The organism is Kitasatospora sp. NPDC054939, assembly GCF_053610105.1.
Window position 1 is genome coordinate 1 of record NZ_JBSGXP010000033.1, and the last position, 57,671, is coordinate 57,671.

Below are 57,671 nucleotides of genomic sequence, written 5' to 3' on the forward strand. Positions count from 1 at the left end.
TCAAGGAACGGACACTTCCTTCGGACCGCCTTCCAGCGGGCCCTCCGGGCGCTTCGTTCTTTCGTGTTTCCAGCTTATCAGATGTTTTCCGCCGTTCTTACCGGCTTCGTTTCCCTGACTTGCTTTCGCCTTCGGTGGCCTGACGGCCCGTCCGACGTTTCAAACTCTAGCCGATCCCCGCTCCGAAAAGCGAATCCGGCCGCAACCCATATAAACGCGCACACCACATAAGCCCTCAGCCGTACCCGGCAAATGCCGAACACGATGCGGATCAGAAGTGGTGTTCCTGTGGATTGGCCGCCCCGGGACCGTCCGCGCCGATGCGTGTCCGGTGCTCCCTGCCGAGCGACTAGGAAACACTACGCCCATCGGCTGCGGCAGGCAACTCGGGTGCCCGGACGATCCGCGTGCAGAGCGCCCGGCCCTCCTTCACGTACTCGCCGTTGGGGTGGTCGTTCCCGGTGACCCAGTGGCGCGCGGTGGCCTCGTCCCGGCCGCCGGAGCGGTGGCGGTGCAGCAGTCGCTGTTCGCGGACCCGGTCGTCCGCCTCCACGTACCAGAGTTCTCGGAGCAGCCGGCGGGCCTGCGGCCAGGGGGATTCGGTGGAGGCCAGGTAGTTCCCCTCGGTGACGACCAGGCGGGCGCTCGGCGCGACGACGTGGCGGGCGGCGACGGGTTCGTCCAGGTCGCGGTCGAAGTCGGGGACGTAGACGGGGTGGAAGCGCTCCTCGGTGATCCGGCGCAGCAGGGCGGCGTAGCCGTGCGCGTCGAAGGTGGCGGGCGCGCCCTTGCGGTGGGTCAGGCCGAGGTGGTCGAGCTGGGCGCCGGAGAGGTGGAAGCCGTCGAGCGGGACGTAGGCGGCGCTGCCGGGGCCCTCGGCACGCTCGACCTCGGCGACCAGGTACCGGGCCAGCGTGGACTTGCCGGCTCCGGGCGGGCCGGCGAGGCCGAGGATCGTCCGGGCGCTGCTCCCCCGGCCCCGGATCATCCGGAGCGCGGCGGCGACGAGTTCCGCCGCGGCGACAGGAGCGTCGGGAGCGTCGGCGGGGGCGGCGTCCGGAACGAGCGGCGCGGGCGCGGGGGTGGACTCGGTGAGGGTCTGGTCGTCCATGGCCGCACCCTACTGATCCGACGGCTGCACGGAAGCCCTGCCCGGAGCGGGCTCGCTGAGCGCGGGCACCTCGACGGTCAGCGTGCCCGCGTCCGCGTCCAGCAGGGCGGGGACGCCGAGGGGGACGGTCAGGGTGGAGGGGCCGTGGCCGAATCCCAGCTCCCACAGGACGGGCACGCCGAGCGGTCCGAGGCGGTCGAGCATCACGTCCCGGACCCGGTCGAGCCGGCCGCAGCCGTCCCAGGAGCCGAGGGCGACGCCGGTGACGCCCTCGAAGGTGCCCGAGCGCAGCAGCTGGGTGAGGATCCGGTCGAGCTGGTACGGCTGCTCGTTGACGTCCTCCAGGATCAGGATGCTGCCGGCGTAGGAGGGGCGGGCCGCGGGGGTGCCGCGCTCGGCGACCAGGACGGAGGCGCAGCCGCCGGCGGTGATGCCGCGGGCGCGGCCGGGCACGAGGGCGCCCGCGGCGGCCGAGGTGAGAACGGTGGCGGCGGCGGGGTCGAAGAGGGTTCGGCGCAGGTGTTCGGCGGTGGCGCCGTCGCCGATGAAGGTGGCGGCGGCGCTCATCGGCCCGTAGAGGGTGGCGAGGCCGAGCCGCTGGGCGAAGGCCTCGTGGAGGGAGGTGACGTCGCTGAAGCCGATGAGCGGCTTCGGCGGGACGGCGGTCATGGCCGTCCAGTCGAGCAGGTCGACGATGCGGTGGACGCCGTAGCCGCCGCGGGCGCAGATGACGGCGTCGACGGTGGGGTCGAGCCAGGCGTTCTGCAGGTCGGCGGCGCGGTCGGCGTCGGTGCCGGCCAGGTGGGCCAGGGTGGGGTGGACGTCGAGCACGTGCGGACCGACGGTGACCTCCAGCCCCCAGGAGCGCAGGATCGCGCAGCCGTCGGTGAGGCGCTGCGGGTCGATCGGGCTGCTGGGGGCGACCACGGCGATGCGGTCCCCGGCGCGGAGGTGCGGCGGGCGGGTCAGGCCGGCGGGGGTGGTGCGCTGATCCATGGCCGGTGTCCTTCCGGGTGGCGGCGGGTGGGGGTGGGGCTCGGGCCTTCGGGCCGACCGGAGATGGTATGCCCCCGTAGGGTCCGGACCGATCCTGCCGGGCGGCGATCCGGGGCGGTCCCCGGGCGGGGCGGGGGTGGCGACCCGGGCCGGCCCGCGGGGTCGGGTCTGCGGGTGGCCGGCGCGGGTCGGCGGGGACCTCAGGCGGACCCCATCACGGACCTGACCTCGGCGAGGGTGGCGTCGGCCACGGCGTTGGCGCGTTCGGCGCCGGTGCGCAGGGCCTGCCGGACGTGGCTGCGGTCGGCGGCGAGTTCGGCACGGCGGGCGCGGACGGGGCGCAGGTGCTCGTTGACGGCCTCGGTGACGGTGCGCTTGAGGGCCGCGCTGCCGCCGTCGCCGATCTCCTCGGCGAGTTCGGCCGGGTCGCGGTCCTGGCAGAGCGCGGCGAGCAGGACGAGGCTGGAGACCTCGGGGCGGGCGGCCGGGTCGTAGCCGATGCGGCGTTCGGTGTCGGTCCTGGCGCTCTTGATCAGCCGGGCGGTGGTGTCCTCGTCGGCGCCGAGGGCGATGGCGTTGCCCCGGCTCTTGCTCATCTTGCCGCCGTCGGTGCCGAGGAGCAGGGGCGCGGCGGAGAGCAGGGCTTCGGGCTGGGGGAAGACGCCGGTGCCGTCGGGTCGGGGGTAGCGCTCGTTGAAGCGGCGGGCGACGGTGCGGGCGACTTCGAGGTGCGGGAGCTGGTCCTGCCCGACGGGGACGACGCCGGCCTTGCAGAAGAGGATGTCGGCGGCCTGGTGGACGGGATAGGTGAACATCAGTCCGTTGACCGCGGACCGGCCGGAGTGGGTGATCTCGTCCTTGACGGTGGGGTTGCGGCTCAGTTCGGCGACGCTCACCAGGCTGAGGAAGGGGAGCATCAGCTGGTTGAGGGCGGGGACGGCGCTGTGGGCGAAGATCGTGGTGCGGTCGGGGTCGAGGCCGGCGGCGAGGTAGTCGAGGACGAGGTTCTCGGTGTGCTCTGTGAGCCGGTCGGCGTGGTCGCGGTCGGTGATGACCTGGTAGTCGGCGACGACGACGAACACCTCGGCGCCGAGCCGCTGCAGCCGGACCCGGTTGAGCAGGGTGCCGAAGTAGTGGCCGAGGTGCAGGGGGCCGGTGGGCCGGTCCCCGGTGAGGACGCGGTGGGCGGCGGGGTCGCGGCGGATCCTCGCATCGAGGTCGTCGAGGACGTCGAGGACGGCGAGGTCGTCGGGGGCCGGACCGGTGGCCGCGTGGTCGGCGGCGGTGGCGGTCGTGGTGGCGGCCGCAGGGTCGGCGTGGTCGGCGGGGCGGGTGGTGACGGTCATGCGGATGCTCTCCTCGGTACGGCGCGGTGGTGGCGGCCGTCCGGGGTCGGGCCCGTCCGTCGTGGAACGCGCAAGGGCCGTCCGTTCGGACGGCCCTTGGTCAGGCGTTGACTGGTGGCCGTCCTAGGACGGCCACCAGTCGAGACCTGCGAAGCGCTTCATGTGTTCGAGGTTAGCGCCCCGGGTGTGGGGGCGCCGAGCGGTTTTCAGTCCTCCACGACCAGCGCCGGGGTGTCCTTGCGCAGCGTGCGGCCCTGGAAGAAGTCGGGGCGCAGGAAGCCGTACCAGGTCATCAGGACGGCGCCGAGCACCAGGATGCCGACGCCGATCACGAACACCGAGCCGATGCCGAGCACGTCACCGCTGCCGAACTCCGGGTCCCAGGCGTCGAGCAGGGTCTGCGCGAACACGCCGGTCAGCAGGATGCCGCCGAGGAGCGGCGCGATGCCCTTCAGCAGCAGGTCGCGGACGCCGTTGCGCAGGTCGCGGCGGAAGTACCAGACGCAGGCGAAGGCGGTCAGCGCGTAGTAGAAGCAGATCATCAGGCCGAGCGCCAGGATGGTGTCCTGGACGACGTTCTCGCTGATCAGGCTCATGCCGACATAGAAGGCGGCGGTGGCCGCGCCGGCGGCGACGGTGGCGCGGCCGGGGGTGCGGAACTTCGGGTGGACGGTGCCGAAGCCCGGCGGGACGGCCCGGTAGGTGCTCATCGCCAGCAGGGTGCGGGCCACCGGGATGAAGGTGGTCTGCAGGCTGGCGGCGGCGCTGGCCACGACGGCGAGGAACAGCAGGATGCTCCACGGCGAGCCGAGCACCGGGCGGGCGAGGGCGGCGAAGACGTTGTCGGCGGTCGCCGGGTTGCCGAGGCCGGTGCCGGTGGAGCCGGTGCCCGCGAACATCTGGGCGGCCACGGCGACCAGCAGGTAGGAGCCGACCAGGGTGACCATCGAGATCATCGCGGCCCGGCCCGGGGTCTTGGCGCTGCCCTGGGTCTCCTCGTTCATGGTGAGGCAGGTGTCCCAGCCCCAGTACATGAAGATCGACAGGGAGAGCCCGGCGGTGAAGGCGCTGAAGGAGTCGACCTCCAGCGGGTTGAGCCAGCTCGCGGAGAAGCCGACCGAGTCGGGCAGGTCGCCGGACGCCGCCTTCACGATGGCCACGGCCGCGAACAGCAGCAGAACGGCCAGTTGGAGGCCGATCAGGCTGTACTGGAACCACTTGGTGGCGGTCATCCCCCGGTAGCTCATCGCGGTCGCGCCCGCGATCAGCAGGACGACGGTGAGCAGGTGCACCGCCTTGTCGTCGTTCAGCCCGACGACCCAGCCGCTGCCGGTCATCTCGCCGAGCATCAGGTAGAGGAAGTCGGTCGCCACCCCGGCCAGGTTGGACAGCACGATGATCGTCGCGACCGTCAGACCCCAGCCGGCCATCCAGCCGATCCGCGGGCCGAACGCCTTGACCGTCCAGGTGAAGGAGGTGCCGCAGTCCGGGAAGGCCTTGTTCAGCTCCTTGTACGCGAAGGCGACGAGCAGCATCGGCAGGAAGCCGGCCAGGAAGACGGCGGGCATCTGGACACCGACCGCGGTGACGGTCGGCCCGAGCGTCGCCGTCAGGCAGTAGACCGGGGCCACCGTCGAGATGCCCAGGACCACGCTGCCCAGCAGGCCCACCGAGTTGCCCCGTAGGCCCTTGTCGCCCGTCGCCCCCGCCTCCGTTGTCCCCGCGGTCCCGTCCGCGGGAACACCACCACCGGTGCCACTGTCCGGGGCACCCACCGGAGCGCTGGGCGCCGTTGCCCGTCCGCTTCTTCCGTGCTCTGAGAGCTGCTCGTCAAACACCAGCGCACCCTAGGTGCGGGGGTCGGCGATCGGGTAGGTGCACCCCTGGTGATCTGAAACACTCCCTTTGATTCGCTCCCCACAGAGACATCCAGGGGCGGTGAAGCATGGGAAGTAAGGAGCGGTACCTTTGTTTTGAAGGGTTGAGGGCGAATTGATTTACGCCGAATGTCATGATTTGAGACGGTTAGCCCCTCACTCCGGGTGACTCCACGGCCCGCTCGGCCCCACCGGACAGGTCCCACCCACCCGGCCCGGGTCGGAAGCGGAGCAGCCTCGGGCCCACCCCCGGACCCGGCCCGTTGGCGGCCCGGGGCCGTCCTCGCCCGCGCAAGAAGCCGCTTGGAGCTGGTCGCGCGGTGCGGCAGGATCATGAGGACCGCACCCCGAAGGGCCGCCGATGACCACGCTCGACCAGATCGACCCCGCCCCTCCGACCCCCGCCGCGACGGCCGGTACCGGTCCCGCCGGGGGCGCCGCCGTCGGGGACCCCGGTCTCGCGGATGCCGCCCGCTGCTCCATCACCGCGTCCACCGGCGAGCCGTGCACGGGCTCGGTACGGGCCGACTCCGTACCGCGTCCGCGGGCTGCGGAGGGCGACGCGGGCAACGTGGGCGTCCCGGGCGTCCCGGGCGACGACGGGACGAGCCACCGCGGGCCCGACGAGGGTCGGACGGACGGGGACGGGGGCGATGACCGGCCGGGTGGTCGTCCCGTGGTGTTCGGCGCGCCGGCTGTGTTCGGCGCGCCGGTGGTGTTCGGTACGGGGGCCGGGTTCGGTACGGGGGCCGGGCCCGGCCCGACGGACGGCACCGCCGGGTCAGCGGCCGCGGTACGCGGGACCCCGCAGGAGGAGACGCGCAGCCGGCTCCGCAGCCGGCGTCCCTCCCCGTCACGACGGCTGAGCCGAATGCACCCGCAGATCGCCGAGGCCCGGGCGGCCCGGGCAACCGGCGCGGCCGGCCGCGGAACGGCTACCGAGGGGGCGTCGAGCGGTGCGGCCCCGGCCCGGTCGGCTCCGACGGCGGGGACCGGCATGCCGGGGGCTCTCGGAACGCCCCGGACGTCCGGGGCCTCCGGGGCATCCGGGGCATCCGCCGGTGGAGGTGCGGACCGCGCGCGCGGTACGGACACCCCGCTGGGCATCCTGCTCGGCACCGGTCCGCAGCCCGCGGAGCCTACCGGGCGGCCCGACGAACGGCAGCCCCTCCGGGTGGCCGCGCAGTTGCTGCGGGTCGGCCGTGGCACCAGCCTCGTCCTGCTGCCCTCCTGGCGCGCTGCGATCGCCGTCTCGGTACCGACCGAACAGCTGCTGGAGGCCACCGGCCTCGACCCGGACCGGCTGAAGGGCGCGCAGCTCTCCGTCCTGATCAACCCCGACGCCCTGCACGACCGGGAGCTCGGCCTGCACGGCTGGCGCACCGGCCCCGCCCCCCGGCCGTACGGCCGACGCGGACGCCGGGGCAACCGGCCACGCGCCTAGGCCCGTCCGGCCGAGGTAACGCAAACCCCACACACAGCAGGGCCGGTCCTCATGGCAGCCCTGGCGCCTGCGGCTTCCTGACTCGGGCCGCGAGCCACTGGCCGCGAGCCATGGGCCGCGAGCCACGCGGTCAGGGACGGCCCGGGCGCAGGGATCGGCGGCGGCCGGCGGACGGTTCGTTCGGGATGTAGCCGAGGTCGACCGGCACCACCTCGCGGTCGCCGGAGGCCCAGCGACCGCGCACCGCGTCCAGCAGGTCCGGGAGCCGGGGCGGCCAGAGGGCGTCGGCGTTCTCGTCGCCGAGGTCGGCGGGGGTCCACCAGCGCCAGCCGAGGATCATGTCGGTGGCGTGCACCTCGCTGACGTCGCCGACCGGGCCGCGGTGCGGGCCGTCGGTCAGGTAGATGTGCTCGTGCTGGCGGACGCGGATGCCGTGCCAGGTGAAGTCGTGTTCCCAGGTGCAGAGCAGCGGGCCCGGTTCGAGGTCCGTCCAGCCGGTCTCCTCCCACAGTTCGCGGCGCGCTCCGTCCCTCGGGTCCTCACCCGGTTCGATGCCTCCGCCTGGCATGGTCCAGTGCACGCCGACCTCGATGTTGTCGGAGCGCAGCAGGAAGACAGATCCGGCCTCGTCCAGCACCACCGTGCGGGCCGCCTGTCACGGGGTGCGCTTCCCGAGGCGCAGCAAGTTCGTCATCGGGCCACTCTCGCAGCGGTGTCGGACACCGTCGAACGAATTGGTCCCGGCCGACCTGCCCGCATGCGGGTTCCGCCGTCACCGGGGCCCACCCGGCCGTACCCTGGCGCCCATGCCCGCACCCGTGATCCTCTTTCCCGCCGATCCGCTGAACCCCGGCCGGACCGATCCGCACTTCGCCTGGGAGGCCAGGCTGTTGCGGGAGTTGGGCGGCAGCCACCTGCTCGTCGACCACGACGCGCTGCTGGCCGGGGACGTCGAGGCGGCGGTGCGGCGGGTGCCGCTGGGCTGCGGGCCGTGCTGGTACCGGGGTTGGATGGTCCCGAGCCCCGCCTACGCGGCCCTCGCCGCCGCTCTCGAACGGCGCGGCGCCACCATGCTGACCAGCGCCGCCGGTTACGCCTCCGCCCATGAACTCCCCGGCTGGTACGGCGTCTTCGAGGGCGCGACACCGGCGAGCACCTGGCTCCCCGCGGACCGCTGGACCGCCGGCCTGCCCGACCCGGCCGACCTGGCCGCCGCCGCGGCGCGGTTGGGCGGACGGGGACCGGCCGTGGTCAAGGACTACGTGAAGTCGCGCAAGCACGAGTGGGACGAGGCCTGCTACGTCCCCGACCTGGCCGATCCGGCGGCCCTCGGCCGGGTGGTGTCGCGATTCGTGGAGCTCCAGGGGGAGTTCCTGACGGGCGGGGTGGTCCTGCGCCGGTTCGAGCGCTTCGCGGGAGCGGGGCGCAGCGGCGGGAGCGGTGCGGGGGCCGGTGCGGGCACGGGCGGTGCGGGGACGGATGGTGCGGGGACGGATGGTGCGGGGACGGATGGTGCGGGGACGGATGGTGCGGGGACGGATGGTGCGGGGACGCACTCGGGTGCGGGCACGGGCCGTGCGGCCGCCGGAGACCGGTCGGGTGCGGTGCGGGCCGCCGAGGCGCGGGTGTGGTGGCTGGACGGCGAACCGATCCTGGTCGGCCCGCATCCGGACACCCCCGGGCGCGGCCCCGAACCGGACCTCACCGACGTCCGCCCGCTGGTCCGCGCGCTCGGGTGCCGCTTCGTCACCACCGATCTGGCGCTGCGCGCGGACGCCGCCGGCGACGCCGACCCCACCCCCCGGAACTGGCGGGTGGTCGAGGTCGGCGACGGCCAGGTGAGCGAACTCCCGCGCGGCATCGACGCCACCGGACTGCTGGCGTCGCTGATCGCGGCGTGAGCCGGCCCCTCGCCGGGCGGCGGGGATCGGGAATCCGGGGATCGGCGGTCGGGTGATCGGGGGCGGGGATCCGGGGATCGGCGGTCGGGTGATCGGCGGTCGGTGCCGATGCCGGACCGCCCCGGACCGGCACCGACCGCCTCGGACTGCCGCTACCCCGTGACGGCGTGCGGGGCCGGCCGGTCGCCGGCGTTCACCGCGAGGGCGTCGGCGGTGTGGTGGGAGTCGGCGATGAAGGCCCGCCACAGGCGCGCGTACGCACCGTCCAACGCGAGCAGTTCACCGTGCGTGCCGTCCTCGACCACCCGGCCGCGGTCGAGCACCACCACCCGGTCGGCGCGTTCGGCGGTGGTGAGCCGGTGCGCGATGACCAGGGTCGTCCGCCCGCCGACCAGCCGGTCCGCGGCGTGGTTGACGGCGGCCTCGGTCGCCAGGTCCAGTGCGGCGGTCGCCTCGTCGAGCAGCAGGACGTCCGGGTCGACGAGTTCGGCCCTGGCGAGGGCGATCAGCTGCCGCTGGCCGGCGGACAGGTTCCGGCCGCGCCCGGTCACCTCGTGGTCGTAGCCGCCCGACAGTCGGACGATCATGTCGTGGGCGCCGACCGCCCGGGCCGCCGCCTCCACCTCGGCCGCCGAGGCCGTGGGCCGCCCGTAGGCGATCGCCTCCCGGACCGTGCCCGCGAACAGGTACGCCTCCTGCGGCACCACGCCCAGCCGGTGCCGGTACTGCGCCAGGTCGTAGCGGGTGAGGTCGACCCCGTCGACCCGGACGGTGCCGGACGTGGCGTCGTAGAACCGGGCGACCAGCTTCACCAGCGTCGACTTGCCGGCGCCCGTCTCCCCCACCAGCGCCACGGTCTGGCCGGCGGGGATCCGCAGGTTCACCCCGGACAGCACGTCCGCGGGGGCGGTCGTGGTGGTGATGGGAACGGCCCCGCCGCTCCTGTCGCCCGCGTCGGCCCTGTTGACCCTGTCGGTCCCGTTGACCCCGTCGGTCCCGTCGGCCGGGTCGTTCAGGCCGGTGTAGGCGAAGCTGACGTCCTGGAACTCGATCTCCCCGCGCAGCCGCTCCACCGGCACCGGGTCGGCCGCCTCGGCGGTGGTCGTGGGCGTGCGCAGCAGCTCGCGGATCCGCCCGAGGCCGACCGCCGCCTGCTGGTAGCCGTCGAACACCTGCGACAGCTGGTTGACCGGTGCGAAGAACAGGTCGATGTACAGCAGGTACGCGACCAGTGCGCCGACCGACAGCGTCCCCGCGTCCACCCGCGACGCCCCGACGATGAGCACCAGCGCCGCGGCCACGCTGGAGAGGAACTGCACGAACGGGAAGTAGAGCGAGATGTACAGCTGCGCCCGTACCCGGGCCTCCCGGTAGGCCATGCCCCGGGCGACGAAGCGGTCGGTGTTGGCGTCGATGCGGCGGAACGCCTGGACGATCCGCATGCCCGCGACGTTCTCCTGCAGGTCGGCGTTGACCGTGCTGATCAGGTCCCGGGAGATCTCGTACTGCGCCGCCGACTTCTTGCGGAAGACCAGGGTCGCCGCGATCAGCAGCGGCAGCACCGCGAAGACCACCAGCGCCATGCCGGCGTCGATGATCAGCAGCGCGGCGAAGATGCCGAAGAAGGTGAGCAGGCTGACCACCGCGGTCACGACGCCGGTCTGCAGGAACGACGTCAGCGAGTCGAGGTCGGTCGTCATCCGGGTCATGATCCGGCCGGACAGCTCGCGCTCGTAGTAGTCCAGGCCGAGCCTGTTCAGGTGGGCGAAGATCTTCAGGCGCAGCGTGTAGAGGACCCGCTCGCCGGTCCGCCCGCTGACCCTGTTCTCCGCGCTCTGCACCATCCAGTCGAGCAGCACCACCGCCAGCGCGACCAGCGACGCCGCGGCCACCCCGGCCATCGCGGCCCTGGTGACGCCGTCGTCGATGCCGTGCCGGATCAGGATCGGGATGACCAGCCCGGCGCCCGCGTCCAGCGTGACGAGCAGCAGCGCGAGGGCGAGCGGTCTGCGGAATGGGCGCAGCAGGCGGCGGAGGCTGAAGTCGGGGTCGCCCTCGGCGGCCCGGGCCGGGGAGATGTCCGGGGTGTCGGTGGCCGGCGGCAGGGCGGCGACCTTGGCGAGGAGGTCGGGTGCTGCAGTACGGGCGGCCTTGGCCAGTGCCTTGGTGGGCATGGCGGGGGCGGGGGTGGGGTCTGGGGCGGGAGCTGCGGGCTTCGGGGCCTCCTGGGCCTCGCGGGTCCCCACGGTTTCCCCGGTCTCGCGGGCCTGCGGGGCGGTGCCGGGGGTGTCGGCCTCGGCCTGCGCGTCGGCCACGGGCTCGGCCGCGGTTTCCGACCCGGCCGGGGCGTCCGGCGTGGCCGATGTGGCCGATAGGGTCGGGGTGGGGGTCTTGCCGGCCTCGGGGTCGGTGATCAGGGCCCGGTACCGGGGACATCGGGCGTCGAGTTCCTCGTGCGTACCGAGGTCCACCAGCCGCCCGTGGTCCAGGACGGCGATGCGGTCGGCGAGCTGGAGGGTGGAGCGGCGGTGGGCGATCAGCAGGGTCGTCCGGCCGGCCATCACGGAGCGCAGGGCGTCGTGGATCTCCGCCTCGATCTGCGGGTCGACCGCCGAGGTGGCGTCGTCGAGCAGCAGGATGCGCGGGTCGGTGAGGATCGCCCGGGCCAGTGCGATGCGCTGGCGCTGGCCGCCGGAGAGGGTGAGCCCCTGCTCCCCGACCTTGGTCTCGTAGCCGTCCGGCAACTCCCGGACGAACTCGTCCGCCTGCGCGGCCCGGGCCGCCGCCTCGATCTGCTCGTCGGTCGCGTCGGGCCGCCCGTACGCGATGTTGGTGCGGACCGTCTCGGAGAACAGGAAGCTCTCCTCCGGCACGATGCCGACCGCCGCACGGACCGAGTCCAGGGTGAGGTCGCGCAGGTCGTGCCCGTACAGCCGGACCGCGCCCGCCGCCGGGTCGTAGAAGCGGGGCACGAGCTGCGCCACCGTCGACTTGCCCGACCCGGACGCGCCGACCAGCGCCAGGGTCTCGCCCGGGGCGAGCTTGAGGTCGAGCCCGTGCAGGACGGGCGCGGGGTGCTCGGGGTCGTAGCGGAACTCGACCCGGTCGAACTCCAGCGCCACGTCGGACGTCAGCGGGCCGACCGTGCGCGGGGTGGTGGGGTCAGCGGGGGCGGTGGGGGCGGTGGCGGTGGGGTCGGTGGCGGTGGGGGCGGCAGTGGTGCCGGTGAGATCGAGGGTGACGGCGTCCGGGCGCTCCTGGACCAGTGGGCGCTCGTCGATGAGCTGGAGCACCCGCTCGACGCCCGCCCGGGCCTGCTGGCCGACGGTGATCACCATGGTCAGCATCCGCACCGGGCCGGTCATCTGCGCGACGTAGGTGGAGAAGGCCACGAAGGTACCGAGCGAGACCTGGCCCTCGACCGCCAGCCAACCGCCCACCGCCAGCACGGCGACCTGGGCGAGCGCCGGTATCGCCTGCATCGCCGGGTTGTAGCGGCTGTTGAGCCGGACCGAGCGCAGCCGGGCGGCGAAGAGGTTGCGGGAGGCCGCTTCCAGCTTGGCCAGCTCCTGTTCCTCCTGCCCGAACCCCTTCACCACGCGGACCCCGCCGACCGCCTCGTCGACGACGCCCGCCACGGCCGCCGCCTCCTGCTGGGCCGCCCAGGTGGACGGGAACAGCCGCTTGCGGCTGAGCACCGAGACCCACCAGAGCGCCGGTCCCATCACCAGGGCGATCAGCGTCAGCGGCGGTGACAGCCAGAGCATGACGGCCAGCGACATCACGAACATCAGCAGGTAGCCGGTCATCATCGGCAGCATCGACAGCAGGCCGTTGATCAACTGGAGGTCGGAGGTGGCCCGGCCGACCACCTGCCCGGTGTCCAGCCGGTCCTGCCGGTGCCCGTCAAGCCGGCCGAGCGAACGGAAGAGGTCGCTGCGCATGTCGTGCTGGACGTCGAGCGCGAGCTGACCGCCGTAGTAGCGCCGCACCTGGGTACAGCCGAAGACCACGGCCGCGGCGAGCAGCAGCAGGATCGCCCAGGGCAGCAGGGAACGGGTGTGCTGGGTGATCACGTCGTCGATGATCAACTTGGTGATCAGCGGGACCAGCGACGTGACCGCCATCCCCACCAGCGAGGCCCCGAAGGCGAGCAGCACACTGCGCCGCGACCGCCAGCAGTAGCCCATCAGTCGGCTCAGCCAGCCGGGGCCGGCGTCGGCATCGGCATCGGGCTTTGCCTTGGGCCCGTGGCCGGTGGCGCTGTCGCTCTGGGCGCTGGCGGTGTGGGTGCCGTCACTGTGGGTGCCGTCGCCGCTGACGGTGGTGCCGGCGCCCGGGCGGGTGGACGGCCGGTCGGTGCGGGCAGCGCTCCCGGCCTCCGCACCGTCGCCGGCGCCGGCGCCGGGCGTCCGGGCTTCGGCCGGGGGTAGCTCCGCCGTAGATCCGTGAGTCTCAGGCATATTTAGGGACACTAACCGTTCCGTCAGGTGGCCACCATGGGGTTTCGGGCCAGGACCGGCCGGCCCGCCAAGGCCGGCGGAGGGACCAACAGCCTGCGAGCTGCGGTGATTCCCCCGTCCGGGGCCGAGCCCTCCTGAGGTCCAGCGTGACCGATGTACGGGCGCCTGCCCACCGACCTCCGGGGCATCCGAAAGGCCGACTTTCGTCCTACGCCATGGCGACCGCGGCGACCGGACCGCTGCTACCCGGCGCCGGACGGCCCTGTGGACGGCTCCTCGGACAGCCCCGTAGACGGCCCCGTGGACGGCCCTGCGGACGGCCCCGCGGACAGGTCTCCGGTGAGCGTTCCGAGCGTGGTCACGGACGGTTCGCCGGACTGGCAGCCGAGCTGCTGGCCGGCACGGCGGGCCCGGCGGCCGACACACCGGACCCGGCCGACGGTGCGCCGGGGCCTGCGGACGGCACCGCAGGTCCCGCGGACGGCACGGCGACCGAGGCGGCGGCGAAGGCGCCGTGGGCGAGGCGGTGGAGCAGGGCGGCCATGGCGTCGCGCTGGAGGCCGGTGCGCTCGGCGGTGGCCGGGGCGGCACCCGCGTCGGCTGCGGCATCCGCGGTGGCGTCGGCGCGGTCGCCCGCCGGGTCTCCCCCGTTCGGCGCAATGGCCGACGACGCGTTCGCGGCCTCCTCCGAATCCGCGGAAGCCTTCGCGGGAGCCTTCGGGGCAGCCTCGGGCCGGGCCGGAGCCTGGGCCTGGGCCTGGGCCGAACCCACGGCGGTGGTCGGCGCCGGAAGGGCGGCGGCGCTCGGCGCCAGGCTGTGCGGGGTGGAGTTGATCAGCCCGAAGACGGCGTGGACGGCGGCGCGGGCCACCGGCTCGGCGTCGGGTTCGGCGAGCGAGGGGAAGGCCCGGCGGACCACGGCCACCCACAGCTCGACGTACTCGCGCTGGAGCCGCCTGACCTTCCGGCGGTCCTCCTCCTTCAGGTGCAGCAGTTCCCGGTCGTGCAGGGTGATGAGGTCCCGGTCGTCGAGCGCGAAGTCGACGTGCCCGCCGATCAGGGCGTCCAGGGTCGCGGCGGCGTCGCCACCCCGCTCCCCGGCACCGTCGGCACCGCCCGGCTCGGCGCCCGCCCCGCCCATGCCGCTCTCGCCGCCGACCCGGCGGCGCCCCTCCTCCAGCAGGCGCTCGCTGATGCCGATCAGGAGGTCGGCGAGCATCGCGTCCTTGCCGGCGAAGTGCCGGTAGAGGCCGGGCCCGCTGATGCCGACGGCCTTGCCGATCTCGTCCACGCCCACACCGAGGAAGCCCCGGGCGGCGAACAGCCGGGCGGCCTCCTTGCGGATCTGGTCGCGGCGGGGGAGCGCGGAGGCGGTGGGGACGTTCGGCATGCCGCCCATCGTAGACAGTCGGGTTATCGAGCGTTAACCTGGGCCGCACGAGTTAACGCTCATTAACGTGTGGGGGTCGCGGGCACACCTGGACCTGTCGGCCCACCTGGTGCCGAGGGCAAGGGAGCTCTTGGATGGTCCTCTCATCGGCCGGCGCACCCACCGGCTTCATCGGCGGCCCCACGGGCGGCGACCCCGCAGGCCGTGGTTCCGCGAACGGCGGGGGCGCGAACGGAGGCACGGCCGGCAGCGGTCGGCCGGGCGACGGCTGGTCCGCCCCCGCGCCCCGCCTCAACTCGCTCGCCGACCCCGGCTCGGACGCCTACCGGGCGAACACCGAGGCGCACCGCGCCCTGGTCGCCGAACTGCGCGCGAAGCTGGGCGCCGCGGCGCTCGGCGGCGGCGCGAAGGCACGGGCCCGGCACACCTCGCGCGGCAAGCTGCTGCCCCGCGACCGGGTGGACACCCTGCTCGACCCCGGCTCGCCGTTCCTCGAACTGGCCCCGCTGGCCGCGGACGGCATGTACGACGGTGCGGCCCCCGCCGCCGGTGTGATCGCCGGCATCGGCCGGGTCGCCGGGCGCGAGGTCGTCGTGGTGGCCAACGACGCCACCGTCAAGGGCGGCACGTACTACCCGATGACGGTGAAGAAGCACCTGCGCGCCCAGGAGGTCGCGCTGGAGAACCGCCTCCCCTGCATCTACCTGGTGGACTCGGGCGGCGCCTTCCTCCCGATGCAGGACGAGGTCTTCCCGGACCGCGACCACTTCGGCCGGATCTTCTACAACCAGGCCCGCCTCTCCGCCGCCGGGATCCCGCAGATCGCCGCCGTGCTCGGCTCCTGCACGGCGGGCGGTGCGTACGTCCCGGCGATGAGCGACCAGGCCGTCATCGTCCGCAACCAGGGCACGATCTTCCTCGGCGGCCCGCCGCTGGTGAAGGCGGCCACCGGCGAGGTGGTCACGGCCGAGGAGCTCGGCGGCGGCGACCTGCACTCCCGCACCTCGGGCGTGACGGACCACCTGGCCGAGGACGACGCCCACGCCCTCTCCATCGTCCGCACCATCGTCGCCGGGCTGGGCCCGCGCGCGCCGAAGCCGTGGCCGCTGGCCCCGGTCGAGGCGCCCGCCGTGGACCCGGCCGGTCTGTACGGCGCCGTACCGGTCGACCCGCGCACGCCGTACGACGTACGCGAGGTGATCGCCCGGCTGGTCGACGGCAGCCGCTTCGCCGAGTTCAAGGCCGAGTACGGCGCGACGCTGGTGACCGGCTTCGCGCGGATCCACGGCCACCCGGTCGGCATCGTCGCCAACAACGGCGTGCTGTTCGCCGAGTCGGCCCTCAAGGGCGCCCACTTCATCGAACTGTGCGACCAGCGCGGCATCCCCCTCCTCTTCCTGCAGAACATCACGGGCTTCATGGTGGGCCGCCAGTACGAGGCGGGCGGCATCGCCAAGCACGGCGCCAAGATGGTCAACGCCGTCGCCTGCACCCGCGTCCCGAAGCTGACGGTGGTCATCGGCGGCTCGTACGGCGCAGGTAACTACTCGATGTGCGGCCGGGCGTACTCACCCCGCTTCCTGTGGATGTGGCCGAACGCCAAGATCTCCGTGATGGGCGGCGAGCAGGCGGCCTCCGTCCTGGCCACCGTCCGCCGCGACCAACTGGAGGCGCACGGCGAGGAGTGGCCGACCGAGGCGGAGGAGGAGTTCAAGCGCCCCGTCCGCGAGCAGTACGAGCGCCAGGGCAACGCCTACTACGCCACCGCACGGCTCTGGGACGACGGCGTGATCGACCCGCTGGACACCCGGACCGCGCTCGGCCTCGCGCTGACCGCGTGCTCCAACTCCCCGCTCCCGCCGCCCGGCCCGTACGGCGTCTTCCGGATGTGACGCGCCCGCCCGGGCCGGCCGGCCGCATCCCGAGCCGGTCCCGGGCCCGTCCTCCGCCCGTTCGCCCTTCTCTCCACCTCCTTCGTACGGCTCCACTCGACCCGGAGGAACGCCTCCCATGTTCGACACAGTTCTGGTCGCCAACCGCGGCGAGATCGCCGTGCGGGTCATCCGCACCCTTCGGCGCCTCGGTGTGCGCTCGGTCGCCGTGTACAGCGACGCGGACGCCGACGCCCCGCACGTCCGCGAGGCCGACACGGCCGTCCGGCTCGGACCGGCCGACCGCAGCGACAGCTCCGCCGCCGAGACCTACCTGCGCACCGACCAGATCCTCGCCGCCGCCCGCCGCACCGGTGCCCAGGCCGTCCACCCCGGCTACGGCTTCCTCGCCGAGAACCCCGCTTTCGCCCGCGCCTGCGCCGACGCGGGACTGGTCTTCATCGGTCCTCCTCCCTCCGCGGTGGAACTGATGGGTGACAAGATCAACGCCAAGGAGGCCGTCCGGACCGCCGGCGTCCCGGTGGTGCCCGGAAGCCGGGCCACCGCCCCCACGGACGACGAACTCGTCGCCGCCGCCGAGGAGATCGGCTACCCCGTCCTGCTCAAGCCGTCCGCCGGTGGCGGCGGCAAGGGCATGCGCCTGGTCAGGGACCCCGCCGAACTGCCCACCGAGATCGCCGCCGCCCGACGGGTGGCCCGGACCGCGTTCGGCGACGACACCCTGCTGCTGGAGCGCTGGGTCGACCGGCCCCGCCACATCGAGGTGCAGGTGCTGGCCGACGCCCACGGCACCACCGTCCACCTCGGCGAGCGCGAGTGCAGTCTGCAGCGCCGCCACCAGAAACTGATCGAAGAGGCTCCCTCCGTCCTGCTCAATGCCGAGACCCGCGCCGCGATGGGCGCTGCGGCCGTCCGGGCCGCCGAGTCCTGCGGTTACACCGGGGCCGGCACCGTGGAGTTCATCGTCCCCGGCCTCGACCCCGACTCACCCGCCCCCGCCGAGGGGGTGCGGGACTTCTACTTCATGGAGATGAACACCCGTCTCCAGGTGGAGCACCCCGTCACCGAGCTCGCCATCGCCATCGGCGGCGCGGCGCCCGGCTCCGGTCCGGCCTCCGCCGATGCCGCCGGCACGGCCCCGGCAGCGCCCTGGCGGCTGGACCTCGTCGAATGGCAGCTGCGGATCGCCGCGGGCGAGCCCCTCTCCTTCGTCCAGTCCGATGTCTCCTTCCTGGGCCACGCCATCGAGGCCCGTATCTGCGCCGAGGATCCGGAGCGGGACTTCCTGCCCACCGGCGGGCGCATCCTGGTCCTGGACGAGCCGCAGGGCGAGGGCGTCCGGGTGGACTCCGGGGTGGCCCCCGGCACCGTGATCACCAGCGCCTACGACCCGATGCTCGCCAAGGTCATCGTTTACGGGCCGGACCGCCCGACCGCCCTGCGGCGGCTGCGCGCGGCCCTGGCCGACACCCGCATCCTCGGCGTCACCACCAACACCGGCTTCCTGCGACGACTGCTCGCACACCCCGACGTCGTCGCAGGCCGGCTCGACACCGGACTCGTCGAGCAGACCGTCCAGCAGAACCCCGCGCTGCTGGCCTCGCCCTACTCCCCGCAGTCCGCCCCGGCACCGGCCGACCCGGCACTTGCCGAGTCCACCCGGGCCACCGGGTCCCCGACCGAGGGGGCCCCGGCCGAGCCGTCGCCGACCGTCACCGCCGACCCGGCACCGTCCCACCTCCTCTACTACGCGGCCGCGCTCGCACGGCACCTCGACCTCGCCCCGGCGGATACCGGCAGCGGCTGGACCGATCCCTTCTCCCTTCCCTCCGGGTGGCGCATGGGCGGCGAAGCCGCCTGGACCACCCACCGACTCCGCATCCCCGGCCAGGACCCGGTGGCGGTACGCGTTCGACCCGTGACCGTCCGCAACAGCGCCGGGAGCCCTTCCATTCCCGCGGACGCCACTCCTGAGGTGGAAGTCCAGCTCGGCGAGTTGACGCCCCGTCGGGCCCGCGCGGTCCGCACCGGCGGTCGGCTGCAGCTCACCGTCGACGGTCTGCAGACCGCCTTCGCGCTGACCGCCGACCCGGCGCCGGCCGCCTCGGCCGCGGGTCCGGTCACCTGGCTGGGCATCGACGGCGACGCCTGGCAGGTGCACCCGTACGACGCGGTCGGCGAGAGCGCCGCCACCGGCGCCGCCCACCACGGCGCGCTCACCGCCCCGATGCCCGGCACCGTCACCGTCGTGAAGACGACGGTCGGCGAGCAGGTCCGCCGGGGCCAGCCGCTGCTCGTCCTGGAGGCGATGAAGATGGAGCACGTGATCGCCGCACCGCACGACGGCACGGTCACCGAACTGCGCGCGAGCGCCGGCGCCACGGTCGCCATGGAGGAACTGCTCGTCGTGGTCACCCCGGTCGAGGAGGGCTCCCCCGCCGGGGCCGCCCCGGCCGAAGGCCCCGCGGAGGTGCGGTCGTGACCGCCGCCGACCCCACCGCCACGGAAACCGGCACCGGCGGCACGGTCCCCGGCCGGGAGCCCGACACCCTCGACCTGGGCCTGCCGGACCCCGTCCGGGACCCGGGCCTGCCGGCGGCGGTCCGGATCCACGAGGTCGGACCGCGCGACGGCCTGCAGAACGAGAGCGCGCTGGTACCCGTGGACGTGAAGGCCGAGTTCATCGAACGGCTCGCCGCCGCCGGGCTGCGCACGGTGGAGGCCACCAGCTTCGTGCACCCGAAGTGGGTGCCCCAGCTCGCGGACGCCGAGGAGCTGATGCCCCGGCTCGCCGGCCTCCCCGGCCGCCACCCGGAGCTGCGGCTGCCGGTCCTGGTGCCCAACGAGCGCGGCCTCGACCGGGCGCTCGCCCACCACGCCACCGACGTCGCGGTGTTCGCCAGCGCCACCGAGACCTTCGCCCGCCGCAACCTCAACCGGTCCGCGGACGAGGCGATGGCGATGTTCGAACCGGTCGTCCGACGCGCCACCGGGGCCGGGGTCGCGGTGCGCGGCTACCTCTCGATGTGCTTCGGCGATCCGTGGGAGGGGCCGGTGCCGCCCGCCCAGGTGATCGGCCACGGGCTGCGGCTGCTGGAGATGGGCTGCACCGAGCTGAGCCTCGGTGACACCATCGGCGTGGCCACCCCCGGACAGGTCACCGCCCTGCTGGAAGGCTTCGCCGCGGCCGGGGTCCCGGTCGAACGGCTCGCCGTGCACTTCCACGACACCTACGGCCAGGCGCTCAGCAACACCCTGGCCGCCCTGCGCAGCGGCGTCACCACGGTGGACGCCTCCGCGGGCGGGCTCGGCGGCTGCCCGTACGCCAAGAGCGCCACCGGCAACCTCGCCACCGAGGACCTGGTCTGGATGCTGCACGGACTCGGCATCGAGACCGGGGTCGACCTCCGGGCGCTGGTCGCCGCCAGCGGCTGGATGGCCCGCCGGCTCGGCCGCCCGAGCCCGTCCCGCGCCGTCCGGGCCCTGCTCGGCGGCGACCCCGACTGACCCGGACCGACCGCGACCGACCCGGACCGGCCGGCCCGCCTCAGGCCGACCCGCCCACCCCCGCGACGGCGCCGAGCCGCCGGGGCCCGTACGCGGCCCCGGGGCCGGCACGCCGCCGCGCCCACGACAGCCACCGACCGCACACCGCGCCTCCGTCCCACCGACGAGCGGAGGCCGGCCGTCCCGACCACGCCGACGGCCACGAACCCGAGGCCCAGGAGGATCACCATGCTCGACCACCGGCTCAACCCCGAGTACGAGGAACTGCGCCGCACTGTGGCCGAATTCGCCCAGGACGTCGTCGCGCCCAAGATCGGCGAATTCTACGAGCAGGGCGAGTTCCCCTACGAGATCGTCCGCGAGATGGGGCGGATGGGCCTGTTCGGCCTGCCGTTCCCGGAGGAGTACGGCGGCATGGGCGGCGACTACTTCGCGCTCGGCCTGGTGCTGGAGGAGCTCGCCCGGGTCGACTCCTCGGTCGCCATCACGCTGGAGGCCGCGGTCTCCCTGGGCGCGATGCCGATCTACCGGTTCGGCACCGAGGAGCAGAAGCGCGAGTGGCTGCCCCGGCTCACCTCCGGCGAACTCCTGGGCGCCTTCGGCCTGACCGAGCCCGAGGGCGGCTCCGACGCCGGCGCGACCCGCACCACGGCGCGCTACGACGAGGCCACCGACGAGTGGGTCATCAACGGCACCAAGTGCTTCATCACCAACTCCGGTACGGAGATCACGGGTCTGGTGACCGTCACCGCCCTGACCGAACCGATCGCTCGTTCGAGTGAAGACGGCGAGATCCTCTCGCCCAAGCGCGAGATCTCGTCCATCATCGTGCCCACGGGGACCCCGGGGTTCCAGGTCTCCAAGAAGTACTCGAAGGTCGGGTGGAACGCGTCCGACACCCGTGAACTGTCCTTCACCGACTGCCGTGTTCCTGCGTCGAACCTGCTGGGTGAGCGTGGCCGAGGCTACGCCCAGTTCCTGCGGATCCTCGACGAGGGCCGTATCGCGATCGCGGCCTTGGCCACCGGCCTGGCCCAGGGCTGCGTCGACCAGTCGGTGGCCTACGCCAACACCCGTCGGGCCTTCGGCCGGACGATCGGCGCCAACCAGGCCATCCAGTTCAAGCTCGCCGACATGGAGCTGCGCGCGCACACCTCCCGCCTGGCCTGGCGGGACGCCGCCTCCCGGCTGCTGCACTCCGAACCGTTCAAGAAGGAGGCCGCGATCGCCAAGCTGTACTCGTCGGAGGCCGCCGTCGACAACGCCCGCGAGGCGACCCAGATCCACGGCGGGTACGGCTTCATGAACGAATTCCCGGTCGCCCGGTTCTGGCGCGACTGCAAGATCCTCGAAATCGGCGAGGGCACGTCGGAGGTTCAGCGGATGCTGATCGCCCGGGAGCTCGGCGTCTCCTGACCCTCCGCCACCCCCCGGACCGAGCCCGCGATCCGGCTCACGGGTTGTCCGTCGGCGCCCGCGCACCGACGGACAACCCGAGGACGGGCGCCGGCCGGGCATGCGCCTGCGCGGCCACAGCCCGTGCCCTAACGGAGTCGGCGCCTGCGCCCCTGCGGCGACGGCCCGCCGCGCGTACGGACCGTCAGGGGATCACGATCACCGGACGGTTGGCTCGGCGTGCGAGACGGCCGGAGACGGACCCGAAGAGCTTGCCGAGCAGGCCGTGCGTACTGCCGACGACGATCGCGTCGGCGGCGTACTCGCGGCCGACCTCCTCGATCTCGTGGCAGATGTCGCCGCCGCGCTCCACCAGGATCCACGGGACACCGGCGAGGAAGTCCGCGCAGGCGAGCTCCAGGCCGAGGACCTCGGTCCGGTGGTCGGGGAGGTCGACGAAGACGGGCGGTTCACAGCCGGCCCACACCGTGGCGGGCAGGCGGTTCGCCACGTGCACGATCACCAGGCCGCACTGGGAACGCCGTGCCATGCCCACCGCGTAGGCCAGCGCCCGCTCGCTCGACAGCGAACCGTCGAAGCCCACCACCACGCCGTGCTGGAAGGCGGGGTCGGGGCGCATCGGCGCCTCCTGGACGGCGGGTTCGCCGGGCGCGCCCGGAAGCCCGGACGTCCCCGGGCGGTCGGCACCCGCTCCACGGCGGCCCGTCATCGCCGACCCCGCAGTGCCGTCGGGGCGGCCGTCGTGCTCGTCGCTGCCGCTCCGCCGGTGGGGGCGCCCGGCACGGTCGCCGTCGCGCTCGTCGACGTCGCGCCCGTCGACCTCGTACCCGTGAGGGCCGGCCGGTTCGCCGGCGAACCCGGTACGGCGGCCGCGCGAGCGCGGGAGGCTTCGGCGGGCGAGGCCGCGGAGGACGGCGTGCACGCCTGCACCTGCGGCCGGTGCGGTGCCTGGGGCCGTACGTTCCCCGCCCGGCACCGGGTTCTCGGCCGTGCCGCCGACCGCGTCCGGATCGATCGGTCGGGAGGAGTCAAAACCAGCCATGGCACAAGGCTCTTCGAGGGAGATGGGCCGACAGGAGAGGACAACGCTGCCCAGGCAGCAGGCCCGCCCACGGCGCGAAGCCGGTCTGTGCCGAGCACCACCGTGTGTGACCTGTTCCTTTCAGAGTACGACGGGCGCCGGACTCAGCCCAGCGGCCGAGCCCCGGAACGACGGCGTTCCCGCGAACGAGGGATGCGCCTGTCATTCATCGCGCGCCCCGGAGGCAGCACGCGCGCCCCCGAAGAAGAGGTTCCCTGGAGCTTGACTGAGCGGGCCGGGCAGCGCAACAGGCCCTCGGGACACCGTGACCGGACTGTCATTGATCGACGACGATCCGTTGCCGCCCGTCACCCGCCGCACAGTGGATCAACCGGACACCGCACGCCCCACCAGCACCGCACGCACCTCCGTCACCGACCGTGACGCACCGGTTCCAGCCACTTCGCACTGGTTTGCGACGGCCTCTGGCAATTGCCAGATGCATACCCGGGGGCGCTGGCACCATGCTCGGCATGCCCCTGCTCCTGCTCGACCTCGACAACACGCTGCTCCCCAGGGACGCCGCATTCCGGGCCTGGGCTCGGGAGTTCCTGGCCGAACGACGGCTGCCCCCCGGCGACCTCGACTGGCTCGCCACCATCGACGGCGGCGGCTACGTGCCGCGCAGCACCGTACTGGCCGCCGCCAGGCGCCGCTACGGCCTGGACGAATCCATGGACCTCCTGCTCGCGCACTACCGCCGCGGCATCAACTCCCACATCCACTGCCCGTCCCGCAACATCGACGCGCTCCGCACGGCGCGCGCGGCGGGGTGGACGCTCGGCATCGTCAGCAACGGCAACACCCGCCCGCAGCTGGACAAGATCCGGCGCACCGGGCTCGGTCCGCTGGTCGACGGCTGGGTGATCTCCGAGGAGGCGGACTGCCTCAAGCCGGACCCGCTGATCTTCGAGATAGCCGCCCAGCGATGCGGCATCGCACCGACCGGGGACTGGACCGATCGGACCTGGATGATCGGCGACCACGCCCCCGCCGACATCGCCGGCGCCGAACTGGCCGGCCTGCGCAGCGTCTGGCTGCACCACGGCCGCCCGTGGGCCGAACCCGGATACCGGCCGACCCTGAAGGCCGCCGGCCTGCCGGAGGCCGTCGGGCAGGTGCTGTCGGCCCGCAGCGCGCCCGGCCCGCGGTCCGGCGTCCGCCCGGGCGCCCCGGTCCGCCGCCGGGGCCCGGGAACGGGGCGTACGGCGACACCGATCCCGGCCGGGGCCACGACCGGAGCACTGGCCGGCGCCACGGGCGTCGCCGCGAAGGTCGCGGTGGCGGTCCCGGCGCCTACGACGGCTCCTGTGGCCTCGGCGGCAGTGGCCGTGCACCCGGCGGCGGTGGCTCCGGCTGCGGCCTCAGCTGCAGTACGGATGGCCACGGCTCCGGCCGGGCCCACGACCGTCGCACTGGGGCCGGCCGTCGTCGGGCAGACCGTGGCCTGACGGGCGGGAGGCGCGCGACCGGAGCCGGGGCCCCGACCGGAAGCGGGGCCGAGACAAGGGCCGAGGGCGAGACAAGGGCCGGGCCCGGGCCGGGGTCGAGACCGGGGCCAGGGCCGGGGCCCGAATCGGGCGGAAGGAGCGGGGTACGGCCCGGAGAACCCGCCGGAGGAACGGGCGGAGCCAAAAGCTGCCGTGGTGCGGGACGCGCAATCCGGCGCACGATCACTCACGGCCGCCCCGGACCGCGATCACACGCCCGCCACCGCGCACCTCGCAACCGTCCACGGCCGGGGCTCTCCACGGCGTCCCGGTGTCCGAAACGCGTCTGCCCGGGTTGCCCCGGTCGGCGGCGTCCGATCCTCCGGGAGGGCGGTTTCCGGCCCGGCCGGGAGCCCCCGTCCTGCCCCGCCTCCACTACCGCCGTGCCACAACCTCGCCACCACCGCCGTCGCGCCGACCTCGCCGCTACCGCCGCACCACCACGACCGCCGCCGGCGCGTCGCCCGCGCCTCCGCTCCCGGCCCCACCGCTGACGCCGTCCCTGCAGCGGGCCGGTCGGTCAGCCGTTCCACCAGAAGGTGCGGCTCTGCTCCGTGAAGCCCATCTTGAGGTAGAGCGGTGCGCCGAGCTTGGTGGCGACCAGGGTGGCCGGGCGGTCGGGGTGCGCGGCCAGTGCGGCCTCCACGACGGCCCGGGCCACGCCGCGCGAACGGTGCTCGGGCAGGGTGGCGACCCAGTAGAGGCCGACGGTGCTGCCGTCGTCGTAGGCGAGGCAGGCGCCCGCCGGTTCGCCGTTGCGGCGGGCCAGCCAGGCCCGGCAGCCCGGGTCGTGGAGGAGGGGTGCCGGCAGGGCCACGCCGCGGACCCACGGCTGGCGGGCCTCCAGCGGGAAGCCGTCGACGATCGTCCGCTCCACCTCGGCGAAGACCTCGTCGTCGAACACCTCCTCCAGCACGGTCGGCCCCTCGAAGGCCGCACCCGCCGTGCCTCCGTCCGCCGCGCCGCCGCCGTCCGCCGACCCGCTTCCACCCACGAACCCTCCACCACCTGCCAGGGCGCCCACCTGGGCAACCGCCACCGGACCGTCCGTCAGCCCGGCACCCGCCGACCGGACCTCGCGGCCGTGCGGTACCACGGGTCCGGGCTCGCGGGCCATCACGGCCATCGAGTTCTGGCAGGTGCCGCCGAAGCGGGAGAGGTCGAGCCTGCCGTAGGGGTCCTCGACGGTGAACTTCTCGCTCGACCAGTCGCGGAGCAGGGCACCCAGTTCCTCCTCCAGCGCCACCGGTTCGTCGTACGGCTCGGTGACCAGGATGCGGTGGGCGTCGACGGGGGTCCGGGCGCAGCGGACGGCAGTCCAGCCGGGGCGGACGACCTGCTGCCAGTGGTGGGCGTCGGCCTGGGCCTGCCAGAAGGCGGCGGCGTTGCGGTTGGCCTGTTCGAGCCGGCTGTCGATCTTCATATGAGGACCGTAACGCGGGCGGGCAGCCTGCGGTCTTCGTCCAGGTGTCCGGCCCGAACTCTGGCCGGATGGAGCCTGCGGGGCGCGCGCCGCGCTTCCGTGCGCCCTGGCGTGCACCGGTGATTTTCGGTCAATCTCGTGCGACTCCCCAGCCCTTGGGCAAAGCCGCAGCCCAGACCTGCCGGCCGGGGGTGCCGTAGCCGGACGTCCCAGGAGCAGTCCAACGACAACTGGCCACCGTTGCACCTGCCCCCTTCCCAGAGGGGTCGACGGGTGCCACGCTTCGTGATCGAATGCATCACGCCAAATTGCCATGTCGACATAGCGTCGGATGGTGAACTTGTCACAACGGCAACGGTCCACCCGATAGATTCGATCTTGGCGAGCAGTGCCGCATCACCACACCACACCACCGAGGGGGCTTGAACGCCTTGAGCAGGGTGAGCAGGAGCGACGGGGGTCCTGACAGCGGCCAGGCCGCAGCCGGCACCACGGGCCGGGGGCTGAGAAGCACCGGCATCCCGTCCACCGCTGCCACCTCGGGCGTCCCCGTTTCCTCGCACACCCCAACAGCCCCGTACGCCACACCGGTTCCACCGGTCGGCGCCGCGGCCGTCGGTGCGCCCGGCGTACCCGCGGTGCCGTCGCTGCTCGCCGCATCGACCGCCCAGGCCGCGCCGACCGTGCAGGCCGCGTCGTCCGCACCCGGCGCCCAGGCGATGGCGATGTCGGCCTCCCCCGCGCCCTCCGGCTACGCGCACGCGGGCGAGCCGTCGGCCCACGCCCCGGAGGGCGGCGGACGCGCCGTCACCCGAGCCGCCGTCAACCACGGTCCGGTCCAGGGGCACCAGCAGGCCCACTCGTTCGCCACCGGCCTGCCGGCGCCCGGCGCCGGGGGCGGTTCCGCGGCCGGACCGAACGGTGCGGCCGCGAACGTCCTCAACGGACCGGCCTCCGGTGCGGTACCGGGAACGGTGTCGGCGGTGGCGAACGCGCCCCGCAAGCTCTCCGGACGGCGGCGGCGCGAGACCGTCGCCGTACTGATCTTCGGCGGCGCCCCGATCTTCGAGAGCTCGATCCCGCTCTCCGTCTTCGGCGTCGACCGCCAGGACGCCGGGGTGCCGCGCTACCGCCTGCTGGTCTGCGCCGGCGAGGAGGGACCGCTCGCCACCACCGGCGGGCTGACGCTCTCCGCCCCGTACGGGCTGGAGGCGCTGGCCCGCGCCGGGACGATCGTCGTCCCGGCCTGGCGCTCGATCTCCCAGCCGCCGCCGGTCGAGGCGATCACCGCGCTCCGCAAGGCGCACCACGAGGGCGCGCGGATCATCGGGCTCTGCACCGGCGCGTTCGTGCTCGCCGCCGCCGGACTGCTGGACGGCCGCCCGGCGACCACCCACTGGATGTACGCACCGACCCTCGCCAAGCGCTACCCGCGGGTCCACGTCGACCCCCGCGAGCTCTTCGTCGACGACGGCGACGTGCTGACCTCGGCCGGCACGGCCGCGGGGATCGACCTCTGCCTGCACGTCGTCCGCACCGACCACGGGGCCGAGGCGGCCAACGCGCTGGCCCGCCGCCTGGTGGTGCCGAGCCGGCGCAGCGGCGGAGGACAGGCCCAGTACATCGATCAGTCTTTACCGGAGGAGATCGGGAACGACCCGCTCGCCGAGGTCGTCACCTGGGCGCTGGAGAACCTCAACCAGCAGTTCGACGTCGAGGTGCTGGCCGCGCGCGCCTACATGAGCCGGCGCACCTTCGACCGCCGCTTCCGCACGCTCACCGGCAGTGCACCGCTGCAGTGGCTGATCACCCAGCGGGTGCTCCAGGCGCAGCGGCTGCTGGAGACGTCGGAGCTGTCGGTCGACGACGTCGCGCGCCGGTGCGGCTTCCGCTCCCCGGTGGCACTGCGCGGGCACTTCCGCCGGCAGCTCGGGGTCTCGCCGGCCGCGTACCGGACCAGCTACCGGGCCCGTCGGCCCGGTCCGCAGCTGGGCGCCCCGGGCACCCAGCACCCGGGCGACGCGCGGACGGCGGGGGCCCCGCAGCCCTCGGCCGGCGGGTACCCGGCGACCGGCGCGGCCGGGACGGGCGTGCCCGGGCAGCCGGGCGGTCCGGCCCCCGCCCAGCACTCCCACCTGCTGCCGTCCGGCGCAGCCGGGGGTGCGGTGCAGCACGGCTCGAACGGCCACCCCGGCCAGCACGGGTTCCACGCGGGCCCGGGCCAGCACGGTCAGCACGGGGTGCCCGGTCAGCACGGCGGTCCGGGCCAGCACGGGGTGCCCGGTCAGCACGGCGCGCAGCAGGGCTACCACGCCCGGCCCGCGCAGCCGTACGGGCAGCAGCCGCAGCACCAGCCGCATCCCGCCCAGCCGGGTTCGGGACGCGGCCCCGGTCGGCCGCTGATGGTGCCGCAGCAGGGCGGCCCCGGACCGGCCCGGCATGCCCGGACGGTGGAGCACGCGGCGGCCGAGGACGGCCACTCGCAGCCGGGTGCCCGCGGCCAGGGCCAGGGTCACCGCGGTGCGGGCGAGCCGCCCGGCGCCCCGACGGGGGCGGACGGCCGCCCGCGGCCGGTCCAGGGCCAGGCCCGCACCCCGCAGGCACGGGCCGGCGAGGCACGGGCCGCCGAACCGCGGGCCGGCGAGGCACGGGCCGCGGACGTCCGTACCGGGGAGGGCCGGGAGGAGCGGGACGGCCGTAGGAGCCGGACCGCCCAGCCGTCCCGTCCCGCACGGGAGGCGCCCGCCGCACGCGAGGCCGGCAGCACCGGCGGGGAGCGGGAGGAGCACGGCCCGGCCGGCCACGGCCAGGCCGAGCAGCCCCAGGGTTCCCGCGCCCCGGCGCCGCGTTCGACGCCTTCACTGCCCGCGGCGCGTGATCGCGCCGTAGGGTGAGTGGCGTGAATGACCGCTTGGTATGGATCGACTGTGAAATGACGGGCCTCGACCTCGTCCGGGACGCCCTGGTCGAGGTCGCGGTGCTGGTGACGGACTCCGAGCTCAACATCCTCGGCGAGGGCGTCGACGTGATCGTCCGCCCGCCGGCCGAGGCGCTGGAGAACATGCCGGAGGTGGTGCGCACCATGCACACCGCCTCCGGCCTGCTCGACGAGCTGGAGAACGGCGTGACGCTCGCCGAGGCCGAGGCGCTCGTGCTGGCGTACGTGCGGGAGCACGCGCCGGAGGCCGGGAAGACCCCGCTCTGCGGGAACTCCGTGGCCACCGACCGCGGCTTCCTGGCCCGGGACATGCCGGCCCTGGAGAGCCACCTGCACTACCGGATCGTGGACGTCTCCTCGATCAAGGAGCTGGCCCGCCGCTGGTACCCGAGGGCGTACTACAACAGCCCCCAGAAGGGCGGCAACCACCGGGCGCTCGCCGACATCCGGGAGAGCATCGACGAGCTGCGGTACTACCGCGAGGCGGTGTTCGTCCCGCAGCCCGGCCCGGACACCGACACCGCGCGGGCGATCGCGGAGAAGTACCGGCCGCCGGCCGGCTGACCCCCGGTCCCGGAGCGCCGCTCCGGTTGCGGCGGGCGGGCGGACCGGGCACCGTTCGGGACTGCTCCGGCGGTGCCCCGGGACCGCGCCGGGGGCGTCCGGGGCGACGGCCGCGGACCTGCGGATGCACGGCGAGGGGTGCCCGCGCCCGCTCGATCGAAACCCTGGCGCGAGCACCCCTTCGGATCCTGTAGAGTTCTTCCTGTCGGAACGGGAACGCGAAAGCGGGAACGAGCCTGACAGATGGTGGGTGTAGCTCAGTTGGTAGAGCACCTGGTTGTGGTCCAGGTGGCCGCGGGTTCGAGTCCCGTCACTCACCCCAGAGCCTGAGGGCCCGATCTCTTCGAGAGATCGGGCCCTCAGGCGTTTCCGCATTCGCCCGCCGCCCCCAGCGCCCCCGCTCCCGGATTTCCGGTCGAACAGGTCTGCCATCGAAAGCTACCGACTAGTAACATGCCCGCATGACCACTACCTCGATCGGCCAGCTGCTCGACTCCACCGTGCCGATGGCGCACACCCTCAAGCTGGAGTACCTGGAGACCACGCCGGAGCGGGCCGTCCTGCGGCTGCCCGACCAGCCCGACTACCGCAACCACGTGGGCGGCCCGCACGCCGGCGCGATGTTCACGCTCGGCGAGACCGCCACCGGCTGCGTCGTGCTGGCGGCCTTCGGCGACCAGCTCTCGCGGGCGGTGCCGCTCCCGGTGCACGCCGAGGTCGACTACAAGAAGGTGGCGACGGGCGAGGTCACCGCGACCGCGACCCTGGGCCGTCCGATCGACGAGGTCGTCGCCGAGCTGGACGCGGGCACCCGCCCGGAGTTCCCCGTCACCGTGGAGATCACCCGCGGCGACGGCGCTGTGACCGGCGTCATGACCGTCGTGTGGACGCTGCGCCCCAACTCCTGAGCCCCCGCCGCCGGGCAGGTGTCCGATGACCGATGACCGATAGCCGATGACGGCTGACGGCTGACGATCATCGGCTGACGGCCGGCAGATCACAGTCGACGGATGACACCCGACAGCAGACAACCAACAGCTGACGACTGACAGATGACGGCTGATGTCAGACAGAGAACAGCTGTCGGCGAACGCCATCCCGTCAACGGCGGACAGCTCCCGATAACTGTCCGTGACGGCGGCCGTGACCTCGCGGGGCGTCCGCTCGTTCTCGACTCACGTGCGAGCCAAACATGCGACCAGCGCCCAGGAAGCCTCCCGAGGTGACGGCCATACCGGCCGGACGGCCGCCGGTCGGCTGCCCCGCCCCCGGACCATCGCGGCGGGCGGGGCACTGATCGCACAGGTGTGGGGGCTGGGGCTGAGCGCACCGTGTGCGTACGCGGCGGCCGCCGACCCGGTACCTGCACCCGCGGGCCGAGCGGTTCGCCCACTCGACGACAGCGCAGCATCCTCCGGTACGACGTCCTCCCGTACGGCGTCCTCTCGTGCAGCATCCTCCGGTACGGACGGGGTACCGGGCAGTGGTGCGCGCAGCGGCGAGGTCCGCGCCGAGGCGGCGCAGCAGGGCAACGCCCACCGCAACGCCGGGCGTTCGGCGGCGGGTGACCGTGCGTCGGAGGCCACCTCGAAGACGGCCCCGGCGGCGCCCGGTCGGACTCCCGGGGCTGCCACCCCCGCACGGCCGGCGCAGCAGCCCGGTCAGGCCGGCTCCCCGGGGTTGCTGGGCGGCATCACCGGCTCGGCGGCTTCGGTGGTGCCGGTGCCCGGCCTGGAGGATCCGGCGGGCACGGTCGGCGGGGTGGGTGAGGTGCTGCAGGACCGGATCAGGGCGGGCGGGTTGCCGCTTCCGGGGCAGGCGGCCGCGGTGCCGGATGCGTTCGCCCTGGCCTCGGGGCTGCTGTCGACCGTACCGCCGCAGGGGCGCGCCGCCGGGCCGCGGGCCTCCCGGGACACCGCGCAGGGGGCGGGGGGCGAGGCGGCGGGACGTTCGGACGGCGGGGCGGGCCGGGGTGGCGTCGGCTGGGGGCAGCAGCGCGGTCCGGCCGCACCGCCGCCGGCCGGGGAGGGCAGCAGCGCGCGCTCCGGCGCCGTGTCCGCCGGGTACCCGGGCGCGGGCGGCGGTTCCGGCGGCCCGGGGTCGGCCGGCGGCAGCGGGTCGCAGGCGGTCCCCGCGCCGCGGACGGGCACGGAGGAGTTCACTGTGGTCGACACCGCGGCCGCGCCGGTCGCCCACGGCACGACGGGCACCGGCACCGCGGTCGCCGTGCCGATCGCGGCGGGCCTGCTGCTGACGGGCGCCGCGATGTACAAGCACCGGGGCCTGCCGCGCGGGCACTGACCCGCCGCCCTCACCCCGCCGCCCACAGCACCGCAGTCAACATCAGGCAGTCGGCAGTCAGCAGTCAACATCAGGCAGCCGGCAGTCGGAACCCCGGAACGTCAGTGGAATGCCCCCGGCGGCGGTGCGGGCGAGGGGGCCGCGGTGGCGTCGGTGGCGGGGGCCGCGCCGGCCGCGAAGTCGACCAGGGCCCGGCCGTGTTCGAGGCGGCCGAGGGCGGAGTCGGTGGCCACCCGGCGGGTGAGGTCGGCGACCGGGAGCGGGGTGTGGGCGGCGGCCAGGACGAGGTTGCCGAAGCGCTTGCCGCGCAGGACCGCGGGGTCGGCGACCAGGCAGAGTTCCGGGAAGACCGCGGCGAGGGTGGCGACTTGGGAGCGCGCGAACGCCAGGCCCGACCCGTCGGTGATGTTCGCGGCGTACCAGCCGCCGGGGGCCAGGGCGCGGGCGGCGAGCCCGGCGAACTCCACGGTCGCGCAGTGGGCGGGCACCCGGGCGCCGGAGAAGACGTCGGTGATGACGAGGTCGACCGCGCCCTCGGGGGTCCGTTCCAGCACGCCGCGGGCGTCGGAGCCGCGCACCTTGATCTGCCAGCCGCGCTGCAACGGCAGCTCGGTGCGGACGAGTTCGGTGAGCGCGGTGTCGATCTCGGCGACCTGCTGGCGCGAGCGCGGACGGGTGGCCGCCGTGTAGCGGGCCAGGGTGAGGGCGCCTCCGCCGAGGTGCAGCACGGTGATCGGCCGGGCGGGCGGGGCGACCAGGTCGATCAGGTGGCCGAGCCGGCGCTGGTACTCGAAGCCGAGGTGGGTCGGGTCGGCGAGGTCGACCATGGACTGGGGGGCGCCGTCGATCAGCAGGGACCAGGCGCCGGGGCGGTCGCGGTCGGGGCGGAGTTCGGCCAGGCCCGAGTCGACGGGACGGGTGAGCGGGCCCTGGGCATGGGTACGGCCGTCGGTCCCGGTCGGCTCCTGCGCGTCGGCGGCGCGGTTGGCCGAGGTGCGGCCGGTTCTGCTGCTTCGTCCCATCGGGCCATTATCGCCGCAGCTCACCGTGGGGGCCGCCGGGGAACGGACACCCGGACACCGCACAGCAGGGGCAAAACAAGGCGGAACGGGACGGGGCGGAGCGGAGCGGATTCAGAACGGGCCGAGCCCGCCCGCCGTCAGCGTGCAGGCCGCCTCGCAGAGCGCGGAGCGCAGCACCCAGGCGTCGGTGGGGCGGGCTGCGCAGTCGGCGCCCGCGGGGGGCATCACCCAGCGCGGGTCGGTGGCGGGCAGCAGCAGGGCGCCGACCGTACAGGAGCTGCCCGGGAGGTGCCAGGTCTCGGCGGTGCCGGCCGGGACGAAGAAGGAGACGGTGCTGCCGCTGCGGCTCTGCAGGACGGCTCCGCAGGCCCGGCGCAGGCGCAGGATGTCCACCGCCTCCAGGCCGTGCCGCAGCGCGACGGTCACGGTGTCGTACGCACCGACCACCGGGACGGCGCCCGCCGCTCCCCCACCGTTCCCGCTCCCCTCCACGGCCCCGGCACTCGCAACCCCCTCCCCCGCGACGCCCGCAACCCCCGACCCCGACCCCGCCACGGGCCCCGAACCCGCGCCGCCGGGCCGGCCGGCCCCCACCGGGCGGGGTGCGCCGCCGCCGCAGGGGGTGCGGGCGGTGCTCCGGTCGTCGACGGGATCGGGCAGCAGGGCGGGGACGGCGGCGGCCCGGACGGCGGCGGCGGGGCGGTGGTACTGCGGCACTCCGGTGGCCATCGCGGGCCCTCCTGTCCCTCGTGAGTCGGAAGCGGCGCCGCCCGCGGGTGGGGGTGGTCGGCCGCGCCGGCGGACGGGCCGGGGCAGCGGGCCGGGCGGCGGCCGGGCTTTCCACGTATCAGGACAACGCGAGGAGTGCGGCGGAGGCCACGGGGCGGCTTACAGCAAGGCATGGCATTTCATGGCAGATCCCGGCAACTCTGCCCGTTTTGCGATGAATTGGCAGGACATCCACCGTGAACCCGCCGTACGCACCCGGTGACTGCGGGTACTGTCTGAGCCGCACGCCGCACCTCGTACGACCACGGAGCGCAGCATGGCAGCCACCCCACCGGCCGAGCCGAACCGCCCGTCGCCCAACACCGTGATGCGCGAGCTGCGCGGCGACCGTTCGCCGGGCGAGTTCGCGACGGCGGTGCGCCGGGCGGCCCGGGAGATCGGCGAGCACGTGTCCTGCGACGCACGCTACGTGGGCCGGGTCGAGGCGGGCGAGATCCGCTGCCCCAACTACGCCTACGAGCGCGTCTTCCGCCACATGTGGCCGGACCGCTCCCTGACCGACCTCGGCTTCGTCCCGCGGACCGCCGTCCGGCGCCGACCGGCGGACGGCGCCGCCGGGCCCGCCGAGCCGCCCCGGACCGACCCGAACACCCGGGCCCGGACCGACCCGAACCTGTGGCCCCGGACCGACCCGAACGCCGACCCCCGGACCGACCCGAACCTCCGGACCTGGACCGGACAACCCGACCAACTCCACTGGCACTCACCGCAGTTGCCCGACCCGCGTGCACCGCGGTCCGGCCCCACCCCGTACGCTGCTTCGCCGTACCCCGCGCCGCACCCGGCGGCGCACCCACCGGTCGTGCCGCAGCCCCGGGGGCCGCTGACCGCGCCCGGGCGGCCCGGCGGGCCGCACCATCTCGACGAGGAGAACGACGACGTGCGTCGCCGTACGTTCCTGACCGGCCTGACCGGCGGATCGACCGCCCTGGCCACCGCGATCGGCCTCGACCGGCCGGCCGCCGCCTCCGGGCACCCCGGCTCCGGACACCCCGCCTCGGGCGCCGCTGCCTCCGGCGCCCCCGGTTCCCCACCCCCGGGCCCCGGCACGACCGGCGCCGACCCCTTCGCCGCGGGTGCCGACCCCTTTGCCGCCGGCACCGACCCGTTCGCCCCGGGCGCCACCGGCGGCGAACCGTACGTGCCGGGCCGCCCGGGGCGGGTGCCGCCGCCGCGCAAGGTCGGCGCGGCCGAGGTGTCGAGCGTCCGGCAGGCCGTCCGGGACATCCGGCTGGCCGACGACGCGCACGGCGCGGACACCCTGTTCGAGTTCGCCGGGCAGTCGCTGCGCCGCGCATACGTCCTGCTGAACGAGGGCGAGTACAGCGCCGAGACCGAGCGCGAGCTGCAGGCGGGGGCGGGCGAACTGGCCATCTCGGTCGGCTGGTTGGCGCACGACTCGAACCGGCTGGCGGACGCCCGCTCGTTCTACGCCGAGGCGCTGGCCACCGCCCGGATGGCCGGGGACGCCGCCCTGGAGGCGCACGTCTTCAGCAACAGCGCCTTCCTCGCCCGGGACGCCAACCGCCCGCGCGAGGCGCTGCGGGCGGCCCAGGCCGGGCAGGTCGCCGCCCGGCAGCTGGGCTCCGACCGGCTGCTGTCCCTGCTGGCGATGCGCGAGGCGGGCGGCTGGGCGCTGCTCGGGGACCGCGCCGCCTGCGAACGGGCCCTCGGCCAGGCGCACCGGCTGTTCGCGCGGGGCGCCACGGAGGCCGATCCGGAGTGGATGTCCTTCTTCGGGGAAGCCGAACTCGCCGGGCTGGAGTCGCAGTGCTGGTCCGCCCTCGGCGACTGGGACCGGGCCAGCGAACGGGCCGGGCTGGCCATAGCGCTGCAGGACCCGCACTTCGTCCGCAACCGGGTGCTGTACACCGCCGAGCTGGCGCACGACCGGCTCGGGCGCGGCGATCTGGCGGGTGCGGCCGGGCACGGCAGCTCGGCGGTGGCGCTGTTCGGCGAGGTCCGCTCGGCGCGGATCCGGAGCATGCTGGCCGACACGGCGGGACGGCTGCGGGTGCACGCGGCGGTGCCCGAGGTGGGCGAGTTCCTGGCGGCGTACGACCGGGCGGCCTGAGCCCCGGGGTGCGTCCCGGGGCCCGGACCGGCGGCCGTCAGTGCTTGAGGCCCTCCAGGTGGCCGAGGTCGTTCCAGACCTCGACCGCCGGCGCCCCGTACTCCCAGGACAGCACGCAGAGCGCCGCGGTGCCGAGCTTGAAGCGCTGCGCGTACTCGGGCGGCAGGCCGAGCCAGCGCGCGGTGAGGATGCGCAGCAGGTGGCCGTGGGCGAAGAGCAGGACGTCGCGGTCGGCGCAGTGCATCACGGTGGTGTCCGGCTCCGGCACCCCGTGTTCGAGGTGCAGGGCGGCCAGGAAGGCGTCGACCCGGGCGGCGACCTCGGAGAGCTTCTCGCCGCCGGGCACGCCGTCGCGCCAGATCAGCCAGCCCGGCTGGTCGGTGGCCCGGATGTCGTGGCCGGTGCGGCCCTCGTACTGGCCGTAGTCCCACTCCAGGAGTTCGGGGCGGTCCACGGCGCGGTCGCCGAAGCCGGCCAGGGCGCAGGTCTCGCGGGCGCGGTCCAGCGGGCTGGTGTAGACGAGTGCGTCCGGCAGGCCGTTCCAGGGGGCCTTGGCGAGGCGGGCGCCGAGCGCCCGGGCCATCGCGCGGCCCTCCTCGGTGAGCGGGATGTCGGTACGGCCGGTGTGCTGGCCGGTGGCGGACCACTCGGTCTCGCCGTGGCGGACGAGCACGATTCGGGCGGGCATGGCGCGGCTCCTCGCAGGGGCGGTGGCAACGGTCGCGGGTCTCACCATTGAGCACCGGGGTTCCATGATCCCCCACCTGCGGGCCCGGCACCGCCCGGGAGCCGGCGACCCCGCTCCCCCGTCCCGCCCGGGTGCCCGCACCCCGGCCCTCACCAGCGCCACCGCACCGCCACCGCCGCCCGCCGCCCGCCGTCCGCCGCCGCATCCACCCCACCCCCCGGAGCCCGCACCCCGCCCGCCGCACCCCCGCCACCACCGCCCGGGGCCGGGAACCGCCGCCTTCACCCCGGATTGTCGGACCCGGATGCAACACTGGGCCGCACCATGAACGTCTCGACGAACGTCCCGCTCGGCGGACACCCCGAGCCGCTCGCCCAGCGGCTCGCCGAGCTGCGCGGCCCGGCGCCGCAGCGCAGCCTGAACGCCCGCGCCCTCGCCGCGCTCGCCGCCAATCCCGGCTGTCACCGCCGCGCCGTGCTGGACGCCGCGGGGGTCGACAAAACGGCGCTGGCCCACCGGCTGGGGCGGCCCGCCCCGTTCGGCCAGTCGCCGTTCGCGATCGCGCGCGGCGTGATCTTCGAGGCCCGGCTGAAGGAGGACGGCTACGCGGCGCTGCTGGAGCCGCTGCGCCGCCGGCTGGGCCTCCCGGCGGAGGGCGCCGCCCCGCCCGTGGTGCCCGATCTGCTGCGCCGCTCCGGGCCGGCCGTCCGTGCGGAGCGGACGCTGGCCGCGCTGGCCGAGGCCGCCGCCGATCCCGGGGCGTGGACGCTGCTGGACCACCCGCTGCTGCGGCTGGACGTGACCGGCAGCACCGCGTACCTGGAGCCGGACGCGGTGGTGGTGCACGGCGGGCGGTGCACGGTGGTGGAGATCAAGTCCTTCCCGGTGCTGGACGGCAGTGCGGATCCGGCCAAGGTGGGCGCCGCCGCCCGGCAGTCCGCGGTGTACGTGCTGGCGCTCCAGGAGGCCGCGGCGGCGCTGGCCGGGCGATCGGCGGAGGCGGATCCGTACGCGGAGCAGCGGCTGCCGGGCAGTCCGCGGCTCTCGGTGCTGCTGGTCTGCCCGCGGGACTTCAGCAACCGGCCGACCGCCGTCACCGTGGACGTGCGCCGCGAGCTGGCCACCACCCGCCGCCAGTTGAGTCGGATGACCGGTATCGGGCGGCTGCTGGACGCGCTGCCGGCGGGGGCGAGCTTCGACCTGGCGCCGGACGACGCGGGCGCACCGACCCGGCCCGCGCAGGAGCTGGCGGAGGCGGTCGAGGCGGTGCCCGCAGCGTACAGCCCGGACTGCCTGTCCACCTGCGAGCTGGGGTTCCACTGCCGTTCCCGGGCGCGCTGCGACGACCGGGTGGAGCAGCTGGGCCGGGGCGTGCGCGGCGAGCTGGGGAGCCTGCGGACGGTCGCGGGGGCGCTGGCCGCCGCCGCGGGCGCCACCACGGGCGACAGCGACGCGGACGAGGCCGTGGAGCGGCTGGCGTACGCGGCGGCGCTGCGGGCGGAGGCGCTGGCGGCGGCGGGGGTCGGGCGATGAGCCTGCTCGCCACGCTCGCCCGGCTGGAGGCGGTGCGCAGCGGACGGGCGGAGCCGCTGGCGACGGTCCGCCACCGGCACCTGTCCGATCGGCCGATGGTGGTCGTACCGCTGGCCGCGGCGGGCGAGTCGGGGGCGCCGCTGGCCGTGATGCTGGGGACCGAGCGGGCCGCGCCGCGGCTGCACGTCGTGCCGCAGCCGCTCAACCGCACCCTGCGCTTCGACTTCCTGGCCGAGCTGGCCACCGATCTGCTGCCGTACCTGGAGTCCTTCGGCGAGGACGTCGAGCGGATCGAGGGCTCCGAGAAGGACCCGGAGACGGGCGAGAAGACGGCGGTGCTGCGCGAGCTGTGCGCGGACGCTCCGCAGCTAGTCGTGCCGAACGGCGCGGCGGTGCAGCACCTGGCGCTGCTGGGCCGGTCGACGCGGTTCCGCCGCACGGTCGAGGACGCCGAGCCGGGCCCGTACCCGGCGCCGGCCCGGGTGCCGCTGCTCGGCCGCTGGCTGACCCACCTGACCGACCGGGCGCAGGTGCCGGGCTCCAGCCTGCTGCTGCCGATGACCGGGCTGCTGGCCCGGCACTGGGCGACCGGCCAGAGCCATCTGGAGGACCAGCACCTGGCCGCCCGGCTGGCCTGGCACCTCCCGCCGGACGGGCTGCGCGGCGCCGAGGCCGCCGAGCGCGCCGAGGCCGCCCGGGACTCCGCGGGCCAGTTGCTGCACCCGCCCGCGGGCCCGGCCACCGACCCGCGCTTCGACGAGCTGGTGCTCGGCCCGGCGATCTCCCGGTACGACGCGGCGGTGGCGGTGCTGCAGCAGGCCGACCCGGCGGGCGCGGAGCCGGCCGCGGCAATGGTGAAGGGCGCGGTGGAGCAGCTGCACACGGTGCTGGAGCGGGTGCTGCGGCCGACCTGGGAGGACGTCTGGCGGGGCCTGGACCTGCTGCGGGAGCTGCCGCCGGCCGCTCACCTGGAGGAGCGCTGGACGGGCGACCGCTGGTCGTACACCGGCCACCGGGACCGCGTGGCGGCCGGCGAGCCGCCGCAGCCGCGCCAGGACGACGCGGTGACGGCGGCCCGCAAGCTGGCCCAGCGCGAGCGCGAGCAGGCCCGGCTGGACGTCCAGGAGGCGCTGGACGATCCGCTGGCGATGGCCGAGCACCGGCTGTCGGGCGAGGCGTTCTCGGGCGTGGTCGCCGAGGTGCTGCCGGACTGGGACACCTCGGGCCGCTCGCCCAAGCCGCGCCCGCTGGTGACGGTCCGCACCGCCGACCGCCCGCACGCCGACCTGGGCCGCGAGCTGCACCGGGCGTACACCGAGAAGGCGCAGAAGGGCGTGATCGCCGAGGTCGACCCGGAGGCCGGCACGGTGACGGTCCGGCTGACCTCCGGCATGGGCAACGGCCGGGAGCCCAAGCCGGGCAGCGTGCCGGAGCCGGGCGAGCAGGTGACCTTCACGCTGTTCGAGCTGACGGTGCGCCAGGCAGCCCCGCTGCCGGAACCGGACGACACCCCGTGGACGCACGGCGGCCCGCCCGGTGCCGCCGCGCCGACCGCGAACGACGAGTGGGAGTGAGCCGCGCATGAGCGCCCCCGACGAGACCCCGCACAGCCCCGGTGCGGCGGCCGACAGCGCCGTGGCCCGGATCCTGGAGGCAACCGTCCGCCCGGTTCCCGGCGCGCCGCGCGGTGTGGTGGTCGACTCGCCGCCCGGCGCCGGGAAGTCCACCCTGGTGGTGCGCGCCGCCCGGGAGCTGGTCGGCGCCGGCGAGCGGCTGATGATCGTCGCCCAGACCAACGGCCAGGTGGACGACCTGGTCGGGCGACTCGCCGAGAAGGCGCCGGATCTGACGATCGGCCGGCTGCACGCGGCGGACTCCCGGCCGGCGCCCGAGGTGCTGCGGCACGCCAACGTGACCGCCTCCGACAAGGTGGCGGCCTTCGCGGAGCACGACGTGGTGGTCTCGACCTCCGCCAAGTGGCAGTGGGTGAAGACCGAGGCCCCGTGGCGGCACGCGATCGTCGACGAGGCGTACCAGATGCGTTCGGACGCGCTGCTGGCGGTGGCCCGGCTGTTCGAGCGGGCGCTGTTCGTCGGCGACCCGGGCCAGCTGGACCCGTTCACGGTGGTCGGCACCGAGCAGTGGGCGGGCCTGTCGTACGACCCGTCGAGCAGCGCGGTGGTCACCCTGCTCGCGCACAACCCGCAGATCGAGCCGCACCGGCTGCCGGTCTCCTGGCGGCTGCCGGCCAGTGCGGCGCCGCTGATCTCCCGCGCCTTCTACCCGTACACGCCGTTCCGCTCGGGCACCGGCCCGGCCGACCGGACGCTCACCGCCGCGACCCGGGGGGACGGCTCCGCGCTGGACGCCGCGATCGACCGGGCCGCCGAGCACGGCTGGGCGCTGCTGGAGCTGCCGCCCCGGCACACCGTGCGGACCGACCCGCAGGCCGTCGCCGCGGTGGCCGCGACCGTCCGCCGGCTGCTGGAGCGCGGGCTCACGGCGCGCTCCGAGCAGGGTTCGGCCCCGCTGGAGCCCGGCCGGATCGCCGTCGGCACGGCCCACCGGGACCAGGCGGCGGCCGTCCGGGCGGCGCTGGCCCGGGTGGGCGTGCCGGTCGACCACGCGGCCGGTCCGGCGGTCACGGTGGACACCGCCAACCGGCTGCAGGGCCGCGAGTACGACGTCACGGTGGTGCTGCACCCGCTCTCCGGCCGCCCCGACGCCTCCGCCTTCCACCTGGAGACCGGCCGGCTCTGCGTCCTGGCCTCGCGGCACCGGCACGCCTGCATCGTGGTGGCCCGGGCGGGCATCGCGGAGCTGCTCGACGAGCACCCGTCCACCGAACCCGTGCAGTTGGGCGTCACGGTCAAGTTCCCGGACGGCTGGGAGGCCAACCACCAGGTGCTGGACCACCTGGCCGGCCACCGGGTGCGGCTCTGAGCCGCCCCGCCGGTGCGGCGCCGCGGCCCGGCCCCGTACCGGCGCGACCGGCCCGGGCGCGCGCCCGGCGCGCGCCGGGGGAATAGCGCCCGCGACCGCACCGTTCCGTTACGGGCCGCCGCCGCGAGACAATGGACGACGGCCACAACCGGTCGGCGCAGCCCCAGCAGCCGCCGTCCGCCCTCACCCGAGCACCCGGAGGTGTCCGTCCATGCCCGACTCCCACCCGAAGGCGTTCGACCAGAGCGGCTCCGCCGCGCCGGCCGGTCCGGGCGCGGGCACCCCCGAGTCCGCCCCCCGCCGGCGCCGTCCGGCCCAGCTGCTGTTCGAGCCGCAGGCCGCCGAGGCCGGATCGGAACGGTTCTTCGACCTGGAGTCGATCGACGACCCGGCGGAGCTGCTGCGCCGCTCGACCGAGCTGGCGCTGGCCTTCCGGGCCGCCGCCGAGCGGGCGACCGACTTCCAGGCGGTGGCCGCCGCCCAGCTCGCGGACACCCGCCGCTTCGACGCGCTCTCCGAGCACGAGATCGCCGACCGCGCGGACTGGACGCCGGACTACGCCGCCAAGATGATCGAGTACGGGCGCGACCTGCTGCGGCCCCGGCGGCACGAGGGCTGAGACCGGCCGGCCCGGTACGGAACCGGCCCGGCCCGGTACACCGCAGGCTCCGGTTCCGTACCGCCGACGGGTCCGGCCCATCGGTCCGCCGACGGCTCCGACCCGCCAACGGCTCCGGCCCGGCGACGGCTCGGACTCGCCACTGGCATATGCCGCGGGACAGGGTACGCCGTCCGCCGCGTCCCTGTCCGGCAAACCGCGCTTTCCCTCCCGGCCACCCGTCGGACGCACCAGGCTGCTCCCCGTGGACATCTGGACCTATCAGTCGGTGGAGTACGTCACCGTGGCCGGCGAGGCGTGGCTCGCCTCGGCCAGCGAGTACCCGCGCTCGATGCGGGCGCTCTGGGAGTCGCGCCCGTGGGCGCCCACGGTGCTGCCCTGCGGCCGGGCCTTCGACGTGATCAGCATGCCGTCGCTGTTCGGCCGCAAGGTGCTGGACGAGCTGTGGGCCTCCGGCCCGGGCTGCGGGCCGGTCGCCACCTTCCGGGGGCGGACCCTGCTGTTCGTCCAGCCGGGCGCGGCGGCCCGGCTGCGGCGGCTGCTGGCCTGGGAGGAGTGGGCCCGGGACGTGCCGCCGCTGCTCTGCCACGGCCAGGGCGACGCGGTGACCGTCCCGCCGGTGCAGCGGATGGTGCACACCCCGGACTCCCCCGGGCTCGGCGCCGGCCGCTGGATCGTCGCCCCGGACAGCCGCGAGCCCTGGCTGCCGGGGGCCTCGGTGGTGCTCTGGGCCTGCGTCCGGGCGACCCGGGAGCCCGCGCCGGCATTCGATTTTGGCCGGGCCAGCGGCCACTGCTAGAGTCTTCCCTGTCAGCAGGCGCCGCTAGCTCAGTTGGTTAGAGCAGCTGACTCTTAATCAGCGGGTCCGGGGTTCGAGTCCCTGGCGGCGCACAGACAGCCGGAAGGCCCTTCGCGAGAGCGGAGGGCCTTCCGGCGTTTCGGCACCGGCCTGACGGCCGTCGGCGCATCGGATCTCGGCTCCCCCCGGGCCGCGTCGCCCGCCGGGCGGCAGCGGCCCCGGGGCGGGCCGGTGGTTCAGGGGCGGGCCGCCGGGCCCCCGACCGCCGGCCAGGCGAGCATCGCGGCGTCGACCACCCGCTCCAGCTCCGCCCGCCCGACCCCGTCGCAGGCCTGCTGGTTCATACCCTGGATCACGGCGGCGTAGAAGGTCGCCAGCCCCTGCGGGTCCACCCCGGCCGCCAGTACGCCCGCGTCGACGTCGACCCGGATCCGGGCGGCGATGGCGGCCTTGGTCGCCTCCCGTATGCCGCGCAGTTCCTCCTTGACGTCCTGCGCGCCGGGTCCGCAGTTGGTCGCGGCGGTGATGACGAAGCAGCCCGGCGGGTGGGCCGGGTCGGTGTAGTCGGCGGCGAGGAAGCGCAGCATGCCCTCGACGGTCGTCCGGGCGTCGGGGCCCTCGATCGGCCGGGACCCGTAGGTGCTCGCGTACAGCCGGACGGCCTCCGAGAAGAGCTGCCGCTTGTCGCCGAAAGCGGCGTACAGGCTCGGCGGGTTGATGCCCATGGCCTTGGTGAGGGCGGCGACGGAGGTCGCCTCGTAGCCGTGCGTCCAGAACTCGCGCAGTGCGACGGCGAGTGCCCGGTCGCGGTCGAAGGCGCGCCTCGTCGTCCGCCGGGTGACGGGCGGGGCGGTCACGGTCTCGCTGTGGTCGCTGCTCACCCGAGAAGCATAGCGGGAGCTGTAGTGACCGCTAAAGGTCATCTGCTAGGGTCCTTCGACGTCGGCAGCTTTAGCGATCACTAAAGCCGAATCCACTCGGAGGGGACCCCCATGACCACCGCACCCACGTCCACCGGCCTCGCCCGCACCACCGGCGGCTCCGGCCCCGGCCTGCTGCTCGTCCACGGGGCCGGCGGCAGCGTCGAGTCCAACTACGGGCCGGTCCTGGACCGGCTCACCGCCCGGCACTCGGTGGTCGGCGCCGACCTGCCGGGATCGGGGGCGACGCCGAAGTCCGCGGTGCCGCTGGACGCCGACGACCTCGCCGACCGGCTGGTGGCGGCCGCCGACGCCGCCGGGCTCGACCGGTTCGCGGTGAGCGGCTACTCGCTGGGCGGCGCGCTCGCGGTGCGGATCGCGGCCCGGCACCCGGAACGGGTCAGCGCGCTGGTGCTCAGCGCGACCTTCGCCCGGGTGGACACCCGCACCGACCTCGCGGCGTCCGTCTGGCACCAGCTGTTCGAGAGCGGTCGGCACACCCTGCTCGGCGAGTACGTCGGGCTGATGGCGATGAGCGCGCCGGTGGTCAACTCACTCACGCCCGAACAGGTCCGGGAGGCCGCGGTGCAGATGGCGCCCGGGATCCCGGCCGGCACCGGGGACCAGGTCGACCTGGTCCGGCGGATCGACGTCCGGGGCGACCTCGCGGGCATCACCGTGCCGACCCTGGTGGTGGTGACCACCGGCGACGCGCTCATCCCGCCGGCCCTCCAGTACGAGCCGGCCGCAGCGATCCCGGGCGCCGAGGTCGCCGAAATGCCCACCGGCCACCTGCCGTTCGCCGAACGTCCGGAGGAGTGGGCGGCGCTGATCACGGAGTTCCTGGCCCGCAGCCGGGCGTGACGCCGCCTCGGAACGGCGCAGGGCCCGGGAGACCTACTTGACGATGCCGCTCTCGGAGATGGTGACCTTCGCCTTGGTGCGGCCGCTCTGGCTGCCCAGGCCCTCGATCTTCTTGACCAGGTCCTGGCCCTCGACGACCTCGCCGAAGACGACGTGCTTGCCGTCCAGCCAGTCGGTCACGATGGTGGTGATGAAGAACTGCGAGCCGTTGGTGTTGCGGCCGGCGTTCGCCATGCTCAGCAGGTAGGGGCGGTCGTGCTTCAGCGTGAAGTTCTCGTCCGCGAACTTCTCGCCGTAGATGCTCTTGCCGCCGGTGCCGTCACCGCGGGTGAAGTCACCGCCCTGCAGCATGAAGCTCGGGATGACGCGGTGGAAGGACGAGCCCGCGTAGCCGAAGCCGTGATCGCCGGTGGCCAGCTCGCGGAAGTTCTTGGCGGTCTTCGGCACCACGTCGTCGAAGAGCTTGAAGGTGATCCGGCCGGCCGGCTCGTCGTTGATGGTGATGTCGAAGTAGACGTTCTCGCTCATAGCGCTGTTCCTCCGGATCGGACGGTGACGGCCGTCACCGTCGGAAGCGTGTTCGTCGCCCCGGGGTGGCCCCGGCGCCGCCCGCAAGCATATGACCTACCCGGCTGACGACCGTGCACCCCGTACGGTGCCGCGGCGGCGTACGACGAACCCCCGGAGCGGACGGGTGCGCCGTCGGCTCCGGGGGTCCCGGGGCGGGTCAGCCGAAGTATCTGTCGAAGTTCTTCGAGAACTCGCGGCCGCCGTACTGGTCCCAGTTGACGGACCAGGTCATCAGGCCGCGGAGGTTGGGCTGGGCACCGGCCCGGGGCACGTAGGTGCCGCAGTTGGTGAGCTTGGTGAGGCAGTCGAGGGCCCTGTTGACCTCGGTGCTCGCGACCCAGCCGTTGCCGGCCTGGGTGGTGGCGGGCATGCCGATGGCGACCTTGTGGGCGGGCAGCGCCGGGAAGGCGTTGCTGGTGTTGCCCGCGACCGGGAAGCCCTTGAGCAGCATGTCGGTCATGGCGACGTGGAAGTCGGCGCCGCCCATGGAGTGGTACTGGTTGTCCAGGCCCATGATGGAGCCGGAGTTGTAGTCCTGGACGTGCAGCAGGGTGAGGTCGTCGCGCAGGGCGTGGATGACCGGCAGGTAGGCGCCGGCCCGCGGGTCCTGGCCGCCCCAGGGGCCGGATCCGTAGTACTGGTAGCCGAGTTGGACGAAGAAGGTCTCCGGCGCCATCGTCAGGACGAAGTTCGCGCCGTACTTGGCCTTCAGGGTCTTGATCGCGGAGATCAGGTTGACGATGACCGGGCTGGTGGGGTTCTTGAAGTCGGTGTCGCCGGTCTGCAGGGAGAGCGAGTGGCCCTCGAAGTCGATGTCGAGGCCGTCGAGGCCCCACGTGTCGATGATGGCGGAGACCGAACGGACGAAGGCGTCGCGGGCGGCGGCGGTGGTCAGCTGGACCTGGCCGTTCTGGCCGCCGATGGAGATCAGGACCTTCTTGCCCTGGGCGCGCTTGGCGGCGATGGCGGCCTTGAAGTCGGCGTCGGACTCGACGTTGGGGCACTCGGTGGCCGGGCACCGGTTGAACCGGATGTCTCCGGAGGTGACCGAGGTGGGCTCGCCGAAGGAGAGGTTGATGAAGTCCCAGGAGTCCGGGATGTCGGCGACCCGGGTGTAGCCGGCGCCGTTGGCGAAGCTGGCGTGCAGGTAGCCGACGAGGGCGTGGTTGCCGGGCGGGGAGGTCGGCGTGGCGGTACTGGTGGCGGTCGCGGTCGCCGTGGCCGTCGCGGTGGCGGTGGCCGTGGCCGTGGCCGTGGTGGTCGCGGTGGGCGTCGGCGAGGTACTGGGGGCGCCGGGGCCGTCGAGCGAGATGTCGTCGGCGTAGTAGGCGCCCTGGCCGTACCAGCCGTGGGTGTAGACGGTGGCGCTGGTCTGGTTGGCGCCGGTGGTGAAGCTGACGCTGAGCTTCTGGTAGGCGCCGCCGGTACCGGGCGTCCAGGTGCTGGTGCCGCCGTCGACGCCGAGGTGGACGTACGAGCCCTTGAGGTGGGCGCTGAGCGTGTACGTGGTGTTGGGCGCGACGGTGACGGTCTGCGAGCACTTGGCGCTGCTGCTCGCGGACGCGGCCCCGGCCAGCGCCCAACTGCCGGTGCGGGCCTGGCCGGTGACGACGCTGCCGGCGCCGTCGGCGCAGCTGAAGGGGGCCAGGCTGCCGCTCTCGAAGCCGCCGTTGACGAGGAACTCGCCGGCCGAGGCGGTCGGGGCGAGGCCCAGGGTGAGGCCGACCATGGTGGCAGCGGCGACTGCGGAGGCGGTGCCGGCGGCGAGGGTGCGGCGGTGGTGCGCGGTGCGGCGGGGCGTCGCGGGCACGGATGCTGTTCTGCGCATGCGGGTGACTCCTGCGGGAGTACGGGCGTGGGGGACGTCCGAGGCCGTGGCGCAGGAGCGGGCCAGTGGGGGTGTCGGCCGGTTCCTCGCCTGGGGCGCAGGGGTTGTGGACTAGACCTAGGACTAGACCACTGAAGTGGATCCGCCCACCCGGTGTCAATGGCCGCGGCCGTCCGCGGCCCGGATCGGCACCGGACACCGCGGACGCCTCCGGTTGCCGACCGTGACGCCCCGTCGAACGATGGGAGGGTGACGGCGCCCGGCTACCTCCGATACCCCCACCTCTGCGGCGGCCTGCTGGCCTTCACCGCCGAGGACGACGTCTGGGTCGCGCCGCTCGACGCCGCGGGCGCCCCCCCGGACGCCGCGGCCGGGCCGGGCGCCGACGCCGCCACCGGCCGCGCCTGGCGGATCACCTGCGACCGCACCCGGGTCAGCCACCCCCGCTTCTCCCCCGACGGCCGCACCCTCGCCTGGACCGGCTGGCAGGCGCTGACCCCGGAGGTGTGGACCGGGCCGGTCGAGGGCGGCGAGGCGGTACGGCTCAGCCACTGGGGCAGCCAGGACACCCGGGTGCGCGGCTGGCTGCCGGACGGCGAGGTGCTCGCCGTCACCTCGTACCACGAGCCCTTCGGCCACTACACCTGGGCGCACGCCCTGCCGGTGGACGGCTCACCGGGCCGCCGGATGCCCTGGGGGCCGGTCGGCGACGCCCAGATGAGCCGCAGCCGCACGGTGCTGCTCACCGGCGCGGCCCCGCACGAGCCCGCCGCCTGGAAGCGCTACCGGGGCGGCGCCACCGGCCGGCTCTGGGTGGACGGCGAGCAGATCCTGACCGGCCACCGCGGGCACCTCGCCTCGCCGATGGCCGTCGCCGCGCCCGACGGGGACCGGATCGCCTTCCTCTCCGACCACGAGGGCATCGGCAACCTCTACTCCTGCCGCCCGGACGGCACCGACCTGCGCCGCCACACCGACCACGCCTCCTCCTACGCCCGCGAGGCCGCCACCGACGGCACCCGGATCGTCTACCAGCACGCCGGGGACCTCTGGCTCCTGGACGGCCTGGACGCGCCGGGCCCGCGCCGGCTGCGCGTCCCGCTGGGCGGCGCCCGGGCGGGCCGGCGCCCGTACCAGGTGAGCGCCGCCTCGCACGTGAAGGACCTCGCCTGCGACCGGACCGGGCGGGCCGGGGTGATCACCGTGCGCGGCAGCCAGTACTGGCTGACCCACCGCGAGGGGCCGGCCCGGGCGCTGGCGGACACCCCGGGGGTGCGCACCCGGCTGCCGGTGGTGCTCGGGCACACCGGGGAGGCAGCCTGGGTCACCGACGCGGAGGGCGAGGACGCGATCGAGGTGGTGCCGCTGCCGGGGCACGAGCCGGCCGCCGCGACCGCCGCCGCACCCGGGCCGGCCCCCCGGCACCGCCACCGCCTGCTGGCCGCCGGGCGCCTGGGCCGGGTGCTGGAGCTGACCGCCTCCCCGGACGGCGCCCACCTGGCCGCCGCCTGCTCGGACGGCCGGCTGCTGCTGGTCTCCAGCGCCGACGGGGCCATCCGCGAACTGGCCTCGTCCGGCTTCGGGCCGGTCTCCGCGGCGCGCTTCTCCCCCGACTCGCACTGGATCGCGTGGTCCCAGCCGGTGGCCGGGCGCTCGCTGCGGCGCATCCGGCTGACCCGGACGGACGGCCCGGCGCCGATCACCGAGGTCACCGACGGGCGCTTCGAGGACGAGCAGCCGGTGTTCACCCGGGACGGCCGCTACCTGGCGTTCCTCTCCTGGCGGGGCTTCGACCCGGTGCACGACGTGCACACCGGCGACCTGTCCTTCCCGCTCGGCTGCCGCCCCTACCTCGTCCCGCTGGCCGTCGGCACGCCCTCCCCGTTCGCGGCGCCGGCCGAGGACGGCACCCCGCGCGACGACGGCGACGGCACGGTCCGGATCGATCCGCAGGGGCTGGGCGACCGGCTGGTGCCGTTCCCGGTGATCGCCTCCAAGTACTCGGCGACGGACGCGGTGCGGGGCGGGCTGGTCTGGCTGCGCTGGCCGATCTCCGGCACCCTCGGGCAGACCTTCACCGGCGCGGAGGAGACCTCCGGCCGGCCGTCCCTGGAGTACTTCGACCTCACCCGCGGCACCCGCACCACGCTGGTCGACAAGCTCGACGGCTACGCGGTCTCGGGGGACGGCGGCTCGATCGCGGTGTACTCGGCGGGCACCCTGCGGATCGTCCCGGCCACCGCGCCCGGCGCCGGCACCACCGTCGACCTGCGCCGGATCACCCACACCGTGCACCCGGCCGCCGAGTGGCACCAGGCGTACCACGAGGCGGCCCGGATCGTCCGGGACCAGTTCTGGGACGAGGCGATGTCCGGGCTGGACTGGCCCGCCCTGGTCGAGCAGTACCGGCCGCTGCTGGAGCGCATCGCCGGGCCGGACGACTTCGCCGACCTGCTGCGCGAACTGCTCGGGGAACTCGGCACCTCGCACGCCTACGTCACCCCGTCCCGGCGCGGCGAGGGGCCCGCACTGCTCCAGCAGCCGCTGGGGCTGCTCGGCGCCAACGCCCGGCTCGCCCCGGACGGCCGCTGGCTGGTCGAGCGGGTGCTGCCGGGCGAGTCCTCGGACCCGCGGGCGCGCGCCCCGCTCGCCATCCACGGCGTCCGGGACGGCGACGAACTGCTGGAGGTCGCCGGCCGGCCGGTCGACCCGGTGCGCGGCCCCGTCCCGCTGCTGGCGGGCACCGGCGGCACCAGCGTCGAGCTGACCCTGCGCAGCGGCGGCCCGGACGGCGCGGTACGGCGGATCACGGTCACCCCGCTGATCGACGAGCGGCCGATCCGCTACCAGGACTGGGTCGCCAAACGGCGTTCGCTGGTACGGGAGTTCAGCGACGGGCGGTGCGGCTACCTGCACATCCCGGACCTCGGCGGCTCCGGCTGGGCGCAGTTCAACCGCGATCTGCGCCGGGAGCTGGACAAGCCCGCGCTGGTCCTGGACGTGCGCGGCAACGCGGGCGGCAACGTCTCCGAACTCGTCCTGGAGAAACTCACCCGGCGCGTCCTCGCCTGGGACTTCAGCCGGGGCCGGCAGCCGGTGCGCTGGCCGCGCAACGCCCCGCGCGGGCCGGTCGTCGCACTCGCCGACGAGGCCACCAGCTCGGACGGCGACGTCATCATCACGGCGATCAAACTGCTCGGGCTCGGCCCGGTGGTCGGCAACCGCACCTGGGGCGGGGTGGTCGGGATGACCGGGCGGCACACCCTCGGCGACGGCACCCAGATCTCGGTGCCGAAGAACGCCTCCTGGTTCACCGGCGGGCTCGGCTGGTCGGTGGAGAACCACGGGGTCGAGCCGGACGTGCACGTGCTGCGCACCCCGCAGGACTGGGCCCGGGGACGGCACCCCGAACTGGCGACCGCGGTGCGGCTGGCGCTGGAGCTGCTGGAGGACAGCCCGGCCGCGGTGCCGCCGGCGCCGGACACCCCGCGGCCGGACCTGCGGCGTCCGCCGCTGCCGCCGCGGAGGTGAGCGCGCCGCCGCACGGGTGACGGCCGACGGCGGCAGGGGGCGGGCCCGGAGTCGGGCCCGCCCCCTGGGGCGGGAGTCGTTCGGTCGCCGCTCAGTCCCAGGGGTCGCCCTCGGCCGTCATGTCCCGGCGGGCCCGCTCCTCGGCCTCCCGCTCGGACAGCTCGGTCGTCCGCCGGTCCTCCCTGGCCTTCATCGCCTCGTCGCCGAACGCGTCGGCGGCCTCGTCGTGGGCGAGGGCCGCACGCTGGGCGGCGTCGGTCATCGCCGTGGTGTCCTGCTCGGGGTGCCCGCCGAGCGCCGTCCTGGCCTCCCCGGCGGAGTCGTGCGCCTTGTGGCGGAACCTGTCGAAGATGCCCATCGCTCCTCCTCGGTCCTCCGGTCCCCGGAACGGGCTTCCTGGAACGGATCCGGGCCGTCGCCCCCACTCTCACACCGGACGGGGGGCCGCGCATCCGCAGCGGCCGCGGTCCGCGGCCCGTCCACGACCCGTCCGCGACGCGTCCACGGTTCGCCCACGGGGTTCGCCCACGGCCCCGTCCCCGCCGCGACGGCGGGCACGGGGGCGGAAATCACCAGGGGCCCTCGGTCTCGTCGGGCCGCTGCCGCAGCTGCCGGGTGGTCTCCTCCGCGCTCCCGGACGTCCGCCCGGACCGCCCGGACCGCCCGGACTGCTCGGACCCGGCGTCGGCCCCGGCGTCGGACCCCGCACCGGACCGCCCGTCCGCGGGCCGCTCCGGCTTGGCACCGAGCGCCGAGCGGGCGTGCTCGACGAGCTCCTGCGCCTTCTCCTGGAACCTGTCCTTGAGGCCCATGCCGCCTCCTCGGGATCTCGGTGGACCCGGGCTTCCGACCACCCTGGCACCGTTCCCCGGGCCGCGCACCCGCAGGCCGGGCGGCGTCAGCGGTCCTCGACCGTGATCCCCAGGGCCTGGGCGAACTGCGGGGCGAGTTCGAGCAGCTGGGGCGAGCTGATCAGTGCGCCGCGCAGCCCCTCGGGGCCGTCGGGCAGGCCGAGCGAGGCCGCGCCGCGCAGGTCGACCTTCGAGAGCCGGGCCCCGCGCAGCCGGACCTCCTCCAGGGCGGAGCCGGGGAAGGAGACGTCGGTCAGCCTGGCGTCGCCGAAGTCCACGTCGCGCAGCAGGCAGTCCTCGAAGACGACGTCGCGCAGGACGGCGCTGCGCAGGTTGACCGCCTCCAGCTTGCAGCCGCGGAAGACCACCCGGCGCAGCGCCGAGCCGTGCGCGGCGAGGCCGGCGAGCACGGCGCCGAGGACGGCGGTGTCCTGCCAGTCGCTGTCGACCGGGTCGCAGGCCACCCAGCGGCCGGCCCGGATCCAGACGTCGTTGAAGCGGGCCCGGCGGAGCCGGACGCCGCTGAGCGAGACCCCGGTGAGCGCGCACTCCAGGAAGGTCGCGCCGCTCGCCGACAGGTCGGTGTACTCGCCGCCGTCGAAGTGGACGGTGTCGTAGCGGCCGTCGCTGTGCAGCGGTCCGCTGTGCGGGCGCAGCAGCGCGGCGTACGGGAGGTCGTCGAGGCGGTCCGGGACGCTGATCGGCATGGCGGCATCGTCGCACGCGCCGCCGACGGCGCCGGTCACCGGCGCACGGCCGCGGCCCGGCCCCCGGGTGCGGGGTGCCGGGCCGCGGTGCGCGCGGGTGCGGGGATCAGCCGTTGCGCCACAGGGTGTTGACCCGGCTGCGCTCGGTGCTGTTCGGGTAGGCGTTGGTGCAGGAGGTGCCGGGGCCGCCGCCGGACATGAGCTCGCTGCACGGGCCGGAGTAGTGGTCGGGCAGGCCGAGCACGTGGCCGGTCTCGTGGGCGGTGACCCGCAGCGAGTTGTACTGCTGGTTCTGGCGGTAGTCGAGGAAGATGTAGCCCTTGCCGTGGCCGTCGGTGCTGGCGTACGAGCCGCGGGAGTCGTTGCCCTCGTAGTACCGGAAGTCGGCGTTGGTGCCGGAGCGCAGCTGGACGTTGGTGACCGAGCCGTTCCAGATCTGGGCGCTCTGGGATATCTGGGTGCGGAAGGACGGGGCCCGGCTGGCGTCGTAGGTGACGTAGACGACCTTGAGGTACGGGGTCGCGGCCTGCTTGGCGAGCGCCGACTTCATGACGGCCTCGTAGAAGGCCTTGTTGCCGGCGTCCTCGGCGGCCGAGCCGGCGTACGAGGTGCCCGCCGCCGGGGTGTAGCCGAAGACCGGCGCGGCGGCGGCCGTGCCGGTGGGCAGGACGGCGAGGCCGGCGGCGAGGGCCAGGCCGACGGCAGCAGAGAGCATCCGCGGGGTGCGGTTCATGTGGGGGACTCCGATTCACAGGGCGCCGTGGCCGGTGGGGGCCGGCCGCGGGGCGTCGGGTGAACTCTCGATGTCCAGAGCTTGGGTCAGCCCGGCGGCCCGGCGGATGATGTCAACCGGCGATAGCCCGGTGCTATCGCCCGGGCGGTCCGTCGGCCGTCCGCGGCCGACCCTCCGTCACCCCGCGGCCGTGACAGCCTGTTGACATGTCATGTCCCTGGCGCTGGGCGAAATCGGTGGGTAGGCTCCCGATTGTGGAGCTCGACGTGAGACACCTCCGGGTGCTGTGCGCCATCGCCGACACCGGCAGCCTCCGCAAGGCTGCGCTGCAGCTCGGCATGACCCAGCCCTCGCTCTCCACCCAGCTGCACCGGATCGAACGGGCCGTCGGCGGCACGCTGTTCACCCGGGAGCAGACCGGCAGCCGGCCGACCGCGCTCGGCCACTCGGTACTGTCCCGGGCCCGGCCGATCATCGGCGAGATGGCCGCCCTGGTGACCGCGGCGCGCCAGGAGGCGCGGGAGGCGGCGGACCCCGGCCGGGCCCGCTGCCGGCTGCGGATCGGCAGTGTCGGCAGCCGGGCGGTGGCGGCCTGGCTGCGGCGCGTCCACGAGCGGCTGCCGGAGACCGACACCACCATCCAGATCGACGTCTCGGCCAACGCCCTGCTGCGGATGGTGGCCGCCGACCAGTTGGACGTGGCCTTCGTGCACGAGAGCGAGGGCTTCCCGCTGCGGATGCCCCCGGAGGCCGAGCACCGGGTGCTGCTGACCCGCGAGCCGCAGTTCGTCGCGCTGTCCAACAGCCATCCGGCGGCCGGGCTGCCGGTGGTCGGGCTCGCCGACCTGGCCGAGGACACCTGGATGGTCGACCCGACCGCCGACCACGAGTACGCGGCGATGCGGCGGGTGTTCACCGACGCCGGGCTGAACCCGCGGGTGGTGCAGGTGCGCGACAATGCGACCGCCGCCGATCTGGTGGCCTCCGGGGAGGCCGTCCGCCCGTGCCAGCCGACGTCCGTCGCGGCGCCCGGCACGGTGGTCCGCCCGGTGCACGGCGACCCACTGGCCGTCCGGCTGCTGCTGGTCTGGCGGCCCCGCGCGCTGGGCCCGACCGCGCTGGAGGCGCTGTACGGCGAACTGCGCTCCGCCTACCTGGAACTGGCCCGGGTCAACCCGGCCTACCGGGCCTGGCTGCTGCGGCAGGACGGCCCGCCGCACCGCCTGCCCGGGCCCGCTCACTCGCGGGCGCCGAGGGCCACCCCCACCGCCACCGTCGCGGCGCAGACCAGGCCCGCCGCCAGGATGCCCGGGCCGCCGGCCGCCGTGCAGGCGAGCACCGCCGCCGCGGCGGCGGGCAGCAGCGTCTGCGCGATGCCGCTCTTGGCGTGCCGGGCGTGCAGCAGCCAGACGGTGAGGAGGTAGACCGCGGTCGGGACGGTCACCGCGGCGGTGGCGGCAGTGGCCGAGATGTGCGCCTTGTGGGCGGAGGACTCGACCGCGACCTCCAGGCCCGCGCCGATCGCCGCCGCCGAGCCGAACACCAGGTAGTGGCCGTACCCCCAGAGGAACGCCTGCCGGCTGGAGCGCAGATGCTCGTGGACCGGCCGGGCGAAGTAGATCCACCAGGCGGAGAAGCAGATCAGCAGGCCGCCGGCGGCCACCGACAGCAGCCCGCGCAGCTCCTCGTGCTCGTCCACCCCGGACTGCACGGCCACGGTCGCCGCGGCCACCGTCTCGCCCAGCACGATCAGGGTGAACAGGCCGTAGCGCTCGGCGATGTGGTGCGGGTGCCAGGGGGTGCGGGTGCGCAGTTCGGCGACCACCGGGACGGACAGCTCGGCGAGGATGCCGGCCGCGATGATGTACGGCTTCACCCCCTCGGGCACCAGCAGGACGACGACCCAGCCGACCTGGCAGAGGGTGATGCCGATCGCGTACCGCAGGGCGACGGTCCGGGCGAGGCCGCGTTCGCCGGCCGCCGCGCGCAGCCACTGGGTGACCATGGCCAGCCGCATCACGACGTAGCCGGTGACGACGAGGCCGAGGTCCTGGTCGGCGAAGAGCCGGGGGACGCCGGCGGCGACGATCAGCACGCCGGAGATCTGGACGAGCGTGGTGACCCGGTAGGGCACGTCGTCGCAGTCGTAGGCGGAGGCGAACCAGGTGAAGTTCATCCACGCCCACCAGATGGCGAAGAAGGCCAGCAGGTAGCCGGTGAGGCCGTCGCCGACGTGGCTCTCGGCCACGTCGTGGGCGAGTTCGCGGCCGGCCTGGGCGACGGCGACCACGAAGCAGAGGTCGAAGAAGAGCTCCAGCGGGGTGGCCGTCCGGTGCGGCTCGTGGCGGCTGCGCGGGACCATCGGGCGGATCGGGCGCGGATCGTGGGGCCGGCGGTGGTGGGGTTCGGCGGACTCGCTGCTCATGGGCGGTGCTCCGGGTGCGGGGGGCGGGTTCCCCGCGCATCCTGGCAGCGGCCGGTCCCCGGTGCACGCACCTCGCACGGCATGCCGAACGCGGCGTTTTGCCCGTTTTGCCTTGTCGTCAGCGCCAGTTGACGGTCCGGTGCGCGAACCGGGTGACAGCGCGGCGGGTTTCCGGGCGCGCCGCGCGGTGCACCGCGGCCGGGCCGCCGGCCCCGCTAGATTCTTCTCCGGTCGGAAGCAGGGCAGGACGGCTCCGAAGGGGGCCGACGACACGGGCGGTCTGCGGGCAACGCGGAAGGTCAAGGCCGGTGGCAGGGCGGCGGGGGCGGACGTGCCCCCGGCCGCGCCCGCACCACCGGCCTCGTGATCACCGCGCTGCTCGCCAGCGCCTGCCCCCGGACCGCGCTGCTCGCCGGCGCCGCCGCCGGACCTCCCGGACGACTACTTCTCCCAGCCGGCCTTGGCGTACTCGGTGCTCGCCAGGCCGAAGGCGCCGTAGTTGGCCAGCCCCTTGCGGACCGCCAGCACGGTCGGGCGCTGGTACAGCTCCACGGTGTGGCCCAGCTCCCAGATCTTCGCGTCCGCCTGGTTGTAGAGCTTGTGGGCCTCGGCCGGGTCGATGGTGCCGGCGGCCTTCTTCAGCAGCGCGTCGATCTCCGCACTGCCGAGCTTGGAGTAGTTGCCGAACACGTTGTCGCCCACCGGCAGGCGGTAGTTGGTGAGGCTGGTGGAGAGCGGGAACGAGTCGGTGTTGCGCCAGCTGGCGATGTCGAACTTGCCGGGGTTCACGTACTTGGTGAAGAACTCGTTGCCCGGCACCTTCTCGATCTCGACCTTGACGCCGACCGCCTGCCACATCGACTGGGCGGCGGTGGCGAGGTCGACCTGGGCCTGCGCGGCGCTGTCGTTGAACACCCAGCGGAGGGCGAGCGGCTGCCCGTCCCTGGTCCGCGGCCGGCCGGCGCCCTCGTCCTTCCAACCCGCCTCGTCCAGCAGCTTCTTCGCGGCGGCCGCGTCGAACGTCGCCCACTCGCCGGAGTTGTCCTGGTAGCCGACCTGGTTCGGCATGAAGATGTGGTTGCCGAGCGGCTTGAACTCCACCGGGACGCCGTTGTTGGCGATCTTGATCAGCGCGGAGCGGTCCAGCGCCCGGCCGAGCGCCCGGCGCACCTTCACGTCGGCCAGCGGACCGCCCCCGCCGAAGGAGATGTGCACCTCGTCCCACGGGCTGGCGGCCCGGACCACGGTGTCCTTGGCGTCCTTGAGCTGCCCGTACGCGGTGGCGGTACCGGCCGTGGCCAGGTCGATCTCGTTGTTCAGGAACGCCTGGGTGGTCGCCGACTGCGACATCACCCGGAAGGTCACCTTGTCCAACTTGGCCTTCTGTCCCCACCAGTTGGGGTCGGGCACCAGGGTGATGGTCTGCGCGGTCTTGTCGGCGGTGCCGACCTTCAGCGGACCCGCGGTGATCGGGATCCGCTCCACCCAGCCCTTGTTGAAGTCGTCCGGGGTGGCGATCCCGGCCGCCGGGACCAGCGGGCGGAAGAGGTTCTGCCAGTCGGCGTACGGCTCCGTGAAGGTCACCTTCACCTCGGTCGGGTCGGCGCCCTGCTCGACCCCGGAGATCAGCTCGTAGCCGGCCGAGTCGGCGATGTTGTACGCCGGGTCCTTGCCGTTGCTGGTCTGCCAGACGGCCTTGAAGTCGGCCGCGCCGAGCGGCTTCCCGTCCGACCACTTGGCCTTGGGGTTGAGCCGGTAGGTGACCACCTGCGGGGAGGCCGAGGTGACCTTGGCGTCCACCAGGTAGTCGGGGGACGCCTTGAAGGTGCCGGTCTCGTCCGTGGTGAAGAGGTTGGGCTCCAACGAGCGCATGATCTCGACCGCGTCGCCGTACCGGCCGTCCACCTGGTACGGGTTCCACTGGGTGATCCACTGGTAGAGCGGGAGCCGCAGCTCGCCGCCGTCGCGGACCTGGTCCAGCGGCTTGGCGTTGATGTCGTTGGAGCCGTGTCTCGGGGCCTCGCTCCTGGGCGTGCCGTCGGCCGAACCGCCGCCCGAGCTGCAGGCGGTGAGTGCCAGGGCGACGGCGGCGGCGAGTACGCCGGCCCGGCCGAGGCGGCGCGGTGCGCTGGAAGCGTCCATGAGGGGTCCCCCCGGGAGATGCGACGAGTTGTGAAGGTTGGGCACCGCGAGGTGTGGCGATGCTTGACGGCGGGCAGTCAAGCCGATGCCGACGGGCCGAACGTAACAGCCGATCAGTTCCGCTACCAGGGGGCCGAGTTCAGATCTGATCCGAACGAAACGGGGCGCAACACCACCGCAACACCCCCGCCGCACCCCGCTGCCAGACTTTGACCTGCACATTCCATCCGGCTCGACGCGGGTCACCCCCGGAGCCGACGACCGAAGGCCACCCCACCCCGATGCCCAGCAGACGCGTCGGCCCCGCCCCCACCCCGGACGGCCGCTGATGCTCCGATACCTGGCGAAGCGCCTCGCGTACTACGCGGTGCTGCTCGTCGCGGCCGTCTTCCTCGCCTACGCGCTCTCCGCCGCCGCCCTCCAGCCCCGCACCTACTTCGAGGCCAAGGTGCCCCGGCCCGCCGCCGCCTCGGTGGAGCGCCAGCTCACCGCGCTCAACCTCAACGACCGCACCCCGGTCGTCGAACGCTTCGGCCGCTGGGCCGGCGACCTCGTCCTGCACGGCGACCTCGGCCGCACCATCCACGACACCCCGGTCGCCGACGACTTCGGCCGCCGGATCTGGGTCTCCCTGCGACTGCTGCTCATCGGCTCGCTGCTCGGCATGGTGCTCGGCGTCGCCGCCGGGGCCTGGAGCGCGGTGCGCCAGTACCGGCTCTCCGACCGGGCACTCACCGTGTTCTCCTTCGTGCTGCTCTCCACCCCGGTCTTCCTGGTGGCGCTCTTCCTCAAGAACGGCGCCATCGCCGCCAAGGACCTCGCCGGGCGCGAGGTCGTCCCCTTCACCGGCTACGAGACCCCGGGGCTCAGCGGCGGCCTCGGCACGCACCTCGCCGACTGGGCGCTGCACCTGCTGCTGCCCACCCTCTCGCTCGCCCTCGGCGGCCTCGCCACCTACAGCCGCTACCAGCGCGGCACCATGCTGGACGTCCTCGGCAGCGACTACCTGCGCACCGCCCAGGCCAAGGGCCTCACCCGCGGCCGCGCCCTGCTCAAACACGGGCTGCGCACCGCCGTCATCCCGATGTCGACGATGTTCGCGTACAGCTTCCTCGGCATCTTCACCGGCGCCGCGTTCACCGAGACCATCTTCGGCTGGCACGGCATGGGCGAATGGTTCATCCAGGCGATCAACGAACAGGACGTCAACGCGGTCGTCGCGGTCAACCTGTTCGCCGCCGTCGTCGTCCTCGCCTCCGGCTTCCTCGCCGACACCCTGCACGCCGCCCTCGACCCGCGCGTGCGGACCTGAGCGCAGGAGGAGCCCATGACCGCCGTCGTCCCCGCACCCGCCCCCGCCGCCCCGGACGCCCCCGTCCCCGACCGGGCCGAACCGGCCGGCCGCGCCCGGCTCGTCCTCGCCCGGCTGCTCGCCGCCCGCTGGGCGGTGGCCGGCCTCGTCGTCGTCCTGCTGCTGTTCGTGCTCGCCTTCG

The 57,671-nt window shown here is 74.6% G+C and carries 39 protein-coding genes, 2 tRNA genes and 4 pseudogenes (1 of these 45 running past the window's edge); 24 read left to right on the top strand and 21 right to left on the bottom strand.

Going from position 1 to position 57,671, the window contains the following annotated elements; genetic code table 11:
• Positions 1 to 349 precede the first annotated feature (349 nt).
• The 4 genes from ACWGB8_RS12475 to ACWGB8_RS12490 all read right to left on the bottom strand — a co-directional run bounded on the left by ACWGB8_RS12475 (position 350) and on the right by ACWGB8_RS12490 (position 5,228).
• Complete coding sequence (locus ACWGB8_RS12475) at positions 350 to 1,111, bottom strand: nucleoside/nucleotide kinase family protein (protein ID WP_452212879.1); 762 nt, start codon at positions 1,109 to 1,111, stop codon at positions 350 to 352.
• Between the two features lie 9 nt (positions 1,112 to 1,120).
• Positions 1,121 to 2,107 carry a S66 peptidase family protein gene (locus ACWGB8_RS12480; protein WP_452212881.1) on the bottom strand — a complete coding sequence of 329 codons (987 nt, stop codon included), beginning with the start codon at positions 2,105 to 2,107 and terminating at the stop codon, positions 1,121 to 1,123.
• A 200-nt stretch (positions 2,108 to 2,307) separates the two neighbouring features.
• On the bottom strand, positions 2,308 to 3,453 hold the full coding sequence (gene trpS, locus ACWGB8_RS12485; protein ID WP_452212883.1) for a tryptophan--tRNA ligase: 1,146 nt from the start codon (positions 3,451 to 3,453) through the stop codon (positions 2,308 to 2,310).
• 206 nt (positions 3,454 to 3,659) lie between these two features.
• Positions 3,660 to 5,228: an APC family permease gene (locus tag ACWGB8_RS12490; RefSeq protein WP_452212885.1), complete on the bottom strand. Its 1,569-nt coding sequence runs from the start codon at positions 5,226 to 5,228 to the stop codon at positions 3,660 to 3,662.
• A gap of 1,276 nt (positions 5,229 to 6,504) precedes the next feature.
• On the opposite strand from ACWGB8_RS12490, the gene ACWGB8_RS12495 reads away from it, so the two are divergent.
• Complete coding sequence (locus ACWGB8_RS12495; RefSeq protein ID WP_452212886.1) at positions 6,505 to 6,774, top strand: hypothetical protein; 270 nt, start codon at positions 6,505 to 6,507, stop codon at positions 6,772 to 6,774.
• 130 nt (positions 6,775 to 6,904) lie between these two features.
• Here the strand turns inward: ACWGB8_RS12495 and ACWGB8_RS12500 are convergent, their stop codons facing one another.
• Positions 6,905 to 7,414: an NUDIX hydrolase gene (locus tag ACWGB8_RS12500; RefSeq protein ID WP_452212888.1), complete on the bottom strand. Its 510-nt coding sequence runs from the start codon at positions 7,412 to 7,414 to the stop codon at positions 6,905 to 6,907.
• A 166-nt stretch (positions 7,415 to 7,580) separates the two neighbouring features.
• Here ACWGB8_RS12500 and ACWGB8_RS12505 point away from each other — a divergent pair, with 166 nt between their 5' ends.
• Positions 7,581 to 8,675, top strand: a complete 1,095-nt coding sequence (locus ACWGB8_RS12505) for an ATP-grasp domain-containing protein (RefSeq protein WP_452212890.1) — start codon at positions 7,581 to 7,583, stop codon at positions 8,673 to 8,675.
• Between the two features lie 152 nt (positions 8,676 to 8,827).
• Here ACWGB8_RS12505 and ACWGB8_RS12510 read toward each other — a convergent pair whose 3' ends face one another.
• Positions 8,828 to 12,865 (bottom strand): ABC transporter ATP-binding protein, encoded by a 4,038-nt coding sequence (locus tag ACWGB8_RS12510; RefSeq protein WP_452212949.1) that lies wholly within the window; start codon positions 12,863 to 12,865, stop codon positions 8,828 to 8,830.
• A gap of 1,000 nt (positions 12,866 to 13,865) precedes the next feature.
• Positions 13,866 to 14,528: pseudogene (locus ACWGB8_RS12515) on the bottom strand (TetR/AcrR family transcriptional regulator); the annotation flags it as partial.
• Positions 14,529 to 14,662: 134 nt separating this feature from the next.
• On the opposite strand from ACWGB8_RS12515, the gene ACWGB8_RS12520 reads away from it, so the two are divergent.
• The 4 genes from ACWGB8_RS12520 (at position 14,663) to ACWGB8_RS12535 (ending at position 21,343) form a co-directional block, all read left to right on the top strand.
• Entirely contained in the window at positions 14,663 to 16,420 is a 1,758-nt protein-coding gene (locus ACWGB8_RS12520) for a carboxyl transferase domain-containing protein (RefSeq protein ID WP_452212892.1), read from the top strand.
• A gap of 118 nt (positions 16,421 to 16,538) precedes the next feature.
• Positions 16,539 to 18,902 (top strand): acetyl/propionyl/methylcrotonyl-CoA carboxylase subunit alpha, encoded by a 2,364-nt coding sequence (locus ACWGB8_RS12525; RefSeq protein ID WP_452212894.1) that lies wholly within the window; start codon positions 16,539 to 16,541, stop codon positions 18,900 to 18,902.
• A 74-nt stretch (positions 18,903 to 18,976) separates the two neighbouring features.
• On the top strand, positions 18,977 to 19,927 hold the full coding sequence (locus ACWGB8_RS12530; RefSeq protein ID WP_452212951.1) for a hydroxymethylglutaryl-CoA lyase: 951 nt from the start codon (positions 18,977 to 18,979) through the stop codon (positions 19,925 to 19,927).
• A 228-nt stretch (positions 19,928 to 20,155) separates the two neighbouring features.
• Positions 20,156 to 21,343: an acyl-CoA dehydrogenase family protein gene (locus tag ACWGB8_RS12535; RefSeq protein WP_452212896.1), complete on the top strand. Its 1,188-nt coding sequence runs from the start codon at positions 20,156 to 20,158 to the stop codon at positions 21,341 to 21,343.
• A 184-nt stretch (positions 21,344 to 21,527) separates the two neighbouring features.
• Here the strand turns inward: ACWGB8_RS12535 and ACWGB8_RS12540 are convergent.
• Positions 21,528 to 21,956: pseudogene (locus ACWGB8_RS12540) on the bottom strand (universal stress protein); the annotation flags it as partial.
• A gap of 941 nt (positions 21,957 to 22,897) precedes the next feature.
• On the opposite strand from ACWGB8_RS12540, the gene ACWGB8_RS12545 reads away from it, so the two are divergent.
• Complete coding sequence (locus ACWGB8_RS12545; RefSeq protein ID WP_452212898.1) at positions 22,898 to 23,875, top strand: HAD family hydrolase; 978 nt, start codon at positions 22,898 to 22,900, stop codon at positions 23,873 to 23,875.
• Between the two features lie 559 nt (positions 23,876 to 24,434).
• Here the strand turns inward: ACWGB8_RS12545 and ACWGB8_RS12550 are convergent.
• The gene (locus ACWGB8_RS12550; RefSeq protein WP_452212900.1) at positions 24,435 to 25,337 is read right to left on the bottom strand and encodes a GNAT family N-acetyltransferase; all 903 of its coding nucleotides are present in this window, start codon (positions 25,335 to 25,337) and stop codon (positions 24,435 to 24,437) included.
• 974 nt (positions 25,338 to 26,311) lie between these two features.
• Here ACWGB8_RS12550 and ACWGB8_RS12555 point away from each other — a divergent pair.
• From ACWGB8_RS12555 to ACWGB8_RS12575, 5 genes and pseudogenes are all read left to right on the top strand, one after another.
• Positions 26,312 to 27,313: pseudogene (locus tag ACWGB8_RS12555) on the top strand (helix-turn-helix domain-containing protein); the annotation flags it as partial.
• Between the two features lie 923 nt (positions 27,314 to 28,236).
• Entirely contained in the window at positions 28,237 to 28,839 is a 603-nt protein-coding gene (orn, locus tag ACWGB8_RS12560) for an oligoribonuclease (RefSeq protein ID WP_452212902.1), read from the top strand.
• A 246-nt stretch (positions 28,840 to 29,085) separates the two neighbouring features.
• A tRNA-His gene (locus ACWGB8_RS12565) sits at positions 29,086 to 29,161 on the top strand.
• Positions 29,162 to 29,300: 139 nt separating this feature from the next.
• A complete protein-coding gene (locus ACWGB8_RS12570; RefSeq protein ID WP_452212904.1) occupies positions 29,301 to 29,747 on the top strand; it encodes a DUF4442 domain-containing protein in 447 nt (148 codons plus the stop codon).
• Between the two features lie 814 nt (positions 29,748 to 30,561).
• Positions 30,562 to 31,140 carry a hypothetical protein gene (locus ACWGB8_RS12575; RefSeq protein WP_452212905.1) on the top strand — a complete coding sequence of 193 codons (579 nt, stop codon included), beginning with the start codon at positions 30,562 to 30,564 and terminating at the stop codon, positions 31,138 to 31,140.
• A 101-nt stretch (positions 31,141 to 31,241) separates the two neighbouring features.
• Here ACWGB8_RS12575 and ACWGB8_RS12580 read toward each other — a convergent pair whose 3' ends face one another.
• Both ACWGB8_RS12580 and ACWGB8_RS12585 read right to left on the bottom strand, forming a co-directional pair.
• Positions 31,242 to 32,162, bottom strand: coding sequence for a spermidine synthase (locus ACWGB8_RS12580; RefSeq protein ID WP_452212907.1), 921 nt, complete (start codon positions 32,160 to 32,162; stop codon positions 31,242 to 31,244).
• Between the two features lie 111 nt (positions 32,163 to 32,273).
• Positions 32,274 to 32,891 carry a hypothetical protein gene (locus tag ACWGB8_RS12585; RefSeq protein WP_452212909.1) on the bottom strand — a complete coding sequence of 206 codons (618 nt, stop codon included), beginning with the start codon at positions 32,889 to 32,891 and terminating at the stop codon, positions 32,274 to 32,276.
• A 316-nt stretch (positions 32,892 to 33,207) separates the two neighbouring features.
• On the opposite strand from ACWGB8_RS12585, the gene ACWGB8_RS12590 reads away from it, so the two are divergent.
• The gene (locus ACWGB8_RS12590; RefSeq protein ID WP_452212911.1) at positions 33,208 to 35,025 is read left to right on the top strand and encodes a hypothetical protein; all 1,818 of its coding nucleotides are present in this window, start codon (positions 33,208 to 33,210) and stop codon (positions 35,023 to 35,025) included.
• A 37-nt stretch (positions 35,026 to 35,062) separates the two neighbouring features.
• Here ACWGB8_RS12590 and ACWGB8_RS12595 read toward each other — a convergent pair whose 3' ends face one another.
• The gene (locus tag ACWGB8_RS12595) at positions 35,063 to 35,713 is read right to left on the bottom strand and encodes a histidine phosphatase family protein (protein ID WP_452212913.1); all 651 of its coding nucleotides are present in this window, start codon (positions 35,711 to 35,713) and stop codon (positions 35,063 to 35,065) included.
• Between the two features lie 324 nt (positions 35,714 to 36,037).
• On the opposite strand from ACWGB8_RS12595, the gene ACWGB8_RS12600 reads away from it, so the two are divergent.
• The 6 genes from ACWGB8_RS12600 to ACWGB8_RS12625 all read left to right on the top strand — a co-directional run bounded on the left by ACWGB8_RS12600 (position 36,038) and on the right by ACWGB8_RS12625 (position 41,699).
• A complete protein-coding gene (locus ACWGB8_RS12600) occupies positions 36,038 to 37,246 on the top strand; it encodes a hypothetical protein (protein WP_452212915.1) in 1,209 nt (402 codons plus the stop codon).
• Positions 37,243 to 38,820 (top strand): hypothetical protein, encoded by a 1,578-nt coding sequence (locus ACWGB8_RS12605; RefSeq protein WP_452212917.1) that lies wholly within the window; start codon positions 37,243 to 37,245, stop codon positions 38,818 to 38,820. Before ACWGB8_RS12600 ends, ACWGB8_RS12605 begins: the two co-directional genes overlap by 4 nt.
• 7 nt (positions 38,821 to 38,827) lie before the next feature.
• On the top strand, positions 38,828 to 40,189 hold the full coding sequence (locus tag ACWGB8_RS12610) for an AAA domain-containing protein (protein ID WP_452212919.1): 1,362 nt from the start codon (positions 38,828 to 38,830) through the stop codon (positions 40,187 to 40,189).
• Between the two features lie 211 nt (positions 40,190 to 40,400).
• On the top strand, positions 40,401 to 40,808 hold the full coding sequence (locus ACWGB8_RS12615; RefSeq protein WP_452212921.1) for a hypothetical protein: 408 nt from the start codon (positions 40,401 to 40,403) through the stop codon (positions 40,806 to 40,808).
• 244 nt (positions 40,809 to 41,052) lie between these two features.
• Positions 41,053 to 41,607 (top strand): bifunctional DNA primase/polymerase, encoded by a 555-nt coding sequence (locus ACWGB8_RS12620; protein ID WP_452212923.1) that lies wholly within the window; start codon positions 41,053 to 41,055, stop codon positions 41,605 to 41,607.
• 18 nt (positions 41,608 to 41,625) lie between these two features.
• A tRNA-Lys gene (locus tag ACWGB8_RS12625) sits at positions 41,626 to 41,699 on the top strand.
• 144 nt (positions 41,700 to 41,843) lie between these two features.
• Here ACWGB8_RS12625 and ACWGB8_RS12630 read toward each other — a convergent pair.
• Positions 41,844 to 42,488: a TetR/AcrR family transcriptional regulator gene (locus ACWGB8_RS12630; protein WP_452212925.1), complete on the bottom strand. Its 645-nt coding sequence runs from the start codon at positions 42,486 to 42,488 to the stop codon at positions 41,844 to 41,846.
• A gap of 111 nt (positions 42,489 to 42,599) precedes the next feature.
• Here ACWGB8_RS12630 and ACWGB8_RS12635 point away from each other — a divergent pair, with 111 nt between their 5' ends.
• Positions 42,600 to 43,391 carry an alpha/beta fold hydrolase gene (locus ACWGB8_RS12635; RefSeq protein WP_452212927.1) on the top strand — a complete coding sequence of 264 codons (792 nt, stop codon included), beginning with the start codon at positions 42,600 to 42,602 and terminating at the stop codon, positions 43,389 to 43,391.
• Between the two features lie 33 nt (positions 43,392 to 43,424).
• Here the strand turns inward: ACWGB8_RS12635 and ACWGB8_RS12640 are convergent, their stop codons facing one another.
• Positions 43,425 to 43,919 (bottom strand): peptidylprolyl isomerase, encoded by a 495-nt coding sequence (locus ACWGB8_RS12640; RefSeq protein ID WP_452212929.1) that lies wholly within the window; start codon positions 43,917 to 43,919, stop codon positions 43,425 to 43,427.
• Between the two features lie 199 nt (positions 43,920 to 44,118).
• Positions 44,119 to 45,789 carry a chitinase gene (locus ACWGB8_RS12645; RefSeq protein ID WP_452212931.1) on the bottom strand — a complete coding sequence of 557 codons (1,671 nt, stop codon included), beginning with the start codon at positions 45,787 to 45,789 and terminating at the stop codon, positions 44,119 to 44,121.
• A gap of 159 nt (positions 45,790 to 45,948) precedes the next feature.
• Between ACWGB8_RS12645 and ACWGB8_RS12650 the strand changes: the two genes are divergently transcribed.
• Positions 45,949 to 49,320 carry a S41 family peptidase gene (locus ACWGB8_RS12650; RefSeq protein ID WP_452212932.1) on the top strand — a complete coding sequence of 1,124 codons (3,372 nt, stop codon included), beginning with the start codon at positions 45,949 to 45,951 and terminating at the stop codon, positions 49,318 to 49,320.
• 91 nt (positions 49,321 to 49,411) lie between these two features.
• Here the strand turns inward: ACWGB8_RS12650 and ACWGB8_RS12655 are convergent, their stop codons facing one another.
• The 4 genes from ACWGB8_RS12655 to snpA all read right to left on the bottom strand — a co-directional run bounded on the left by ACWGB8_RS12655 (position 49,412) and on the right by snpA (position 51,611).
• Positions 49,412 to 49,678 carry a hypothetical protein gene (locus tag ACWGB8_RS12655; protein ID WP_452212934.1) on the bottom strand — a complete coding sequence of 89 codons (267 nt, stop codon included), beginning with the start codon at positions 49,676 to 49,678 and terminating at the stop codon, positions 49,412 to 49,414.
• Positions 49,679 to 49,889: 211 nt separating this feature from the next.
• Entirely contained in the window at positions 49,890 to 50,132 is a 243-nt protein-coding gene (locus tag ACWGB8_RS12660) for a hypothetical protein (RefSeq protein WP_452212936.1), read from the bottom strand.
• 86 nt (positions 50,133 to 50,218) lie between these two features.
• The gene (locus tag ACWGB8_RS12665; RefSeq protein WP_452212938.1) at positions 50,219 to 50,878 is read right to left on the bottom strand and encodes a pentapeptide repeat-containing protein; all 660 of its coding nucleotides are present in this window, start codon (positions 50,876 to 50,878) and stop codon (positions 50,219 to 50,221) included.
• 106 nt (positions 50,879 to 50,984) lie between these two features.
• A complete protein-coding gene (snpA, locus tag ACWGB8_RS12670) occupies positions 50,985 to 51,611 on the bottom strand; it encodes a snapalysin (RefSeq protein ID WP_452212939.1) in 627 nt (208 codons plus the stop codon).
• Between the two features lie 206 nt (positions 51,612 to 51,817).
• On the opposite strand from snpA, the pseudogene ACWGB8_RS12675 reads away from it, so the two are divergent.
• Positions 51,818 to 52,699: pseudogene (locus ACWGB8_RS12675) on the top strand (LysR family transcriptional regulator); the annotation flags it as partial.
• Positions 52,700 to 52,848: 149 nt separating this feature from the next.
• Here the strand turns inward: ACWGB8_RS12675 and ACWGB8_RS12680 are convergent.
• Both ACWGB8_RS12680 and ACWGB8_RS12685 read right to left on the bottom strand, forming a co-directional pair.
• Complete coding sequence (locus ACWGB8_RS12680) at positions 52,849 to 54,036, bottom strand: low temperature requirement protein A (protein ID WP_452212940.1); 1,188 nt, start codon at positions 54,034 to 54,036, stop codon at positions 52,849 to 52,851.
• Between the two features lie 441 nt (positions 54,037 to 54,477).
• The gene (locus ACWGB8_RS12685) at positions 54,478 to 56,178 is read right to left on the bottom strand and encodes an ABC transporter family substrate-binding protein (RefSeq protein ID WP_452212941.1); all 1,701 of its coding nucleotides are present in this window, start codon (positions 56,176 to 56,178) and stop codon (positions 54,478 to 54,480) included.
• A 328-nt stretch (positions 56,179 to 56,506) separates the two neighbouring features.
• Here ACWGB8_RS12685 and ACWGB8_RS12690 point away from each other — a divergent pair, with 328 nt between their 5' ends.
• Both ACWGB8_RS12690 and ACWGB8_RS12695 read left to right on the top strand, forming a co-directional pair.
• Entirely contained in the window at positions 56,507 to 57,490 is a 984-nt protein-coding gene (locus ACWGB8_RS12690) for an ABC transporter permease (protein ID WP_452212943.1), read from the top strand.
• Positions 57,491 to 57,505: 15 nt separating this feature from the next.
• A protein-coding gene (locus tag ACWGB8_RS12695; RefSeq protein WP_452212945.1) for an ABC transporter permease crosses the window boundary here: on the top strand, positions 57,506 to 57,671 show its 5' portion. Its footprint extends 800 nt past the window's final position; only the first 166 of its 966 coding nucleotides appear in the window; the start codon lies at positions 57,506 to 57,508; its stop codon lies beyond the right edge, outside the window.

Excerpts from the sequence above, each read along its gene's own strand:
- ACWGB8_RS12510 (WP_452212949.1), bottom strand. The coding sequence starts at position 12,865 with ATGGGCTACTGCTGGCGGTCGCGGCGCAGTGTGCTGCTCGCCTTCGGG.
- ACWGB8_RS12650 (WP_452212932.1), top strand. The coding sequence starts at position 45,949 with ATGGCCGCGGCCGTCCGCGGCCCGGATCGGCACCGGACACCGCGGACG.
- ACWGB8_RS12525 (WP_452212894.1), top strand. The coding sequence starts at position 16,539 with ATGTTCGACACAGTTCTGGTCGCCAACCGCGGCGAGATCGCCGTGCGG.
- ACWGB8_RS12595 (WP_452212913.1), bottom strand. The coding sequence starts at position 35,713 with ATGCCCGCCCGAATCGTGCTCGTCCGCCACGGCGAGACCGAGTGGTCC.
- ACWGB8_RS12590 (WP_452212911.1), top strand. The coding sequence starts at position 33,208 with ATGGCAGCCACCCCACCGGCCGAGCCGAACCGCCCGTCGCCCAACACC.
- ACWGB8_RS12570 (WP_452212904.1), top strand. The coding sequence starts at position 29,301 with ATGACCACTACCTCGATCGGCCAGCTGCTCGACTCCACCGTGCCGATG.
- ACWGB8_RS12580 (WP_452212907.1), bottom strand. The coding sequence starts at position 32,162 with ATGGGACGAAGCAGCAGAACCGGCCGCACCTCGGCCAACCGCGCCGCC.
- ACWGB8_RS12635 (WP_452212927.1), top strand. The coding sequence starts at position 42,600 with ATGACCACCGCACCCACGTCCACCGGCCTCGCCCGCACCACCGGCGGC.
- ACWGB8_RS12640 (WP_452212929.1), bottom strand. The coding sequence starts at position 43,919 with ATGAGCGAGAACGTCTACTTCGACATCACCATCAACGACGAGCCGGCC.
- ACWGB8_RS12545 (WP_452212898.1), top strand. The coding sequence starts at position 22,898 with ATGCCCCTGCTCCTGCTCGACCTCGACAACACGCTGCTCCCCAGGGAC.
- snpA (WP_452212939.1), bottom strand. The coding sequence starts at position 51,611 with ATGAACCGCACCCCGCGGATGCTCTCTGCTGCCGTCGGCCTGGCCCTC.
- ACWGB8_RS12680 (WP_452212940.1), bottom strand. The coding sequence starts at position 54,036 with ATGAGCAGCGAGTCCGCCGAACCCCACCACCGCCGGCCCCACGATCCG.
- ACWGB8_RS12505 (WP_452212890.1), top strand. The coding sequence starts at position 7,581 with ATGCCCGCACCCGTGATCCTCTTTCCCGCCGATCCGCTGAACCCCGGC.
- ACWGB8_RS12660 (WP_452212936.1), bottom strand. The coding sequence starts at position 50,132 with ATGGGCCTCAAGGACAGGTTCCAGGAGAAGGCGCAGGAGCTCGTCGAG.
- ACWGB8_RS12605 (WP_452212917.1), top strand. The coding sequence starts at position 37,243 with ATGAGCCTGCTCGCCACGCTCGCCCGGCTGGAGGCGGTGCGCAGCGGA.
- trpS (WP_452212883.1), bottom strand. The coding sequence starts at position 3,453 with ATGACCGTCACCACCCGCCCCGCCGACCACGCCGACCCTGCGGCCGCC.
- ACWGB8_RS12655 (WP_452212934.1), bottom strand. The coding sequence starts at position 49,678 with ATGGGCATCTTCGACAGGTTCCGCCACAAGGCGCACGACTCCGCCGGG.
- ACWGB8_RS12645 (WP_452212931.1), bottom strand. The coding sequence starts at position 45,789 with ATGCGCAGAACAGCATCCGTGCCCGCGACGCCCCGCCGCACCGCGCAC.
- ACWGB8_RS12585 (WP_452212909.1), bottom strand. The coding sequence starts at position 32,891 with ATGGCCACCGGAGTGCCGCAGTACCACCGCCCCGCCGCCGCCGTCCGG.
- ACWGB8_RS12520 (WP_452212892.1), top strand. The coding sequence starts at position 14,663 with ATGGTCCTCTCATCGGCCGGCGCACCCACCGGCTTCATCGGCGGCCCC.
- ACWGB8_RS12600 (WP_452212915.1), top strand. The coding sequence starts at position 36,038 with ATGAACGTCTCGACGAACGTCCCGCTCGGCGGACACCCCGAGCCGCTC.
- ACWGB8_RS12665 (WP_452212938.1), bottom strand. The coding sequence starts at position 50,878 with ATGCCGATCAGCGTCCCGGACCGCCTCGACGACCTCCCGTACGCCGCG.
- ACWGB8_RS12535 (WP_452212896.1), top strand. The coding sequence starts at position 20,156 with ATGCTCGACCACCGGCTCAACCCCGAGTACGAGGAACTGCGCCGCACT.
- ACWGB8_RS12690 (WP_452212943.1), top strand. The coding sequence starts at position 56,507 with ATGCTCCGATACCTGGCGAAGCGCCTCGCGTACTACGCGGTGCTGCTC.
- ACWGB8_RS12615 (WP_452212921.1), top strand. The coding sequence starts at position 40,401 with ATGCCCGACTCCCACCCGAAGGCGTTCGACCAGAGCGGCTCCGCCGCG.
- ACWGB8_RS12550 (WP_452212900.1), bottom strand. The coding sequence starts at position 25,337 with ATGAAGATCGACAGCCGGCTCGAACAGGCCAACCGCAACGCCGCCGCC.
- ACWGB8_RS12475 (WP_452212879.1), bottom strand. The coding sequence starts at position 1,111 with ATGGACGACCAGACCCTCACCGAGTCCACCCCCGCGCCCGCGCCGCTC.
- ACWGB8_RS12480 (WP_452212881.1), bottom strand. The coding sequence starts at position 2,107 with ATGGATCAGCGCACCACCCCCGCCGGCCTGACCCGCCCGCCGCACCTC.
- ACWGB8_RS12685 (WP_452212941.1), bottom strand. The coding sequence starts at position 56,178 with ATGGACGCTTCCAGCGCACCGCGCCGCCTCGGCCGGGCCGGCGTACTC.
- ACWGB8_RS12610 (WP_452212919.1), top strand. The coding sequence starts at position 38,828 with ATGAGCGCCCCCGACGAGACCCCGCACAGCCCCGGTGCGGCGGCCGAC.